Source organism: Paenibacillus sp. J22P90 (genome assembly GCF_059692195.1).
In genome coordinates this window covers 115,343-173,013 of the sequence record NZ_JCAUAY010000006.1, presented here as the reverse complement: position 1 = coordinate 173,013, position 57,671 = coordinate 115,343, and the positions used below count along the sequence as shown (strand labels likewise).

Annotated in this window: 50 protein-coding genes (2 of these 50 running past the window's edge); 35 read left to right on the top strand and 15 right to left on the bottom strand. The window is 49.1% G+C overall.

The genetic code is table 11. The annotated features are described in order from the left end of the window. Positions 1-574: the 3' portion of a glycosyltransferase gene (locus AC58UX_RS20915; RefSeq protein WP_497256243.1), read on the top strand. Its footprint begins 80 nt before the window's first position; only the last 574 of its 654 coding nucleotides appear in the window; its start codon lies off the left edge, out of view; its stop codon occupies positions 572-574. Positions 575-721: 147 nt separating this feature from the next. Next, positions 722-1,309: a TVP38/TMEM64 family protein gene (locus AC58UX_RS20910; RefSeq protein WP_497256241.1), complete on the top strand. Its 588-nt coding sequence runs from the start codon at positions 722-724 to the stop codon at positions 1,307-1,309. A gap of 103 nt (positions 1,310-1,412) precedes the next feature. On the opposite strand, the gene AC58UX_RS20905 is transcribed toward AC58UX_RS20910, so the two are convergent. From AC58UX_RS20905 to AC58UX_RS20895, 3 genes are all read right to left on the bottom strand, one after another. After that, on the bottom strand, positions 1,413-2,525 hold the full coding sequence (locus AC58UX_RS20905; RefSeq protein WP_497256239.1) for an ATP-binding protein: 1,113 nt from the start codon (positions 2,523-2,525) through the stop codon (positions 1,413-1,415). A gap of 406 nt (positions 2,526-2,931) precedes the next feature. Further along, positions 2,932-3,660, bottom strand: a complete 729-nt coding sequence (locus AC58UX_RS20900) for a DUF421 domain-containing protein (protein ID WP_497256237.1) — start codon at positions 3,658-3,660, stop codon at positions 2,932-2,934. 91 nt (positions 3,661-3,751) lie between these two features. Further along, positions 3,752-4,600, bottom strand: a complete 849-nt coding sequence (locus AC58UX_RS20895) for an SDR family oxidoreductase (RefSeq protein ID WP_497256235.1) — start codon at positions 4,598-4,600, stop codon at positions 3,752-3,754. Between the two features lie 51 nt (positions 4,601-4,651). Between AC58UX_RS20895 and AC58UX_RS20890 the strand changes: the two genes are divergently transcribed. Beyond that, a complete protein-coding gene (locus tag AC58UX_RS20890) occupies positions 4,652-5,038 on the top strand; it encodes an AbrB/MazE/SpoVT family DNA-binding domain-containing protein (RefSeq protein ID WP_497256595.1) in 387 nt (128 codons plus the stop codon). Then, on the top strand, positions 5,035-5,370 hold the full coding sequence (locus AC58UX_RS20885; RefSeq protein WP_497256233.1) for a type II toxin-antitoxin system PemK/MazF family toxin: 336 nt from the start codon (positions 5,035-5,037) through the stop codon (positions 5,368-5,370). The genes AC58UX_RS20890 and AC58UX_RS20885 overlap by 4 nt, the downstream gene beginning before the upstream one ends. A gap of 106 nt (positions 5,371-5,476) precedes the next feature. On the opposite strand, the gene AC58UX_RS20880 is transcribed toward AC58UX_RS20885, so the two are convergent. Both AC58UX_RS20880 and AC58UX_RS20875 read right to left on the bottom strand, forming a co-directional pair. Beyond that, the gene (locus AC58UX_RS20880) at positions 5,477-5,977 is read right to left on the bottom strand and encodes a DinB family protein (protein ID WP_497256231.1); all 501 of its coding nucleotides are present in this window, start codon (positions 5,975-5,977) and stop codon (positions 5,477-5,479) included. A gap of 83 nt (positions 5,978-6,060) precedes the next feature. Continuing rightward, complete coding sequence (locus AC58UX_RS20875) at positions 6,061-7,002, bottom strand: helix-turn-helix transcriptional regulator (RefSeq protein WP_497256229.1); 942 nt, start codon at positions 7,000-7,002, stop codon at positions 6,061-6,063. Positions 7,003-7,162: 160 nt separating this feature from the next. On the opposite strand from AC58UX_RS20875, the gene AC58UX_RS20870 reads away from it, so the two are divergent. Beyond that, on the top strand, positions 7,163-8,020 hold the full coding sequence (locus AC58UX_RS20870) for a YybI family spore inner coat protein (protein WP_497256227.1): 858 nt from the start codon (positions 7,163-7,165) through the stop codon (positions 8,018-8,020). Between the two features lie 86 nt (positions 8,021-8,106). On the opposite strand, the gene AC58UX_RS20865 is transcribed toward AC58UX_RS20870, so the two are convergent. Continuing rightward, positions 8,107-9,336, bottom strand: a complete 1,230-nt coding sequence (locus tag AC58UX_RS20865) for an aminopeptidase (RefSeq protein WP_497256225.1) — start codon at positions 9,334-9,336, stop codon at positions 8,107-8,109. Positions 9,337-9,420: 84 nt separating this feature from the next. On the opposite strand from AC58UX_RS20865, the gene AC58UX_RS20860 reads away from it, so the two are divergent. The 5 genes from AC58UX_RS20860 to AC58UX_RS20840 all read left to right on the top strand — a co-directional run bounded on the left by AC58UX_RS20860 (position 9,421) and on the right by AC58UX_RS20840 (position 15,471). Further along, on the top strand, positions 9,421-11,100 hold the full coding sequence (locus AC58UX_RS20860) for a glutamine--tRNA ligase/YqeY domain fusion protein (RefSeq protein ID WP_497256223.1): 1,680 nt from the start codon (positions 9,421-9,423) through the stop codon (positions 11,098-11,100). Positions 11,101-11,522: 422 nt separating this feature from the next. Continuing rightward, positions 11,523-12,227: a response regulator transcription factor gene (locus tag AC58UX_RS20855; protein ID WP_497256221.1), complete on the top strand. Its 705-nt coding sequence runs from the start codon at positions 11,523-11,525 to the stop codon at positions 12,225-12,227. Then, on the top strand, positions 12,221-13,639 hold the full coding sequence (locus AC58UX_RS20850) for a sensor histidine kinase (protein ID WP_497256219.1): 1,419 nt from the start codon (positions 12,221-12,223) through the stop codon (positions 13,637-13,639). The genes AC58UX_RS20855 and AC58UX_RS20850 overlap by 7 nt, the downstream gene beginning before the upstream one ends. Before the next feature lie 69 nt (positions 13,640-13,708). After that, positions 13,709-14,284: a hypothetical protein gene (locus tag AC58UX_RS20845; RefSeq protein WP_497256217.1), complete on the top strand. Its 576-nt coding sequence runs from the start codon at positions 13,709-13,711 to the stop codon at positions 14,282-14,284. 152 nt (positions 14,285-14,436) lie between these two features. Next, positions 14,437-15,471 (top strand): potassium channel family protein, encoded by a 1,035-nt coding sequence (locus tag AC58UX_RS20840; RefSeq protein WP_497256215.1) that lies wholly within the window; start codon positions 14,437-14,439, stop codon positions 15,469-15,471. A gap of 54 nt (positions 15,472-15,525) precedes the next feature. Here AC58UX_RS20840 and AC58UX_RS20835 read toward each other — a convergent pair whose 3' ends face one another. The 4 genes from AC58UX_RS20835 to AC58UX_RS20820 form a co-directional block, all read right to left on the bottom strand. Further along, entirely contained in the window at positions 15,526-15,981 is a 456-nt protein-coding gene (locus tag AC58UX_RS20835; protein ID WP_497256213.1) for a hypothetical protein, read from the bottom strand. Between the two features lie 193 nt (positions 15,982-16,174). Then, on the bottom strand, positions 16,175-18,004 hold the full coding sequence (locus tag AC58UX_RS20830) for an ABC transporter substrate-binding protein (protein WP_497256211.1): 1,830 nt from the start codon (positions 18,002-18,004) through the stop codon (positions 16,175-16,177). 123 nt (positions 18,005-18,127) lie between these two features. Next, complete coding sequence (locus AC58UX_RS20825; RefSeq protein ID WP_497256209.1) at positions 18,128-19,636, bottom strand: ABC transporter permease; 1,509 nt, start codon at positions 19,634-19,636, stop codon at positions 18,128-18,130. A gap of 12 nt (positions 19,637-19,648) precedes the next feature. Beyond that, positions 19,649-21,091 carry an ABC transporter permease gene (locus AC58UX_RS20820; RefSeq protein ID WP_497256207.1) on the bottom strand — a complete coding sequence of 481 codons (1,443 nt, stop codon included), beginning with the start codon at positions 21,089-21,091 and terminating at the stop codon, positions 19,649-19,651. A 228-nt stretch (positions 21,092-21,319) separates the two neighbouring features. Between AC58UX_RS20820 and AC58UX_RS20815 the strand changes: the two genes are divergently transcribed. The 6 genes from AC58UX_RS20815 (at position 21,320) to AC58UX_RS20790 (ending at position 30,909) form a co-directional block, all read left to right on the top strand. Further along, complete coding sequence (locus tag AC58UX_RS20815) at positions 21,320-23,053, top strand: ABC transporter ATP-binding protein (RefSeq protein ID WP_497256205.1); 1,734 nt, start codon at positions 21,320-21,322, stop codon at positions 23,051-23,053. Between the two features lie 129 nt (positions 23,054-23,182). Next, complete coding sequence (locus AC58UX_RS20810; RefSeq protein WP_497256593.1) at positions 23,183-24,016, top strand: DUF72 domain-containing protein; 834 nt, start codon at positions 23,183-23,185, stop codon at positions 24,014-24,016. A gap of 254 nt (positions 24,017-24,270) precedes the next feature. Then, entirely contained in the window at positions 24,271-24,639 is a 369-nt protein-coding gene (locus AC58UX_RS20805) for a Na-translocating system protein MpsC family protein (RefSeq protein WP_497256203.1), read from the top strand. A 485-nt stretch (positions 24,640-25,124) separates the two neighbouring features. Then, a complete protein-coding gene (locus AC58UX_RS20800) occupies positions 25,125-27,482 on the top strand; it encodes an FdhF/YdeP family oxidoreductase (protein ID WP_497256201.1) in 2,358 nt (785 codons plus the stop codon). 2 nt (positions 27,483-27,484) lie between these two features. Continuing rightward, positions 27,485-28,294 carry a formate dehydrogenase accessory sulfurtransferase FdhD gene (gene fdhD / locus AC58UX_RS20795; RefSeq protein ID WP_497256199.1) on the top strand — a complete coding sequence of 270 codons (810 nt, stop codon included), beginning with the start codon at positions 27,485-27,487 and terminating at the stop codon, positions 28,292-28,294. 92 nt (positions 28,295-28,386) lie between these two features. Further along, on the top strand, positions 28,387-30,909 hold the full coding sequence (locus tag AC58UX_RS20790; RefSeq protein WP_497256197.1) for a trypsin-like peptidase domain-containing protein: 2,523 nt from the start codon (positions 28,387-28,389) through the stop codon (positions 30,907-30,909). Between the two features lie 53 nt (positions 30,910-30,962). Here AC58UX_RS20790 and AC58UX_RS20785 read toward each other — a convergent pair whose 3' ends face one another. Together AC58UX_RS20785 and AC58UX_RS20780 are read right to left on the bottom strand one after the other, a co-directional pair. Further along, positions 30,963-31,781 carry a (2Fe-2S)-binding protein gene (locus tag AC58UX_RS20785; RefSeq protein WP_497256195.1) on the bottom strand — a complete coding sequence of 273 codons (819 nt, stop codon included), beginning with the start codon at positions 31,779-31,781 and terminating at the stop codon, positions 30,963-30,965. 454 nt (positions 31,782-32,235) lie between these two features. Then, a complete protein-coding gene (locus AC58UX_RS20780) occupies positions 32,236-33,036 on the bottom strand; it encodes a pirin family protein (protein ID WP_497256193.1) in 801 nt (266 codons plus the stop codon). Positions 33,037-33,200: 164 nt separating this feature from the next. On the opposite strand from AC58UX_RS20780, the gene AC58UX_RS20775 reads away from it, so the two are divergent. The 8 genes from AC58UX_RS20775 to AC58UX_RS20740 all read left to right on the top strand — a co-directional run bounded on the left by AC58UX_RS20775 (position 33,201) and on the right by AC58UX_RS20740 (position 39,537). Next, positions 33,201-33,617, top strand: a complete 417-nt coding sequence (locus tag AC58UX_RS20775) for a BlaI/MecI/CopY family transcriptional regulator (RefSeq protein ID WP_497256191.1) — start codon at positions 33,201-33,203, stop codon at positions 33,615-33,617. Between the two features lie 3 nt (positions 33,618-33,620). Beyond that, positions 33,621-34,460 (top strand): M56 family metallopeptidase, encoded by an 840-nt coding sequence (locus tag AC58UX_RS20770; protein WP_497256189.1) that lies wholly within the window; start codon positions 33,621-33,623, stop codon positions 34,458-34,460. Between the two features lie 114 nt (positions 34,461-34,574). Beyond that, complete coding sequence (locus AC58UX_RS20765; protein WP_497256187.1) at positions 34,575-35,150, top strand: DUF2231 domain-containing protein; 576 nt, start codon at positions 34,575-34,577, stop codon at positions 35,148-35,150. A gap of 145 nt (positions 35,151-35,295) precedes the next feature. Beyond that, positions 35,296-35,550 (top strand): hypothetical protein, encoded by a 255-nt coding sequence (locus tag AC58UX_RS20760; RefSeq protein ID WP_497256185.1) that lies wholly within the window; start codon positions 35,296-35,298, stop codon positions 35,548-35,550. 263 nt (positions 35,551-35,813) lie between these two features. Beyond that, entirely contained in the window at positions 35,814-36,515 is a 702-nt protein-coding gene (locus AC58UX_RS20755; RefSeq protein WP_497256183.1) for a response regulator transcription factor, read from the top strand. Beyond that, on the top strand, positions 36,493-38,697 hold the full coding sequence (locus tag AC58UX_RS20750; RefSeq protein ID WP_497256181.1) for a sensor histidine kinase: 2,205 nt from the start codon (positions 36,493-36,495) through the stop codon (positions 38,695-38,697). The genes AC58UX_RS20755 and AC58UX_RS20750 overlap by 23 nt, the downstream gene beginning before the upstream one ends. 204 nt (positions 38,698-38,901) lie before the next feature. Beyond that, on the top strand, positions 38,902-39,315 hold the full coding sequence (locus AC58UX_RS20745) for a RelB antitoxin-like protein (protein WP_497256179.1): 414 nt from the start codon (positions 38,902-38,904) through the stop codon (positions 39,313-39,315). Between the two features lie 33 nt (positions 39,316-39,348). Further along, on the top strand, positions 39,349-39,537 hold the full coding sequence (locus tag AC58UX_RS20740) for a type II toxin-antitoxin system HicA family toxin (protein WP_497256177.1): 189 nt from the start codon (positions 39,349-39,351) through the stop codon (positions 39,535-39,537). Between the two features lie 89 nt (positions 39,538-39,626). Here AC58UX_RS20740 and AC58UX_RS20735 read toward each other — a convergent pair whose 3' ends face one another. Further along, positions 39,627-39,800 carry a hypothetical protein gene (locus AC58UX_RS20735; RefSeq protein ID WP_497256175.1) on the bottom strand — a complete coding sequence of 58 codons (174 nt, stop codon included), beginning with the start codon at positions 39,798-39,800 and terminating at the stop codon, positions 39,627-39,629. Positions 39,801-40,346: 546 nt separating this feature from the next. Here AC58UX_RS20735 and AC58UX_RS20730 point away from each other — a divergent pair. From AC58UX_RS20730 to AC58UX_RS20720, 3 genes are all read left to right on the top strand, one after another. Continuing rightward, entirely contained in the window at positions 40,347-42,092 is a 1,746-nt protein-coding gene (locus AC58UX_RS20730) for an ABC transporter ATP-binding protein (RefSeq protein WP_497256173.1), read from the top strand. A gap of 66 nt (positions 42,093-42,158) precedes the next feature. Further along, positions 42,159-44,231, top strand: a complete 2,073-nt coding sequence (locus tag AC58UX_RS20725) for an ABC transporter ATP-binding protein (protein ID WP_497256171.1) — start codon at positions 42,159-42,161, stop codon at positions 44,229-44,231. Positions 44,232-44,376: 145 nt separating this feature from the next. After that, positions 44,377-44,685: a hypothetical protein gene (locus tag AC58UX_RS20720; RefSeq protein ID WP_497256169.1), complete on the top strand. Its 309-nt coding sequence runs from the start codon at positions 44,377-44,379 to the stop codon at positions 44,683-44,685. A gap of 324 nt (positions 44,686-45,009) precedes the next feature. Here AC58UX_RS20720 and AC58UX_RS20715 read toward each other — a convergent pair whose 3' ends face one another. Continuing rightward, positions 45,010-45,630 carry an NAD(P)-dependent oxidoreductase gene (locus tag AC58UX_RS20715; protein ID WP_497256167.1) on the bottom strand — a complete coding sequence of 207 codons (621 nt, stop codon included), beginning with the start codon at positions 45,628-45,630 and terminating at the stop codon, positions 45,010-45,012. A 167-nt stretch (positions 45,631-45,797) separates the two neighbouring features. Here AC58UX_RS20715 and rluF point away from each other — a divergent pair, with 167 nt between their 5' ends. Together rluF and AC58UX_RS20705 are read left to right on the top strand one after the other, a co-directional pair. Further along, positions 45,798-46,511, top strand: a complete 714-nt coding sequence (gene rluF, locus AC58UX_RS20710; RefSeq protein ID WP_497256165.1) for a 23S rRNA pseudouridine(2604) synthase RluF — start codon at positions 45,798-45,800, stop codon at positions 46,509-46,511. Positions 46,512-46,721: 210 nt separating this feature from the next. Next, positions 46,722-49,088 carry an S-layer homology domain-containing protein gene (locus tag AC58UX_RS20705; protein ID WP_497256163.1) on the top strand — a complete coding sequence of 789 codons (2,367 nt, stop codon included), beginning with the start codon at positions 46,722-46,724 and terminating at the stop codon, positions 49,086-49,088. Positions 49,089-49,158: 70 nt separating this feature from the next. Here the strand turns inward: AC58UX_RS20705 and AC58UX_RS20700 are convergent, their stop codons facing one another. Continuing rightward, positions 49,159-49,767: a TetR/AcrR family transcriptional regulator gene (locus AC58UX_RS20700; RefSeq protein ID WP_497256161.1), complete on the bottom strand. Its 609-nt coding sequence runs from the start codon at positions 49,765-49,767 to the stop codon at positions 49,159-49,161. Between the two features lie 212 nt (positions 49,768-49,979). On the opposite strand from AC58UX_RS20700, the gene AC58UX_RS20695 reads away from it, so the two are divergent. From AC58UX_RS20695 to AC58UX_RS20670, 6 genes are all read left to right on the top strand, one after another. Further along, entirely contained in the window at positions 49,980-51,482 is a 1,503-nt protein-coding gene (locus tag AC58UX_RS20695) for an MDR family MFS transporter (protein WP_497256159.1), read from the top strand. A gap of 173 nt (positions 51,483-51,655) precedes the next feature. Next, complete coding sequence (gene ilvA / locus AC58UX_RS20690) at positions 51,656-52,912, top strand: threonine ammonia-lyase IlvA (RefSeq protein ID WP_497256157.1); 1,257 nt, start codon at positions 51,656-51,658, stop codon at positions 52,910-52,912. A gap of 306 nt (positions 52,913-53,218) precedes the next feature. Next, entirely contained in the window at positions 53,219-54,268 is a 1,050-nt protein-coding gene (locus tag AC58UX_RS20685; protein WP_497256155.1) for a BMP family lipoprotein, read from the top strand. Positions 54,269-54,404: 136 nt separating this feature from the next. After that, complete coding sequence (locus AC58UX_RS20680) at positions 54,405-55,946, top strand: ABC transporter ATP-binding protein (protein ID WP_497256153.1); 1,542 nt, start codon at positions 54,405-54,407, stop codon at positions 55,944-55,946. Further along, positions 55,939-57,018 carry an ABC transporter permease gene (locus AC58UX_RS20675; RefSeq protein ID WP_497256151.1) on the top strand — a complete coding sequence of 360 codons (1,080 nt, stop codon included), beginning with the start codon at positions 55,939-55,941 and terminating at the stop codon, positions 57,016-57,018. Before AC58UX_RS20680 ends, AC58UX_RS20675 begins: the two co-directional genes overlap by 8 nt. A gap of 1 nt (position 57,019) precedes the next feature. Next, positions 57,020-57,671: the 5' portion of an ABC transporter permease gene (locus tag AC58UX_RS20670; protein ID WP_497256149.1), read on the top strand. Its footprint extends 332 nt past the window's final position; only the first 652 of its 984 coding nucleotides appear in the window; it begins with the start codon at positions 57,020-57,022; the stop codon falls past the right edge of the window.

Here is a 57,671-nt window from a genome sequence, read left to right as displayed (position 1 = left end):
CGCTGGGAAAGAACCTGGTTCTGCGCTGTGTATGAACTCTTCGAAGGTGAAGCTGAAGCAAGACATGAGGAAACTTTGGGTTGATCATGTGAGCTGGACGAGAAGCTACATCATCAGCGCCATTGCAGGGCTAGAGGATCAGAAGGATGTTTTGGATAGGCTGCTGAAGAATCAACAGGACATCGGTGACGCTGTGAAGCCTTTTTATGGTGAAGCGGCGGGGAATAAGCTGGCTGAGCTGTTGAGGGAGCACATCCAATTAGCTGGAGGGGTCATAGACGCGGCCAAAGCCGGCAATCAAGCCGATCTAGCCAAATTTAACAAAGAGTGGTACCGGAATGCGGATGATATCGCTAAATTTTTAAGCGCTGCTAACCCGAACTGGTCACAAAAGGAACAGCAGGACATGCTGTATGCCCACTTGCAGTTTGTTACCGATCAAGTTACGGCTAGACTGAAAAAGGATTGGAAAGCTGATATTCTTGCCTACGATAAAGGTGAGGATCATATGATGATGTATGCCGATCTATTGTCGGACGGGATTATCAAGCAGTTCCCGGATAAGTTCAAATGAGTTCGTAACCCAAGCTGATACTGGATGGACGATCCGGTGTCAGCTTCTTTGTGCTTAACGGTGCGCAGGTCGGGGGGAGCATGCTATAATCGTGCCATATGAACGAGAGGAGAGAAAGGCTGAATTCAGTAGGCTTTTCACACGCGTATGGATATTCAAGAGCTCTTATCTTATTTTACGGAAGAGAATCTGATGCTGATTTTGGACAAGTACCGCTCATTTGGTCCACTGCCAGGATTACTGCTTCCTTTTATGAAATCCTTCATTCCACCGCTCCCAACACTGGTGATCATTAGCGTGAACGCGACCGTTTATGGGCTGTGGCTTGGCTTTCTCTACTCGTGGATCGGCATTGTGTGCGGTTGTTTGGTGACGTTTGCGATTGTGAAGAAGGTGGCAGCTCACCCATATCTCGTGCGCTGGTCGCAGAAGCCGAAAGTCCAAAAAAGCCTCAACTGGGCGCGCCGTCAAGCGTTTAATTATGTCTTTATCCTGAGTTTATTTCCTCTGGGGCCCTTCGTGGTCATTAATATGGCGGCGGGGCTGGTGCGAATGCGTTTTCGATCATTCCTCGTGGCGGTTGCAGCAGGGAAAGCGGTGATGGTCATGTCCGTTAGCTTTATTGGCTATGATTTGAAGCGGTTTGTGAACAATCCATATGAGCTTATTTATGTGGCTTTATTCATTTGTATTTCAATGGTGATTAGTAAAAAAGTAGAGAAGCGGTTTATGTGAGGGTAAATGATGACCCCGCCTTGCAGCAATAGATAACGGTTCCCAATTCGTGGGGCGCGCTGTCTTGGCTAAGGCGGGGTCTTTTTTTAGTATTGAGGCAAAATTAGTTGAAATCACTCCACACGTTGAACGTTAAATTAGGATAGGATGCTGCAAGCTCGGCTGCTTGTTGTTGAATGAGACTAAGGTCAAACGACGGACTGAAAATGGATCGATCCGGCAAAAAGGTAACACTAGTCCCGGTCTCCATCGTTACACCCACAGTATGGACTTCGCTCTGAGGAATGCCATGCTTATAGTGCTGCTGATAAACGCGTTCATCCCGCTTAATCGTGACCGAAAGCTTAAGGGAGAGTGCATTGACGACCGGCATGCTGATGCCTTTTTCACTGCCTGGGACGAGGAACTGGGCACTTCCGCGAAGGTGGTTCATATCCGTCAGAATAGACTGAACACGAGGCAATTCTACACCAGGTAAAGCCTGAACCGGAATGCCGCGGCCATTATCCGAGACCGTCACACTGCCATCTTCATGCAAAATGAGACTTACCTGCGTACACGTGCCATGCTGGTGCTCTAAAAGGCTGTTCTCCACGACTGCCCAAAGCAGTAGGTGGGGGTTGTAAGCATCATTAGCGCCGCCTAAATAGTCGGGAGCATTCGTCCGCACCTCCGTCATCGCGATGTAATCGGTGGTGTCCATGAGATCGGAAGCAGCCGCCAACAATAATAAAAGAGGAAGTACGCGATGGCCCGGTATCGCATACGTTCCGCCGCGCTCTTCTTGCACGAGCAAATCCGCACCAACCAACGCTTTCATATGATGATACAGCTGCCCCGTCGTGCCCATATTCAATCGTTCCACAAGCTCAGGCCCCGTAAGCGGCTCTTGTAACACTAATCGCAAAATATCCAAACGCTGCTTATGCGCAAGCGCTCCTAGCACTTTGGCTGATTTTTCTCCATCCAGTTGAAGCAAGGCACGGACGTCTTTGTCCTGCGGCTCCCAGCGGTAGCCTGCTTGTTCTCCCCGATATTGCCCGGCGTAAAATAAACGGCCTAGCTCACCGGAAGCGGGGGTCTCCTGGTTCTGTGCAAAAATAGGAGACTGCTCTTGCGCATCTCGTTGGAGTAATTGCTGGACCAGCTGTCCTAGTTGGTTCATCTGTACCTTTAAAGCATCTAGCTCGATGCCATAATCCCGTGTTGTGGTCAAAAGGATCACCTCTTATAAATTATTTAATTACGTAATTACATAATAACATAATAGGGTTGTCTGATGGAAGGGGGGAGAAGCGGAACGAGGGAGAAATGGCAGAGATTTGACAGAGAAATGACTGAGGAATCACAGTTGAGTTAAAATAACTGGATTTTACGTAGTTAAATTAGCTGATAACGCTACATTTTGTGGATTAAATGGAAAAAGTACAGTTGATTCTGCCTATTGGGCCCGAAATTTGGCAGTTTGGTGGAAATAGATGGAGGTTTTCCATCTAGATCACTGAAATGGCCATAAACGAGGAAAATAGCTGTATGAAATCCAGTTAAAGTGTTTGGCGTGCGACCCTCGACCCTCGACCCTCGACCCTCAACCCCAACCCGTAAAAAAGACGAACCAACGCTTACAGCGCTTGTTCGTCTTGAGGTGTGTCCAGTCCCTCGTACACACGGAACTGATTTTGATCGTCAATGGTTGCGAGCACGACCTGCTCGAGTTCAACCTTTGCAGCGTGGAGCTGCGCTTCCAGCCATGCGAGGTCTTTCCCTTGCTGCGCGAGCAGCTTTTTATCATAGGCCCCTTGTATAATGATCGGCTTCACGAGGGAAAAGGGATCGCTTGGGATAGCCATGTCTTTGGTGGTCACGCCCTGATGCTGCGGCTCCAGGAAGACGGAGACCATTCCCCCAGGCTCCCACAAAGCGAGCGCCACTTTGTTGATATCTTCGATTTGCTGCTTGCGCAGCTCGGAGAAGAGGTGGTCGACGGAAATTTTGGCTTTGCGCAGGCCTCGCATTCGGATTTGCCCGTGCTCAATAAGCGTCAAAGGTGCCGGTTCAAAGAGATGCTTGAGGAAGTTCCATTTTAGACTGAGCCAAGAAGTAAAAAGATACAGCACAACGAGCGCAAGGGTCGTGATCATGGAGCCTATTAGACCCAAGTGCTCGTCAGAGAGCGGGTGAGCCATGATGTTGCCTAGGATGAGTGCGATGACGAAATCGAGAAAGCGCAGCTGGGAGATGGAGCGTTGTCCTAATGCTTTGGCGGTAATCAACAGGAAAAAGTAACCTACAACGGCACGCAGAATCCACTGCATGGTCGTTAGCGATTCTTGACTGTGGAAGAAGTCCAAGGGTCGTCACACTCCGAAAATAAGGTAAATGCTCCCTATAACGTACCCTTATAATAGATGAGCTATCCGTAATTTCCGCGTGATCGTGCGTTTATGTAGTCGCGAGTCCAACCTGCTCCTCGCTCCAAGCCCAGAGCTGACGAGCTAGCGTATCGTCTTTGGCTCGGGCAGAGACAGGCGCGATTTTCCGCCTGTAGAAGTACTCGCCGCTGACCGTTTGCACATCCGGGCTCGTAGCCAAAAACACCGCCGTATCCGCGCCCTGCGCCGGCGTCAAGAAAAACGGCCGCAGCATCGCATGCACGGCCTTTCCAAATCCGGTGTCGCGATCGACACCGATGTTCGTGGCCACGGCTCCCGGATGGAGCGAGTTGGCCGTGGCTGTAGTGCCAGCGAGCCGCTTCGCGAGCTCGCGGGTATACAAGATATTCGCCAGCTTCGACTGGGCGTATCCGTTCCAAACCCTGAACCCTCGCTGCAGGTGAGGGTTCGTCCAATCGATGCGCCCGATTTTGTGGGCGCCGGAGGAAACATTGACGATCCGCCCCTGCGGAGCGCGGAGGATGGCCTCCAGCAGAAGCTGGGTCAGCAGGAAGTGGCCGAGATGGTTGACACCCATCATAGCTTCGAAGCCATCTGCTGTGGTTTGCCGCTTCACGGTGACGACGCCCGCGTTGTTCACGAGCACATCCAGCACGGCGTGCTTGGCAAGAAACGCCGCCGCAAAAGCCCGAATGCTCGCCAGCGAGCCGAGGTCGCACAGCATCAGTTCGATGTGTGCGGAGCCGCTCTGACGGCGCGCTTCCGCGAGCGCTTGCTCGCCGCGCTCGCGGCTGCGGCAGAGCATAATGACCGTGGCACCTTGCTTTGCCAGCGCCACGGTCGTGGCGAGACCCATGCCGGAGTTGGCTCCGGTGACGAGAGCTATTTTATTTTGCATGAAGGATCGCCTCCTTTTTCTTCCAGTATAACGGATGAGACGAATCCAAGCATGAATTTCTGTGGGATGACTGGTATCAAAATCCATATTTATGTATATCTTATGTATATACAATTAAAAGGAGGAGCGATATACTTGGATTATAAAAAGGGAAAGGACGCGATCCTGATGACAACTGCAACGCTCAGTAAATGGGGGAATAGTAGTGCAGTCCGTATTCCAAACCAAGTATTAAAGCATCTTAACCTAGAAGAAGGCGCTGAACTTCAAATCAGTGTAACAGCTGATAACGAAATATTGCTTCGTCCTATGAAAAAGCAACAAGAAACGAATGAGGAGCTGCGAGCGCATTTAAAAGTGCTTCTATCCAAAATAAAACCAGATTCGCCTCGCCATGAAGAAATTGATCTCGGTATTGAAGGAGACGAACTGATTTGACCACTCCAGCACGCGGTGACTTGGTCTGGTTAGATTTTGACCCACAAGCTGGTCGAGAACAAGCAGGCCGTCGTCCCGCAATTATATTATCTGATGTAGATTTTAATGATCTGACAGGATTTGCGCTTGTGTGTCCAATTACTAACCAAGCGAAAGATTATGCTTTCGAAGTCATTCTTCCGGACGGCCTCCCCTTCACGGGGGTTGTTTTAACTGACCAAATGAAGAGTTTAGATGTAAAAAAACGTAAGATAAAAATCGTAGGAAGTGTCCCTGTTGACTCTGACTGTATGAGAGAGATATTGCGGAATACACGGGCCATTCTAGCGTAAAAAAAGAGTTGTCCCACAAGTCCACGAGTATCGAGGATTTGTGGAGACGACTCTTTTCGTTTATATGCGGAACTAAGCTCCGTTTCGAAGGTGTTCCCTTGACCTTTTATACCAACGGCTGCATACCCATTGCAACCCAGCTATCCTTCGTCGGTCCGTAAATGTCGGGCACGCGCAGGCCAGCTTGGCGCATCAGGACGACCATCTCTCCACGGTGATGGATTTCATGCGAAATGAGGACGCGCAGCGTCAGCCCATTAGGCCACTGATCGCCATACATGTCGCTAGTTTCGGTCAGCTTCGCGTCAGTCCATTGCGACTGGACTGCTGCAAGGGCTGCAGCAACGGAGGAGCGGTACGTGTCGGCAATGGTTTGGGCAGAAGCGGGCGCATGCTCTTCTCCTTCAGGTGCGGTGAACGTCAGTCCCGTGCGAGATAGCATTTCGTGAACCGTTGTGGCGATGTGCCAAGCGATTTGTCCGAGGGAGCGAAGTTCAGGTGTGATTTTCTGAGAAAGCGAAGCATCTGTCAACGTATCCAGTACAAGCTGGGTAGATTGGGCTTCTCTAGTGTATTCTGTTACGAAATCTTCAATCGTTTTAGACAACGGGATGGTCCTCCTCAAATTGGTTGGCTGATGTTGCACACTTCATATTCTTAGTATAGACAACTATTGCTGACAACAATATGTCAGTGAGTCGAATAGAGGGCAACTATTTTTTCGGCCTTCTCTTTGACCGCAGCTGCGATATGTGCAGGCTCTAAAATGCGAAGGCTTGGGCCATAGCTGAGCAGCATGCCATGCAGCCAAGGTTCATCGGGCTGCGTAGCTCTCACCATTAAAGTTCCGTCTGGCTGCAGGGTCACTTGCTCAGGACGGAAGTAGTCTTCGATCTGCGCCCGGACATTCGGTTGTGCGTGCAGCACGAGCGTAATCAGGGTAGAGGGGTCTCTTTTGCCCCAACGATAATCAAGCTGCTCCAGCGTTTCTTGTTTGCGTTCGAACGTTTGACAAAGCACATCGACGTTCTGCATACGTGATAATCGAAAAACTCGGAAATCCTCACGCAGCAAGCAGTACCCATACAAATACCATACAAAGCCTTTAACCACGATGCCCATAGGCTCAACGCTTCGTACAGATGATTCACTTTGGGAGGAAAGATAAGCAAAAGAAACAAGCTTTGTCTCCTTAATAGCGGTGCGGAGTGCTGCTAGGTGCTCGTTATTTTGATGGCTGTTTTGCCATGGATTCATATCGAGGATGAGCTGGTTGCCCAGCTGCGCTGCAGCGGGTTGTTCGGATTTCGCTACTAACGCGCCGACTTTATCCAACAAATGGCTGATTTCCTGCTCGCCCACGGTTGTGCGGATCCCTTTGAGCCCGATGATGATGGCATGCAGCTCTTCCAGCGATAAAAATTGACGATCGAGCCGATATTGATCCATGATTTCGTAGCCACCGCTGAGACCGGCATAGGAAACAACAGGGATTCCAGCTTGGTTAATGGCTTCTACATCCCGATATATGGTGCGCAAGGACACCTCAAAACGGTCGGCAAGCTCCTTGGCACTAATGCGCCGCCGATTGAGCAGCAGCATCGTGATGGCGAGTAGACGATCTATTTTCAAATCAAGCACCTCATGGATTGTAGTCGTGTTCTTTACTTAGTTCGATTGTGCGGATGAAAATCCTTTATGATACACAAGGTTAGACGCTCCGTCCCGCATACCTTATGGAAAAATTTGAAATAATATACTGAATTCAATTCCATGATGGGAAGTGCGAAGTATGTCTCGGTTTAGAAAAAGCTTCACAATCGCGCTGCACACCGCAGCACTTAGTCTAGTTATGGGCGGCGGTTTAGCCCTCAGTGGATCGGCAGAGGCCCACACGCTAACGATGCCTCCCCCTTCAACTCAACAAACCCCTCAGGGCGGGCAGGGTCAGCTCATCCAAACGCGTGAGATCGATGTCACAGGCGATGGCAAATTCGAAATGGTGTCCCTCGTAGGCTTAAAAGCGGACCCGAATAGTCCGTATTATGACAAGCTGTTTATCTCTGTAGTCGGGGAAGGGCAGGCTCAGGTGGTCATTCCGCTGGAGGGCGGGTATAACCCGAGGATGGATTTTTGTGATTTTATCCACGACAAGCTGCCTCAAATCTATGTGACCTCTGACACAGGCGGCAGCGGCGGATTTACCTCGAATCACATTTATTCGCTGAAAAATAACGTTCCCACTGAGATTCCAATGCCGGAACCTCTGCATGTGAAAACCACCTTTAAGAACAACTATAAGGTGAAGATGAAAATCGAGGAGACCGGCAAATCCTTCACTCTTGATATTGCGGATCGCAAGGAAGCTTACGAGCAATTTGGAATTTACAACCAAGGGAAGCTTGTGAAGCCCATCATTGTGAATGTCGATGCGTACAGCTTGCTGAAGCCTGTCGATGTGGATCGGGATGGCTTTTGTGAGTTGAAGGGTGTTCAGCGCATCACAGGTATCGCCAATGCCGATACTCTCGGCTATGTTACTTCATTATGGAATTGGCATAAGGGCAAATGGAAACTGAAAAAAGCAGCTATCGTTCAAACCTTGCAGACCAGCATGATACGTCCGCCAGGTCCGGAAGACGAGGATTAATGTGAAAAGACCGCACTTACAAGGAGCGAACTCCAAGCAGGTGCGGTCTTTGTACGTTGTGCTGTGGACTTTCGAGCGTCAGAGCCTTAAGCCCAGTTTCCATTACGGAATAGCGGCTCGCGCGTACCGTCTTCCTGAATCCCGTCAATCGCCATATCCTTGGACCCGATCATGAAATCCACGTGGATTAAGCTTTTGTTATAGCCATTTGCTTCAAGCTCCTCAGCCGTCATGGCCGTTCCGCCCTCAATCGTGAATGGGTAGGAATTACCGAGTGCGACGTGACAGGAAGCATTTTCGTCAAATAGTGTGTTGTAGTAGATGAGGCCTGACTGTGAAATCGGCGAGTCATAAGGCACGAGTGCAACCTCACCCAAATAACGAGCGCCTTCATCCATATTCAGCATGTTGTTCAGCACTTCTTGACCGACTTCTGCTGTCGCTTCGACGACGCGGCCATCCTTGAAGGTTAGGGTGAAGCCATCAATCAATGAGCCTTGGTAGCTTAGAGGCAGGGTACTGCGCACGGTACCGTTCGTACCGTTACGAGCTGGCATCGTGAACACCTCTTCGGTCGGAATGTTCGGCACGAAGAAAATACCCTTTTCAGACTCGCTGCCTGCGGCAACCCATTGGTGTTTTTGTGCAAGCTCTATGTACAGGTCAGTTCCCGGTGCTTGGAAATGCAGCTGTTTGAACTTCTTGTCGTTGAGCAGGTTCTGCTTTGCCGTCAAGGTACCGATATGTTCTTTCCATGCTGTCACAGGATCGGCTAGATCAGCGCGCGTCAGTTTGAAAATTTGTTCCCACAGCTTCTGAATTCGCTCGGCCTCGCCTAAATCTGGGAATACCTTCGCTGACCATTCGGACGTTGGGTAAGAAACCATCAGCCAGTTGACTTTATTGCTGCGTGTATAGTTCAAGTAGCCTGCTCGAGCCGTTGCTGCTGCTTTGCTGGACATAGCGACACGAGCTGGATCAATGTCTTTGAGCAAATCTGAGTTGGGCGCATAAATGGAGAGGAACGCTGCACCCTCTTTTGCCATCTCTTCCATCCCGTTTGCGCGCCATGCCGGGTAGGTCCGAAGGGTATCTTCGGGTGCATGCTTCAGTCGAAGCGCCTTCACGACATCGTCATCCCAGTCCACGACGACATCCTTAGCGCCAGCGTCATAAGCCTTCTGCGCCAGCTTTCGAACGAAATCCGCACACGCAATTGGTGTTGAGATGACGACCGTTTGATCCTTTTGTACATTTAACCCGACGCGGATTGCAAGCTCCGCATATTGATCTAAATAATGCTCGAATGATTCCATCTCATTGGCTCCTTTATATTTGAGTACCATTTAGTGTATGATAGAAAATAAAACTTTAACCCGTGGGAGAAAGGCTGGGCACATATGGAAACGAAAAACGCTGAAGCTAACGCAAGCGCAATATCAAATTTCATTAAGAACATTGTAAACGAAGATTTGAAATCAGGCAAAGTCAGTCAGGTCGTGACCCGATTTCCCCCGGAGCCGAACGGTTACCTTCATATAGGACATGCAAAGGCGATATGCACGAACTTTGAAATTGCGGATGATTTCAATGGGTTGACGAACCTTCGATTTGATGACACGAATCCTGTCAAAGAAGATGTTGAATATGTGGAGTCCATTAAACAAGACGTAGAATGGCTCGGTTTTAAATGGGACGGGCTTTTCTTTGCTTCGGACTATTTTGAAGAGATGTATAGCAGAGCTCTAGTCTTGATTCGCAAAGGACTTGCTTATGTAGATGACCAATCGGCGGATCAAATACGTGAGACTCGCGGTACGCTGACACAAGGAGGAACAAACAGTCCATATCGTGAACGCACGATCGAGGAGAATTTGTCCCTATTTGAACGTATGCGTGCTGGTGAATTCAAGGACGGCGAGCGTGTGCTGCGCGCGAAAATTGATATGTCGTCGCCGAATATTAACCTTAGAGACCCTGTTATCTACCGTATTCTTCACGCGCATCACCATAACACGGGAGATGCATGGTGCATCTATCCGATGTATACGTACGCTCATCCGCTGGAAGATGCGATCGAAGGTATAACGCACTCGCTCTGCTCGAGTGAGTTCGAGGATCAACGGCCGTTCTACGACTGGGTCATTCGTGAGTGCGAGATGCCGAATGTGCCGAGACAATATGAGTTCGCTCGTATCTCCCTAATGAATACCGTTACGAGCAAAAGAAAGCTGAAACAACTCGTCGACGAGAAAGTTGTTGACGGTTGGGACGACCCGCGAATGCCGACCATATCGGGTCTGCGTCGTAGAGGCTTAACGGCTGAGTCGATTCGCAATTTTGTCCGTGAGCTCGGTGTATCCAAAGGCGGCGGAGGCAGTGTTGTTGACACTCGCATGCTCGATCACTTCATCCGCGAGGATTTGAAGCTGAAGGCGCTGCGCACGATGGGCGTGCTGAATCCGCTCAAAGTTGTCATCACCAACTATCCTGAGGATCAAGTGGAGATGTTGGAAGCAGAGAACAATTCCGAGAACCCGGAAATGGGCAATCGCATGATTCCGTTCTCTCGCGAGATCTACATTGAGCAAGACGACTTCATGGAAAATCCACCGGCGAAGTATTTCCGCTTATTTCCCGGCAACGAAGTGCGTTTGAAAAACGCCTATTTCATCAAGTGCAACGACTTCATCAAGGATGCCGATGGCAACGTTGTTGAGCTGCACTGCACCTATGATGTTGAGACGAAAAGCGGCAGCGGCTTCACTGGCCGTAAAGTCAAAGGCACCATCCACTGGGTGGATGCGAAAAGCGCTGTACCAGCGGAGTTCCGCCTGTACGAGCCATTGATCTTGGACGATGAAGAAGGCGAAGAAGAGACGTCGTTCTTGGATAAAGTGAACCCGAACTCTTTGCAAATCGTGCAAGGCTTCGTCGAAGACAACATGAAGAGCGTGAGCCCTCATGACAAGTTCCAGTTCTTCCGCCACGGTTACTTCAACGTGGATCCGAAGTACACAACACCGGATCATCTCGTGTTTAACTTGATCGTTTCATTGAAAAGCTCGTTCGTCATGTAACGAACGGATTGTTGGAACCCCCTAGCGGATGCTAGGGGGTTTTTGTTCGTCTCATGCCTCGCAAATAAGTGGCGCGATATATCCAGCCCCACATAATCAGCAAAAGTGCAAAAGTGCAACCTTTAAGGGGATTATGTGCGAAAAAGGGCAGGAAAGATGCAAATAGGCAACTATTTTAGGCGAAATGACCCGAAATCGGTGTATGTATAGGAAAAGGGTGTATTTTTGCAAGTATTCAAGATTATGTAGGAGATTCGAGGGGAAAGGTTGTATATTTGCACTTTTGATAACGAACGGACCACTAGGATAGGAGGATAGCTTCAGCATTTCGCGAATAACTTGGGCATAGCAAGAAATAATTCCTTCACAATTATCCACTAAAATAAGGGTGACTGTCCTAAAAATGAGGAGTGTGGCCTCGCGTGACAACGATTTTAGTCGTAGATGACGATCTGAACATATGTAAAATCACAAAGCTGTACCTGGAAAAGAACGGCTACGAGGTATCGACCGCGAACGACGGCGAGCAAGCGATTGAAAGGTTCAAGGAGCTGCAGCCGGATTTCATCGTGCTGGATATTATGCTGCCGAAGCGCGACGGTTGGTCGGTTTGTCAGCATATTCGCGCACAGAGCGATGTGCCGATTCTCATGCTAACCGCGAGAGGCCACGTGGATGAGCGCGTAGATGGCCTGCGGATGGGAGCAGACGACTATCTGGTGAAGCCTTTTGACCCGAATGAGCTGGTTGCACGGGTAACGTCGATATTACGCCGAACGGTGCTGCGCACGAAAGTCGTGCCGGCGGCGCATATCTATGAGAGCGGCAGTTTGCGCGTGGATAGCTTGGGGCATGAGGTGACCGTTGAAGGGCAGGTAGTGTCGCTTCCGAAAAAGGAGTACGAGCTGCTGCTGTTTTTCGTACGCAATCCGAATCAGGTGTTCACCCGCGAGGATCTAATCGCCAAAATTTGGGGATGGGATTTCGACGGCGAGGATCGTGTGGTTGATTTGTACATTAAACGATTAAGGCAGAAGCTATCGGCGCTCACGGAGCGAAAAGAGGACTGGAGTATCCGCACGGTATGGGGTGTCGGGTATAAGTTTGAGGGGCCTGGTGCATGCTGAATTCCTTTTATAGCAAGCTATTATTTATCTACATATCCATTACACTGGTGTCGATTCTAGCGATTTCGAGCACGATCGGCTACACGATGAAGCAGAAGACGTATGAACGGAGTGAGAAGCTTCTCCTGGAAAAGGTGGAGCAGGTAGAGGAGCTAGCGAAGGATTTATTCGATAATTCGACGGTTCAAAAGGATTTCCGCAAGCAAATTAATACCCTAGAGCGCACGTCGAATGTGCGTGTTTCTGTGATTCGGCATCCGCGAGCTGCCTTGGATAAAATTCAGACCGTAGGCGAGGCCCCCGCGAAATTCGGTTGGGTGGAGAAGGTGCTCGCCGGCAATCCGGTGACAGTGAAGAGCAATTTTACCTCGAACAGCACGGTTAAAATGCTGATTGTCGGACGTCCTGTCCTACAGGACAGTCGAGTGGTTGGGGCGATTTTCCTCTATACGCCAATCGTAAACATTCAAGGTACGATCAATGAGATTAATCGCACGATTTATGCAACAGCATTCGTTGTGGCCCTCTTGGCGATTGCGGTCTTGTATTTTGTTTCACGGCATTTTGTGAAGCCGATTCAACAGATGAGCAAGACCGCGGAGGCGCTGGCGCTTGGTGACTTTGGTGGCAGAGTGCCCGTGCGGGGAAAAGATGAAATTGCCTCGCTATCAGGTTCCCTAAACAGAATGGCTGGCAAGCTGCAAAAGATCGAAGAAGGCCGCAAGCGATTCCTCTCTGAAATTTCACACGAGCTGCGAACGCCGCTGACGACGATTCGAGCCTCTCTGCAGGGTATTACGGATGGCGTCGTAGAGCCGGAGGATGCGAAGGAATTCATCGATATCTCCCTCCAGGAGACACTTCGATTGAGTCATCTGGTGGATGATTTGCTGGAGCTGTCTTCGTTTGAAGAGAAGCAGGTGAAGTTGACGATACAAGCTGTTGATATCCCAGAATTGATTGGGCTTGTAGTAACACAGTTGAAGATGAAGGCGAAAGGCAAAGGCATTGACCTCAGCACCGATGTGGAGGGAGCGTATACTGTGCAGGCGGATGCCGACCGGCTAAGGCAGGTGTTTATTAACTTACTGGACAATGCGATTAACCACATTCCAGAAGGCTCCCAAGCGGGAATCCGAGTGAAGGCGTTCCGACAGGAGCGTTGGATCGAGGTGTGGGATCATGGGCAGGGCATCGCGCCGGAGAAGTTGCCGTATCTGTTCGATCGGTTCTACAAAGCGGATGAAAGTCGCAACCGTGCGGGCGCTGGGCTCGGTTTGACGATTTGTAAACATATCATCGAAGCGCATGGCGGTTCGATTCGCGCAGAATCACAGCTGGGGGCTGGGACGGTTTTTAAAATCTTTTTGCCTATCGGAACGAAGTCTTCGCACGACAAACTTATGACATAACTATGCGATAAGATAGGTTTTGTAAGGGATAAGTAACCAACCCTATAAACGAATCGAGGAGTGATTCACATGATGAGAAAATTAGCAGGTATCGTGATAGCAGGGGCGATTGTATGCTCCATTCCAGCAGCGGCGTTCGCTGAAGGTGTACAAGGAGATGCAGCAGCGTCCTCGACCACGAAATTTCATCCCATGAAGCAACTTTTACTAGAAAAAGCGCAGGCTTTTGGCATAGCGACGGATGGAAAAACGAACAAAGAGATCAAGGCAGAGCTGAAAACAACTGCTACGGCTAAGCATACCGAGAAGTTGAATGCTGCGGCAGCGAAATTGGGAATCTCCACAAATGGCAAGACAGCTGAGCAGCTCAAAACGGAAATTAAAGCGGCTGTTGCCGTGAAACTGCAAGCGAAAGCCACTAAGCTGGGTGTAAGCGCAGACGGGCTGACGAATAAGGAGCTCAAAGCAGCTTTGAAAGCGGCCAAAAAAGCGAAGAAAGCAGCGAAAGAGGCGAAGGTATCCGAAGCTGTGAACAAGAGAGCGGCTAAATTAGGCATCGCCACGGCCGGTAAAACAACCGAGCAGATTTATGCCGATATCGAAAGTGCCTTGCAAGCCAAGTGGGCGAAAAAAGCGGCGAAATAATAAAATGAAGGAAACCCTGGTGCCATCCAACTTGGCGCTGGGGTTTTTCGCATCCAGACACTTAGTGCTGCGCTCATATATAAGCGTTACGAATGATGTGCTACAATGAGAGTATTGGTAAATGTTAGGCGGATGACAGTAAGGAGGTTACCATGCTTTTTTTCTCGAAATTCCTTTTGCGCCTGATCCGGTGGAATAATCTCTTTGTTTTCGGCTTAGCGGTTGTGTTCATTCTGGGCAGCTCCTTGTTAGCGTATGAACTTGAGCCGAGCACGTTCGAGACCCGATTTAACGGCTTGTGGTGGGTCATGACGACGGTTACGACCGTGGGCTATGGCGACTTTTATCCACATACAGTTGCAGGCAAATGCTTAGGTATCGTGGTCTACATTTTCGGAATTGGACTTATTTCTATTACGATTAGTAAGGTCGTGGACGCCTTATTTGTGTACCAGCGCATGAAGGAGGAAGGGAAATTGAAGTTTGTGGGAACGAACCATTTTGTCATTATTGATTGGAGCCAGCACGCTGAGAACGCGATTAACGAAATTTTGAACTCAGACCCTCTCGTCGAGATTGTACTTATAGATACATTGGAAAAATCGCCCATTCAGCATGACCGAGTCCATTATGTCTTGGGCAACCCGCAGCTCGTGGCGACACTCGAAATGGCGAATACGTCGAAAGCAAGAGCGGTGTTCATCTTTGCTGATGAAGTGACGCAGTACCAGAACACGATTCGAGACCCGGCCTTCGTCGACGGCAAAACTTTACTGGTCGCCACGACTGTCGAACGCAACTATAACCATGTGTACACGATTGTGGAGATTCGCGATAAGAACAACTTGCCTAACTTCCAGCACATTCGCATTGATGAGTTCATCTTCGGCAGTGAGACCATTTCCCAGCTCGCGGTGCGCTCAGCGTTCAATCCAGGCAGCTCTAAGATCCTTACACAGCTGCTGACGCGTACGCCGAGTGGTGAGGACCTCTATGAGATCCCCTCGCAGGCGAAGTGGGTGACGTTCCATGATGCTTTTCAGGATTTGCTGCAAAAGGGGGCCACACTCATTTCAGATGGCGAGCATCTGAATATTAACAAAAGGCTCCACGAGAAGATTCCGCAGGGAGCCCGATTATTCGTCATTTGTGATAAGGAAACGTATGGACGGTTGACGGGAAAATAGAGAAAGAGCCAAGAGGTTGTTAACCCTCTTGGCTCTTTTGGCGTTGTAAAGTGTTTAACCTCGGACGAGAGGCTCGATGATGTAGGTTGATTTCGCTTCGGAAGATGCAGCATCCGCGCCGCGCACGACCCACCCATAAGAAAGGACGGCTGTCAGGCGGCTATGCTCTTCCGCTGAAAGCTTTGCGACGACAGATTCTTGACCGGGTTCTAGGATCAATTCGGGCTCCTGTCCGAACACGAGGCCTATCCAGCCGGAGATACCGCGAATGGTATTGTATTTGATCTGGTAACCGTGACGCACGGCTTGCTCAAACGCCTCAGGATCGCTGCTCGCGAGCTCTGTTAAGCGCGTATAGTCGAATTGGAACTTGCTGTCGTCAACGGGAAGTTCGCCATTCTGGACGCGCTGAAGCAGCTCGTCTGCGGACCAACCTTGGGAGCTGAGCGATTCCAGGGTGAGGGCATCCCATTGGGACAGTTTAACACGGTTTGTTTCGGGAGTTGGCATCTTTGATCGCTCCTATTCTAGGCGTGTGGCTTTGGTATGAAAGAGACTGCCCAATCGTCACATCGACGATGAGCAGTCTTTAGCAAAATATCAGAATTTATAAGTTTCACTTCATAATTATGCTGAATTTCTAGATAAACGCTTCCGTCCAAGAAGGACGGAATAGCCGTTTATTTCGTGTTCAGCGGTAGTTTTACTTGCTGGATTTATATTTGTTCAAGAAGTCTTTCACTTTCGCAGCGTCTGCTTTAACTTCTAGCCCTGTTTTAACAAGCGGGCTTAAAGTCGAGATCGCTTTGAATTTGTTGTTTTTGTAGTAAGCAAGGAACTCATCTTGATTGATGGAGTGAAGCACAGCTTTTCTCAAGTCAGCGCTTTTCGCGATGTCGCGGTTCTTCGTGTTGAACAACAGATAAGAAACTGCGTTACTAGGCATTGTTTGAAGCTGAAGCTTCGTATCCGCTTTGACAACATCGAACTTCACTTCGGACACGCCGTAGTACAAGTGAATCTCACCGCTTCTAAGCGCGGACAGGGATGCTTCAGCATCTTTGATGAAACGGATTTTGATAGAGTCGACTTTCGGCTCGTACTTCGTACCCTTCATGTAGCCTGGGTTTTTGTAGAAGACAGCTTCATAGTCATTTTTGTAAGAAAGAATGTAAGGGCCGCTTGTAGCCAACGTATTGTTGTATTTAGCACCCTCAGTAATCGTTGCTTGATCGCCGTAAGCGACGTCTTTGTTTACGTCATATTTCGCTACATCGTACGTGTTAATGCTTTCGACTTGCTTCTTGGAAACAATACCAGCGGATTGATGCGCCAAATAGTTCAATACTTGCGGGAATGGCTCTGTCGTTGTCAACTTGACAACTTGGTATTTACCTTCTTTATTGCTCACTTTTGTTTTATCAGAAACAAGGGAAGCAATTTTGGATCCAAGACCTTTTTCTAAGCCAGCTTTAATCGTGTCGGAGCTGCCAGAGATCTTAACGGAATCTAGTACGGCAGGGTCTGTCACAAGCTCAACGTTTTTAATATGTTCATGAAGCGTAAATGTGCGGTGATTTGGTACTGAGTTTTTGTTCTTAGCACGGTTCAACGAGAAGATAACATCTTCTGCGCCAACGCGTTCGCCAGAATCAGCAGCTAGCTTGTTCTTGATTTGTGCAAAGTTGATATCGTCACGAAGTACGAAGTAGTAGTCGGAATTGCCTTCAGCAATCGCGAAGTTATGCGATAGGGAGCCTTCAGCCGTAAGCTTATCATCGTCTGTCAAGTTAAGTAGACGTACGTACATGTTCGTGTTGATAATATTGATCGAACCATCGTTACCTTTGATCGGATCAAGAGATGTCAAGGAAGGAAGCGTGGATTGCAAAATGATCGGATCCTTCGCGCGTTTAGCGGCATCTTTAAAGTCCAATTCTTCCCACGGAAGGGAACGTGACTTCGAGAGACGTACAGACTCTTTTTTCAGAACATCTTGATTAAATGCTTGTGATTTAAGGGAGTTATATAGTGGTGCGATATAAGCCTTGTCTAGCACTAATTTTTGCTCGAATTGCTTGTATGTTTCTGTGTACTTCTCTGGTGTTTGGGATGCTGCTAGATCAACCAGTTTGTCGATTTCTGGATCGGACATGATGCTGTAGTCGCCGCCTGTTTTGAACAGGGAACGTACCGCATAGTCTGGGTTACCAGTAACCGTCGTCCAGCTGGACAGGGCCGCGTCGAAGTTGCCTGCATCTTGTTGAGCTTTGAACGTACCGTAATCCGGTTGAATGTTCAGCTTGACGTTAAAACCATTCTTTGTGAGCTGGTCACGAACGATGTTCAGGTCCGTTTCGTTTGCGCTCATACCCAATAGTTCGATATCAACCGGGGTAGTGTTGACGACTGCTGTTCCTGCTGATGCGGATGGTGTTGCAGCAGCTTCGTCTTTGGTTTTGACATTGCATCCGCTTAGCATCATAGAGACACCGAGGATGACAGGGATGACAACTTTGCTTTTCTTAATCATTGTTTTTGACCCTCCTAATAAAGTTAAGTGTATGAACGCACATTCATTCCATATCCTTCTGTGTATTTGTAACGTAAAGAATTCATGGAGTAAGAATGAAGATTCCAAAAAGATATTAATTGCTTAATCCAGCTTGGGATCAAGCGCATCGCGAAGTCCGTCTCCAAGGAAGTTGAAGGACAGAACCAACCCAATGATAGCTAAGCCAGGATAGATGGCTGTGTAGGAATGGGTCTCAAGGTAGGAGCTTCCGACCTTCAGAATATTCCCCCACTCAGGAATATGCGGCTCGACGCCGAGCCCAAGGTAGCTTAAGCTGCTCGTCGAGATGATGGCCCCGCCGACGGTCAACGTAGACTTCACAATCATCGGTGCGATGGAGTTCGGTACGATGTGTCTGAGCAGAATGATCAGATCGCCTGCCCCGAAAGCGCGTGCCGCCTGTACGTACTCAAGTGTAGAGACAAGCATCACGTTGGCTCTCATGGTACGCGCATAAGTAGGGATGGCCCCAATGCTCAGCGCAAGAATAAGATTGACGGTGTTGGCGCCGAATGCTGCGATGATAGCGATAGCTAGCAGAATGCCAGGAATCGCGTACAAAATATCAAGCGCACGCATGACGATATTGTCTGTATTGCGTCCGTAGTAACCGGATATTGCTCCGAGGGAGCCCCCGATGATCACGGGAATCAACGTCGAGAGAATACCGACGAAGAGTGAGATCCGTGCACCGAATACAATCCGAGAGAACAAGCAGCGGCCAAAGTTGTCCGTACCCAGCGGGTAAGTAAGACTTGGCGATTGTAGAATAGCACTGTAATTATTGTCGATCGCCAATCCATAGTCGAATGTTAAGTAGCTGCACAAGGAGATGGCTATTAGGAAACCGATGAACCATAGTCCCAGCATAGAAGTGGTGCTGCGAGACAACCGGTCAACAACCTCATTTAATTTGGAACCGGTAGAACCTTCTCTGGTTTGGAGCTTGGACATTAATAGGATGCTGAGCGCCAGAGCGAACACATTGCCCGTTACTGCAGTTGCAAGTAACAGGATTGCTACGATCCATAACCATTTAGGCAGCAGCCGTTCATCCGCATATCGGGAGACGAGAAACAGGCTAAGCAATTGAATGACTCCCGCGATGAGAATGAGAGCCATACCGGGTATGAATAAGTTGGATACGTAGGGCTTAAAGACGTTTAATGCCGAGACGGCGAACACGAACAAGGTAGTCAGCAATGCGTAAACCGAGAGTGTGTAGGCTGCGCTCTTTTTACGCTTGATAAGCTGGAAGGCTGCCGTAGCGACGAAGATATTCGCGGTCAGCAAGCTGATCAAAAGCACGTAGCCTATCCAACGAGTAGAGCGACGTATCGCGCCTTGCTGGAGCAAATCTCTGCGGATCAAGGCCATTGTTCCAAGTTGGAGCAGAGCGAAGACCACGTACGCGATAAAGGCAGCGAACACAGCTGAGTTCACAGCTAAATGTGCGCCTTTAAAGCTGTTGATGAACAGTACCAAAGCCAAGATCAAGGAGGCGACGCCGGCAAAGCTCGCTTGTCCGTACTCGGAGCTGGTATGTAATCTGAAATGAATATCCTGTTTAGTAAGAATCGGTTTGGTCACGTTGGTCACCTGCTAGTATTGTTTCATTTTGGAACGAATTCTTGGATCGAAAAACGCGTACAAAATGTCGATGATAACATTCACAATAGAGATCGTAATAGCGGTATAGACGACGCCGCCCATGATTGCGGGAATGTCGGGGATAAACTGCTTGTCCACGATATAACTACCGATCCCGTTAATATTGAAAACCTTCTCCGTAACCGCAGCGCCACCGAGCATCGCACCGAACTGTAATCCGATAACCGTAATAATCGGGATCAATGCATTGCCCACAGCGTGCTTCCATAGCACTTGTCTGCGGGATAACCCTTTGGCCCGTGCTGTCGTAATGTAATCCTCATGGATGACCTCCAGAGTAGAAGAGCGCGTCATCCGAGCGACTGCGGCCGTGAGTCCTGTGCCTAAAACGACTATTGGCATGATCATCGTCAAGGCATTTTGCGGATTATAGGTAGCGGGCAGCCAATGCAGCTTAATCGAAAAATTCAAGATGAGCACGAGCCCTTGCCAAAAGTTAGGGATCGATAGTCCAATTAGAGCAATGAGCATGAACGTATAGTCAAAAAAGGAATTCGGCCGCGTAGCGGATATTAACCCGATTGGCAAGGCGATCAAAACCGCTACGATCGTTGAAATGACAGTAAGCGTAAGCGTCACGGGAAACTTCGCAGCGATGGAGGTAGTAACCACTTCGTTACCTGCGAAGGACTTGCCCAGATCGAAGGTTAGAATACCGCGGAACGTCTCCCAAAGCTGAACTAGATAAGGCTGATCGAGTCCGTAAAGCTGGTTGAACTTAGCAATCTGCTCGGCTGTTGCCGTTTCGCCAATGATATTGGCAGCAGGATTCATAGGTGACAGATACAGAATGGTGAAGACGAGAAAGGCAACACCGAAAATGACGAAAACGGTCATCACGAGCCGCTCCGTGATATATTTGAGATAGGCGTTGCTATAAATGTACATGAGTGGGTACATGAGAATGCCGAGAATAACGGATATTACCAGGAAAGCAGGCTGCCGGATCAGTTGAGTGAACGTTTCGGCGTAGGTGACCTGCAACTTGCCGTCCCCATTCTGCTGCGCATCAAGATGACTCAATAGCGCCTCTCTGAATTTAATCGCTGTAAGCCGATTAGCTTCGTGAACCAGCTTTTCCGGTGTGACGGTTTGACCAAAAAACTGGTGCTTGCGTACAAGCTGGTCCTTCGTCTCCTTGAACAGTCGATCTCGATAACCGGAGGACGTCCATTGCTGTTCTAGCTTGTCCAGCGCAACCTTGTGCATACTATGCTTCTTGTTGTACAAGTAGACAAAATAGATGATGACATGCAAGGGAGCTCCCACTAACAGTAGCAAAAAGCGATAAGTAGGATGCAATAGCATTTTGGAAAAGATATTCCCGAGTCGATCGACTAGTGGGGATTCGATAGCTGCAGTGTGCCCGGTCAAGTTCGTATGCTCCTTTTGTCGGTCAGTTTTTATATTGCATTATTCCGATCGATATAGTAGATTTTAAGAGTGGTAGCTGAAAATGTCAACAATGGTCGAAAAATAGTTTATAATATCTGAATTATATATTTTTTTTATAGTTGCGATTCGATTAGCTTATATTTTAACATGTATTTACGAATGATAGTAACTTTCTTTTCAAGTATATCCCAATCCAAAGGTGATCATATGACATCCATTTTAGAAGTGAAGCAATTATCAGTCTCTTTCTACGCGCGCGATAAGGAAGTTGAAGCGGTTCGAAATGTAAGCTTTTCGGTTCGGGAGGGCGAGACGCTGGGCATCGTAGGGGAGTCCGGCAGCGGGAAAAGCGTTACGGCTCGTACGATTATGCGGTTATTGCCGTCTCCTCCCTCGATGGTGAAGGGGGGACAAGTCCTTTTCCAAGGCCAAAACTTAGCGGACAAGTCTGATTTGGAGATGGAACAGATTCGCGGTCGCGATATCGGGATGATCTTTCAAGATCCGATGTCCTCACTGAATCCGACCATGCGCATTGGCCGGCAGATTGAGGAGAGTCTGATCAAGCATAGAGGGCTTGGCAAGGAAGAAGCGCAGCGGGAAGCGATTGAGATGCTGAAGTTAGTCGGTATTCCTTTTCCAGAAGCACGCTATTATCAGTATCCCCATGAGTTTTCCGGCGGTATGCGTCAACGGGTCATGATTGCCATCGCGCTCGCTTGCCGGCCGTCGCTGCTTATTGCGGATGAGCCGACCACATCCCTTGACGTAACGATTCAGGCACAGATTCTGAACCAGATGAAGGTCATTCAGCAAAAACTGGGCACATCCATCATTTTGATTACCCATGATCTAGGTGTCGTAGCGGGCATGTGTGACCGAGTCGTGGTCATGAAGGACGGCGAAGTTGTAGAGACGGGGACGACGGAGGAAATTTTCTCTGCACCGAAGCATCCTTACACGGTACGTCTACTGAACGCGCTGCCACGGCTTGATGAGAAAAAGAAGCCGAAGCTGGTCTCAGCAGTCAGCCGTTCGGCAGATGACCGTCCATTGCTAGAGGTGCGGTCGCTTAGACAGCATTTTAATCTGGGCAAGGGCCAGATCATCAAAGCGGTCAACGATATCTCCTTCGATATCCGTGCAGGGGAGACGCTTGGCGTTGTTGGAGAATCAGGTTGCGGCAAGTCCACCACAGGTCGGACGATCTTGCGTTTGAACGAAGCGACAGGTGGAGAAGTGCTGTACAAGGGCATCTCGCTGAATCGCTTAACCCGCAAGGAAATGAAGACGATGCGACGCCACATGCAGATGATCTTCCAGGATCCGTATGCCTCCTTGAATCCGCGCATGCGCGTTGCCGACATCATCGGCGAGGCACTGGATCTCCATCACATGACGAGCAGTAAGGGCGAGCGGCAGCATAGGATCGAGGAGCTGCTTGAGATGGTTGGTCTCAGCGCATCTCACGCGATGCGCTACCCGCATGAGTTCTCCGGCGGGCAGCGGCAGCGGATCGGCATCGCTCGAACACTGGCGGTAGAGCCGGAGTTTATCGTCTGCGATGAGCCGCTTTCGGCCTTGGACGTGTCCATTCAAGCACAAATCGTTAAGCTGTTAGAAGAGTTACAGCAGAGGCTGGGTCTGACGTACCTTTTTATCGCGCACGACCTTTCGATGGTCAAGCATATCAGCGACCGTGTGGCGGTGATGTACAAGGGCAAAATCGTCGAGTTGGCGGAGAGCGAAGAGCTGTATGCCAACCCGATGCACGCATATACCAAGTCGCTGCTGGCGGCGATTCCGGTTCCTGATCCGGCGGTGGAGTCTCGTAAGGCTTTTGTACCGCTGATCGATTCCTCAGTACAAGATCCATATGGGCTGGAGCGGTCGCGGTTTGTTGAAGTGACGCCGGGACATTGGCTGGCTGTTAATGAATAAGAGAGGAAAGCGTGTCCCTTCCAGAGGAAGAGGCGCGCTTTTTCGGTTTTGTGGACAAAATGTTATGATAGAAGAACAAAGTACTCAGGAATACATGTAGATAAAGCGATGGGGCACGGGGTGATCATGATGATTAACATTGGCTTAGCAGGTTGGGGTGATCATGACTTAGGCGGGAGCAAAGGGAAGCTGACGACGTACGGCGCCCATTTCCCGATTGTGGAGGTAGATACCTCCTTCTACGCGGTTCAGCCTGAACGTAATTATGCAAAATGGGTGCAAGAGACACCCGCGAATTTTGGGTTTATTATTAAGGCGTACCAAGGGATGACGGGCCATCTGCGGGGAGAAAATCCTTTTGCCGGCGGGGCTGACCAGATGTTCGAGGCCTTCTTGCAGTCGATCCGCCCTGTGCAGGAAGCGGGAAAACTGAAAGCTGTGCTGTTTCAGTATCCGCCTTGGTTTGCGTGCAACAAAGCCAATGTTGATATGATTCGGGAGGCGAAGGCGAGAATGGGCGATGTACCGCTCGCGCTGGAGTTCCGCCACCAGAGCTGGTTTACAGAGGACATGCGCGATAAGACGCTGGCCTTCATGAAGCGCGAGGGCTGGATGCATAGCATCTGCGACGAGCCGCAGGCTGGGATTGGATCTGTTCCGATCGTCCTGGAAGCCACGCATCCAGATATGACGATGGTTCGCTTCCACGGACGCAACGTCGGGGGCTGGGTGCAGTCGAACGACGCTAACTGGCGCGACGTGCGGTATCTGTACGACTACAATCCGCAGGAATTGTTGGAGTGGAAGGTGAGGTTGCTCCGGTTGCAGGAGCAGACGCGGGAGATTTATATCATTTTCAACAACAACTCAGGTGGACATGCTGCGGGAAATGCGAAAACGTTGATGAGCATGCTAGGCCTGGACTACGAGGGGCTTGCGCCGAGGCAACTGGATTTGTTTTGATGGTAGATGAGGTTTGATATAATAGGATGAATGAGCAGTCAATAGGGGAGGGTTACAGGTGGTTGGTGCAGTCATTGGAAGTATTATTGCCATTATTATAGTTATTGGGCTGACGATTTGGATCACGAAGAAGGCTTACTCTCGTAAATGGGAAGATGATGAGTAGAAGCACCATATAGTGTTGTCAGGTATGGGCTTTCTTGCTATGATGAATGTAGGACAAGTGTGAAAACGTAAACAAAGGTGGCTGGCCGATGAATCGTATGGAGGCCGAATTCAGTAACCTCGTGAAGGCGTATCGCAAGAGGCATATGGGCAAAGGGCCTGAGCGCGTTACGACGACATTTTGCAAAAGCTGGGCAATCTGTGAAATGGCAGGGAACCTTTCTCCGGTTGAGAAGTTTATGGCGAAGACGGGCGATGGCAGACAAATGCTCCGCACGGCACGCACGGAAATGGTCAAAGAGATTTACAAGGATCATCCGCCTATAGAGATGGAAACGCTGCTTGGCGCTAAGTTCATTCAACTGTTCGTCGATATCGATATTGAGCAGGATGTGGGCATGTCGGTTTTCGTTTTTGATGAGGATTTAGAAAAGAAATTCGGTACACGAATCGGATAACTAACCGCTCGTACATCCACATATACATAAGTAAGGTGCTTGGCACTTGGTAGCGAACCTGCCGGAGACTAACCACTGTGAAACAACTTGAGACTCCTCTTGTAAAGAGGGGCTTGGGTGTGTTTTGCGGTGGTTTTTTGTTTCTTGGGGGTTGGGGAGCGGGGAAGTATGCGGGCAAAGATAGAATGCGGGGAAACGGCTGGCTCGGATGTGGTCAAAGATGCAAATGTGCATCAATTTTACGCTGGATTCCTCCTTGAGTAGGCAAGGTTGCAAATAGGCAACCTTTTAGCGCGAAATAAACTGAAAAGGCTAGAAAAGGCAGAAATAGTTGCAGATTCGCACGTATTTCTCGAAAACAGGTGAATTGGCGGGTAAAAAGATGCCTTTTCGCAATTATTTGTGGTGACACGCGACGAATGGTGCGGTTGGCGAGAGAAATAGATGAAACACAACAATATAATCACGCATGGGAGGCGTTTCACTTGGGGAAAACGAAGCACACAGGGCCGATTAAGCTGCCCTCAAAACCAGATCCAAAGCTCTGGGTCAGCAAAATACCGTTCGGACTCGGCAAAGTAAAACCGAAGCATATTCGTGAGACCGCCAAAATCGCTTGGCAAAATCGAGATAATCTGCCTTATGCGGTGCGAATCCTCACACAAGGGGTGTGCGATGGCTGCGCCTTAGGAGTGTCGGGTCTCTATGATCAGACGCTGGCAGGGCCGCATATTTGCACGACACGGCTGAACGTGCTGCGGCTGAATACGATGCCAGCCATTCGCGAGGAACTGCTGCATGCGGACATCGACGAGCTAAGCCGCTTAAGCTCCACCGAGCTTCGGCAGCTCGGGCGCATTCCGTATCCGCTCATCCGCAGGAAGGGGGAGCGACGTTTCCGCCGCGCGACATGGGATGAAGCGCTGGACACGATTGCAACGAAGATGCGTGGGTTGAACCCGAAGCAGATGGCATTCTACTTGACGGCGCGGGGGATTACGAACGAGTCGTATTATGTGGCAGCGAAGGTGGCTAGATTGCTCGGGACGAACAACATCGACAACGCCTCGCGCATCTGTCACTCGCCGTCGAAGACGGCCTTGAAGCGCTCCGTAGGCGTGGGCGCTTCGACGTGTAACTACAAGGACTGGATCGGTACGGATGTCCTTGTGTTTTGGGGCAGTGTGGCCGCGAACAATCAACCGGTCTCGACGAAGTATATGTATGCGGCCAAACGCAAAGGGACGAAGATCATTGTCATTAACCCGTACTACGAGCCGTCGATGGAGCAGTACTGGATCCCTTCCATTGCCGAATCAGCTTTATTCGGCACCAAGCTGGCGGACGATGTCTACCAAGTGAACATCGGAGGGGATATTGCCTTCATGAATGGCATCATGAAGGTGTGGTTCGAGATGGAGGCGCGCGAGCCCGGCTCCGCCATTGACCATGCGTTCGTGGCTGCGCACACGAACGGCATCGAAGAGCTGCGCGCCCACGTGGCGCAGCAGGACTGGACGACGCTGGAGCAGTCGTCCGGCCTCACCCGCGAGCGCATGAGCGAGCTCGCGACAATCCTAGCCCGTGCCGCTAGCGCGGTATTCGTGTGGAGCATGGGGCTCACACAGCACCGCTTCGGCACGGACAACATCTCGCAGGTGGCGAATCTCGCCCTCCTGCGGGGCTTTCTCGGCCGCGAGCACTGCGGGCTGATGCCCATCCGCGGCCACAGCGGCGTGCAGGGCTCCGGCGAGATGGGCGCCGATCCCTTCTCCTTGCCCGGCGGCGAGATGAACAGCGCCGTCGACCGCAAGCGCATTGAGCAGCTCTGGGGCTTCGAGCTGCCGAGCTGGCAGGGTGACATCGTCGGTGTCACCCTCGAGAATGCGCTCCTGCCGGAGGAGCAGGAGCGGAAGCTCCGGTTGTTTTACACATCCGGAGGCAACTTCCTCGAGACGATGCCGGACCCGGCCTTCGTCCGTAACGCCCTAGAAGCAATGGACATCCGTGTCCACCAGGACATCATCCTCAACACCTCCACGCTGCTGGACGCGCGGGAAGCTGTGGTGGTGCTGCCCGCGATGACGCGCTACGAGCAGCCTGGAGGTGGCACATCCACCTCGACGGAGCGGATGGTGTATTTCTCGCCCGAGATCGCCGGTCCCCGCATCGGTGAAGCCCGCGCGGAGTGGGACATCTACGTCGATCTCGCCCGTCGGGTGAAACCTGAAGCCGCAGCTCAGCTGGGCTGTCAGACTGCGGAAGCGATCCGCGCGGAGATCGCGCTGGCCGCGCCGAGCTACGACGGCATCCAGCACCTGCGGGAGCGCGGCGATGTGTTTCAATCCGGTGGCGCGTGGCTGTGCGAGGACGGCATCTGTCCAACGCCGGATGGCCGCGGCCGGCTGCTGCCGATCGAGCTCCCGGAGCTGCGGAAGCCAGAGGGGCATTTTGCGGTGACGACGCGCCGCGGCAAGCAGTTCAATTCGATGATCTACAGCGACGTCGATCCGTTTAATGAAGCGGAGCGCTATGACGTGCTCATACATAAAGAGGACGCGAAAGTACTCGCCTTAAACGAAGGGGAAGCCATCGTGGTCTACAATGGTTTCGGCAGCATGCATGGCAGAGTGAAACAGGCAGATGTCAAGCAGGGCAACATCGAGGTGCATTGGCCCGAGGGCAACAGTCTAATACCCAAGGGGGTATACGAGCCGTTTGCGGGCATTCCGGAGTACAATACGGCCGTCATCGTAGAGAAGGCGGAAACCTATCACGCACACAAAGACACACGCTACGTGGAAAAACGCATTTTAGAGCTGGAAACCGAAATGGAGGGATGAGGGTGGATGACAGAGAGCCTTTATCACCATCGACCACGACGTGGTCTATTCACCGCTATAATGGTTCGGAGGTGCTGCCAGCAGAGGATACTATCGCGGTTGAAGCGCCTTTGACCATCATGCTGGACGGCGAAGAATTCGCCACACTGGTCTTCACACCGAGCGACACTGTTGACCTAGTGACGGGCTTTCTTGCCTCGGAGGGCATGATCCGATTCGTGGACCAGATTGAATCCCTCGTACTCGAGAAGGACCGCGGATTCGCCCATGTGAAGCTGCGGCAGCTCCATCAGCTAAGCCGTCAGATGGTGTCCAAGCGATTCATTGGCTCCTGCTGCGGAAAAAGCCGTCAGTTTTATTTTCATAATGATATGCGCACGGCCAAAACGGTGACAACCAAACTCCGTCTGACTATTCCCCAATGCTTTCATCTGATGAGCGAGCTTCAGGAGCAATCCGCTGAATTTCGGCTGACGGGAGGTCTGCATAATGCGGCGTTGTGTACGGCCCAAGAGCTTCTTATGACCCGATCGGACATCGGCAGGCATAATGCGCTTGATAAAATATACGGACACATTCTTCGAGGGAGAATATCGGTTCGAGATAAGGTCCTTGCTTTCAGCGGAAGAGTCTCTTCCGAGGTTGTGTTAAAGGCGGCCAAAATCGGCGTCGGGATTCTTTTATCCAAATCAGCACCAACGGATCTAGCTCTTCGTCTGGCTCAGGACCTAGGTATTACGGTCGTTGGCTTCATTCGGAGGGACCATCTGACCGTGTACACACACCCAGAACGCATTGCGGAGTGCAGATAAATTTACCTTTTTGTGGAAATATTTATTGTCTCTCTATCAGAATTGTGCTAGATTCTAGCTATTGCCAACTTTTGTTAAGAGAGGAACGAACAATGGGGAATTGGACAGCTTGGATGAAAAAAGGGAGCATACCGCTGGTCGCGGCCTTCGTACTGGTGACGAGTTTGGCACAGCCTATGTCTTCGCATGTTTACGCAGCTGAAATAAATGCAGAAATTCCGCAGGTCATTGAGAAAGCTTCACCTTCCGTAGTTGCCATTATTGGAAAGCCATCTTCAGAAATGGACAAGTCCCTAGAGAAAAATCGGTTTAATCTTGCACACGGTACAGGAGTCATTGTGTCCTCCAACGGTGTGATTGTAACGAATGCCCATGTTGTAAAAGATATGAAAAACATCGTCGTCGTAACCTCCGAGGGGACTACCTATCGCGGACATGCCTCGAATATTGATGAGGAGAGCGATCTGGCGCTAGTCAAAATCGACGCTTCCGGCTTAAAGCCCGCAACCTTTGCATCCTCTTCGGATATTAAAGTGGGGGAAACCGTAGCGGCGATTGGCACGCCGATTTCGTTCGCTTTACGTAACTCTGTGACGGTAGGTATCGTCAGCGGTCTGGATCGCTCGGTGAGCTCACAATACCAGCTGATTCAAACGGATGCGGCGATTAACCCTGGTAATAGCGGCGGCGCTTTGATAAATATGCAAGGAGAAGTAATTGGGATCAATACGATGAAATACGCCGATATTGGTGTGGAAAATCTCGGATTCGCGATCCCTGTGGATACGGTGAAGTTTGTGTTGAAGCATTTTGAACTGTATGGCAAAGTGAAACGCGCGTATACAGGGTTGGAATTGGAAGAAAGCTGGGAGGCCGTTGTTGGTCTGCCAAGCTCTACAGGGTTAAGAGTGTCGTATGTAGACGCGGATTCGCCGGCTGCTGAGGCAGGGATTGAACAAGATAACATCTTGATCTCCGTCGGCCCAAGTGCTGTCAAAACACTCGTCGATTACAACGAAGCCATTAAATCTTATTTGCCAGGACAAACGGTGGACATCAAGCTCCAGTCAGGCAGCACGACGCTGACCAAAACAGTAAAGCTAGGCGAGCTGCACAGCGCAGAAGCGACGTTAACTGAGGATACCGAGGGGAGCTCTCTGGACGCAGATAGCGGTAAAACGAAGATTGGCGACAGCCACTTTGGCTGGTCGATGAAGTATCCGGCGGGTCTTGTCAAAAGACAACAATCAGACGACGGTGATTCGGTCAGCTTCGTCGATGCGAAGGGTGAATTCGCGCTTTCCATTCGCATCGATAGTGATCAAAGCGATGAGCTGTCGCCATCTGCGCTTTTGAACAAACTAGCGGGTGATGGTGATGACAGTGATTATTCGAGTTATGGGAGTAGCGCAACGGTTTTGGAGCGTCAGTATGTGAAGCGTGCAGACAGTCCTTATGCCAAAATCGTAAGTCGCTCAGGTGAAGAGGGCTATATTCAGACAAGAGGTTACCAGCATGGCGGCCGCTTGTATACGGTGCAATTATTCGTGACCAAAGAACAATACACGAATCGCTCTAAACAAAACAGCTATAATGATCTGTTAGATAGCTTTAAGCTTGCTTTTAATACGGCAGATAATTCTTTGAAGGATATCTCCGTGTTTAATTCCGATGATGTAACGTACACCAGTGAGTACGGGTTGTCGATTGATTTGCCTGCGGATTGGGAGCAGGATCATCGGGGAAGCACCTCCTTTTACAATGAGGATTATTCGCAAACGTTCCATGTTAATGTGACCTCCGCTTCATCGGGTGATACCCTGCAGGCTTGGATAGATCGGGAGATCGATGAGTTCGAAGCGCAGTATACGTCAAACTATCGCCGTGTCGATAAGCCGGTTGAAGTATCCGTTGACGGTGTTCCCGCATGGCAGGTAGGCTTTGCGAGCTCTTTGGGGGATGAGTGGTATGCGGGTCGTTCCCTCTATTTCATCAAAGACAAATACAAATATGAAGTGCAAATGACGTATCCCCAAGACGAGCAAAGCGATGAACTGGAAAAAATCTGGGATAACGCGGTGGCTTCGATCTCTGTGGATAAAGAGACGATGGACGGCGAGCTTGGCTTCATTCAGGATCTTGATGAAATTGCCGATCGGAATCGTACCGCACTATACAAGAACGAGAAGTTCAACTATACCTTGCGCATCCCTGAAAATTGGACAACGAACCGTCCTTATGATGGCAACGATCAGGCGACGAAGACGTTTAGTTTCACAGGCGGCTACTTGCGCGTAGAAACAGATAGCAAAACAGCGTACGCCGAAGTGCTGAAAGATGCCGAAGAGGAGCAGAAGGAAAGTCATTCGAATGATAGTGACTACAAGTACACGTCTGAGGATGTTACGCTTTTCGGTGATGTGAAGGCGAAGAAATACAAGGTGAGTTACTCGAAAGAGCATATTCCGTATACGGAAACGGTGTATCTGTTTAACCGCAAACAAATCACGTACACGGTGACGCTTCGTATGAATGATGCAGTTAGCACGGATGCGAATGTGGCGCGGTTGGAGAAGGCGTTTGGTTCGTTCAGCTTTTTGAGCGGTGCAAAATAACGAAAGAAAGCCCTCGAGGGATTACCTCGGGGGCTTTGACCATTCATGCTAGCTTAACCGGCAGTCGCGGAGTTAGCATATTTCGCTTTGATTTCGTCGAACATCTCCGCACGCTGAGAGTCCTTGAGAATCGGACAAGTGAAGCACTTAGTTCCTTCTTCACGGCGGTAGTACATGCAACAGGAGGAGCGCATGAGAAGTTTTTTGCCTTCTTCATATGGGCTATCTATGTACCGCGGCTCATGGGTGAAAGGGTTCACTTTACGGCCAAAAACGTCCGCCGTCAACTGCTTCGTCAACACCTCGTAGTCGGCGAGGAACTGGTCGCGGACTTCTGGACGAGGGTCATTTTCCATCACATAATCACGCACAAATGTCATTCTCGCTGCATACTGATTCCAAATCATGGCCTGATTCACTTTAGCCTGCTCCGCGACGACCGCGACAACGGGGCTGATGAGGTTCGAGAATAGCTTGCGCGTCTCCAGCTCGATGAAAACATCCCGGTCTTCCACGGGTGCTTCCTTCCACTCGAGATTAAGGAGCTTGAAACCGATATGCGCATGGTCGTCGTGGTTCTCCACTTCAAACGCGATATTGTCCAAATTTAAAACTAACCATTGATTATATTGGGCAAGAAATAGGTGGATCGTCGCCAATAGATTGAACATCGAGATGCCCAGATAAGAGGCTGAAATATCGAGTCCCTTGCCTTTGAGCAAAGTTTGACCCTGTTGAAGCACACGGAGTATCGTAGGTCCATCTACAAGTTGTTGTCCAGGGATCTGCAGAAGCGGATGTTCCATTCCTTTAGGTGAAATATGGAAATATCGTTCGACTAGGGAGAAATCGACGTTCGTCTCGATGGGCATAGTTAGCACGCTCCAATGTATAAGAATGATAATCGTTATCAGAATGAGTTTCTTTGATCATACTGGATGCGAGACGAATGTGTCAATTTGCTTTCTTCCATAAAAGGAGGGCGGCGGCTAGGATGAGATGGAAAAAGTACATGTAATTTAAGCTGTTAATAGCGAAATGGCTGGTTAACTGGAAAAAGTCCAGTTAATTTCTCGGGTTTGGGCCCTTTCGGGGGATATGGACGGAAATAGATGTATGTTTTCCATTTATTTATGAAAATGAAGCGAAATCGCGCCAAATAGCTGGAGGAAATCCAGTTATTTGTGAGGAGTGTTAGCTAGTTGGAGATGGGAGTGGGGCTGGTGGAGATGATGTTGTGTTGAATGGATGGTGACGAGGTTGGAGTTAGTAAACACGCACAAATAGACCCCCAAATCCTTGCGGATGAGGGGGTGCTAATAAATCTTACTTCCGATACAACGCGTACCCTGGGTTCTCCGGCACGTCGATGGCAATGATCCGCAGGCCTTGCTCACTGCCCGCCAGCAGGTGTAGGGCTTCGCCTTCACCAGACGCTTGCGCTACCACAAAATCCTTGTGGGACAAGGGTTTCCGTTCTTGCTCTTGCCCTTGCTCTTGTTCGTGCCCCGCCGCAGCAACGCCGCTAAAGCCATCCCCGCGTATCACGAGGAATGCCAGCCTGCGTCCTAGCTCAAGATCGTAGCTGAACGCCGCGCCAGGCTCAACTTCCCAATCATACATCCGCACATCTGTATCCAGCTGAATGGGAGCATCCCCACTGATCACGGTTTTCACAGAAGCACCAGGATGCGCATAAACCGGAAACTGTTCATTTTCGTATTGGTTGTAAGTCGCCGGCTTTTTCACCGTCTCGCTCAAATGCGGCTCGAACCAAATCTGCATCGCCTCGCTGCCCGCTCTGCGGAATGCCTCGGAGTGGTAGACGCCCGAGCCTGCCTGAATCACTTGCGCACCGCCGTTCGTCACGGTTTCCAAGGAACCGAGGGAGTCGCGGTGCTCCACAAGCCCGTCGATCACGTACGTGACGATCTCGAACGCTTTGTGCGGGTGCATGCCGATTTCCGATACATCGGATGCTTTGCCCCATGCCCAGTAGAATAACGGGCCGACACGGTCTACGGCAGTTTTTTCGCCAGGGAAGCTGATCGCCCGTTGTTCGACGAATTTACCGCCATCAAATGCCCCTACGCCTTGTTCACTTGCCGGATATATTTGAATGCTCACAAGAACCACTCCTTAACTATATTATATTTAATTACTTACTTTATGTAAGTATTATATCGCTTTTTCCTTCACCTGTCAAAAGGTATTCTACACGACAACTGATGATTCTTGACTTCCGCGCTATGATCGCACTACAATCGATAGTGTAAGGAGTGTGGCCTAACGTGAAAATGCAAAATTTCAAATTAAAGGAAAGTGGACTTAACCGCTTTTTCGGTCCGCTAGAGTCCAAAATCATGGAAATTCTCTGGACTAGCTCCGCGGAAATGACCATTAAGGACGTCCAACAAAAGCTGGACGCAGACAAAGCGATCAATTTCAATACCGTAATGACGGTCATGAACCGTCTCGTGGACAAAAAGATTTTACAAAAGCATTCTGTCGCAAGGTCGTTTCACTACAAGCCGGTTGTGACCATCGAAGAGTTCATGGAAACACAATCCAAAGAGCTGACGTACGATCTCATTGAACAATTTGGCTCATTAGCAGTTACCCATATGGTTGATGCGCTCGATAAAGTGGATCCTGAGCTGCTTGACCAGTTGGAACAGCACATTCTACTTCTGAAAAAGGATCGATGAACGATGACAGAATCGCGATTCAAATGGCTGTACACGGCTGCACTGGTGATTGGGGGCACGATTGTATGGCAGATGGTTGCCTTCCTTCTAGGGCATATGCTCCACTTACGCCCCTCTCATAATCTATTTGATTTATGTATGATTCTTTTTCACTATTTGCATGTGCCCGGTCCTGTGCCAATGACTTTGGTGAATGGGCTCATCCTCTATACGATGGGGACGATGGTTTGGCTTGCCGTCAAGCATGGCTATGATGTTATCAAGGCGAATAAGCTCGTGAAAAAGTACCATGATGCTGCACTTTCCGCAGACAAAGCAGCGGATTTCGAACTTGCACCCCAGCAACTCCAAATCGTTCGTTATAAAGCGCCTCTTGCCATGACGATTGGGCTGTGGAGGCCGCGCATACTCGTCTCGACGGGACTGATGGTCATGCTGGAGCCGAACGAGCTGCGCGCGGTGATTGAGCATGAGAAATGCCATGTCCAGCACCGAGACCCGGCGGCGATTTTCCTGCTTGCGCTGATCTCAAAGTCGATGCGGTATATCCCTATTTTTGGGTGGATTGCCCACAAATATCCCATGATGATAGAGCTCCGCGCGGATAAGTATGCGATTGCACGGATGGAGCAAGCTGCGGACTTAGGCAGTGCGCTGCTTAAGCTGCTTAAACAAACAGGGAAGCCGCGGTTTCCGCTTTCTCATGCGTCCTTTGCAGAGACATCGATGAATGTGCGCATTCAGCATATTTTGGATCCGCAGAGGAAAGTCACTTTGCGCTGGCCGCTGCTCCGATTGGCGTTATCTGCACTTATTTTTATTCTTGTGATGGGGCTTATCTAATAAGCCCTTTTTGGCATACTCAGATAGGCTTGTCTGAAAAGAATTGACAACTCTGCCTTCCAACACTACAATTTGTAGTGTAACTATTTTCCGCAATACAAAGGAGAGAATAGCATGGACTACATACTGAAAAATTTACATTTTATTTTTACACACGTTCCGATTGCGCTATTAATTTTCAGCTTTGTTTTTGATGTGGCAGCCCTCATTCTTAAAAAGAAAGACTGGCACTCGGCCGGTATGCTCTGCCTTGTTGTTGGGGCGCTCGGCGCGATCGCCGGTGTATTGACGGGGCCGGAATCGCGGAATACGCTTGTTGGCTCCCATGAATTCTATGCGAAGCTGACGATGTTCGCGGCCATTGTACTAGCTGCTGTACGTGTCGGGCTGCTTTTGTGGAAAAAGCTCGAGCTAGGCCGCAATATTATTTTCCTCGTTGCTTCTCTCGCGGTAGTGATTTTGGTGAGCTACACAGGCCACCTTGGCGGTAAAATGGTACACCGTGACATGCAAGGTGGTCCTGGCATGATGATGCAGGGAGGCCCTGGCGGCGGTGGACCAGGCATGCAAGGCGGTCCTGGCGGCAACGGCGGCCCTCAGGGTGGCCAAGGTCAAGGACAGGGCCAACGCCCAGGTGCTCCCGGTGCAGGCGGTCAAGGCGCTCAGTCATCCAGCGCGCCAGCGAAATAACAGAAAAGGGATATCCGCGCGGATTGCAGCTGGGTATCCCTTTTTTGCTTCACATATGGGCAGTGGGAAACCCGCGCATAAAATTACCTCATATACCTCATCCTAGCAAAGGTAATACATATCCTTGTGAGGAGGTAACGACCACGTGACAAAGGTTGAATCAAGCTTACAAACGCAAAATCCGATCTCATCCGCGCAAAATTCAGTCGATAACGTTTATCAAGCCGTAAACCATGCCCTATCTCATCCTACCGCTCAGACGACGGAAGAAGCGCAAAATGCCATTGCCAAGGCAGAAAATGCCGTAGCACAGGCATCTCTTCAATCGGATAGCCCCGCTGTGCAGCAAGCCATCGATTCCTTGGACGAGGATAAGGCGCGGCTGGCGAATTTGGAATAACTCATTTTGATAATGAGGTGCATAGAGAAAGGCCGTATCCCGTAGATCACAACTACGCTGGAAACGGCTTTTTTTACATACGAAGTTGTTCAGTCGTCATGATGAAATTGGTATTTCCGTGCTAAACTAAAGAGAACAATAGCTTGTCAGATTTGTCTTCATAATTTCGTAAGAATTTCAATAGCAATTTTGTAAATAGTGTCTATTATCATTAGGCTAGTACAGCGGGGGAACAGAGAGATGAAGAAAAAGGGTGCGTGGACGTGACGAAATACCAAGTGCTTGTCGTCGATGACGATATCGACATTCAGGAAGCGATTGAGATTTATTTGAAAGGCGAAGGGATGGAAGTCAGCAAAGCGAACAACGGCTTGGAAGCGCTGCGTGTGCTGGAGGAAAAGGAGATCCATTTGATCATCCTCGACATTATGATGCCGCAGCTGGATGGGATTCAAGCGACATTTAAGATTAGAGAGAGCAGCAATGTCCCGATTCTCATGCTTTCCGCTAAAACGGAGGATACGGATAAAATTGTAGGCCTCAATGTCGGCGCTGACGATTATTTAACGAAGCCATTCAATCCGCTGGAGTTGATCGCTAGAGTGAAGTCGCAGCTAAGGCGCTACACGGCGCTAGGGCCATTTGGTACGGAAAAGGCGGCAAGCGAGGAATTAAGTGTCCGCGGCCTTGTACTCAATCAAGTCACGAAGGAAGTCACGGTTGACGGCGAGGACGTGCGTGTGACGCCGACGGAGTTTAAAATTTTAGAGCTGTTGATGGTGAACAAAGGCCGTGTTTTTTCCATCGATGAGATTTACGAAAAGGTGTGGAAAGATCCTGCCTTTAACGCCGAGAATACCGTGGCTGTGCACGTGCGCAGAATTCGCGAGAAAATCGAAATCAATCCGAAAGATCCGAAATATTTGAAGGTGGTGTGGGGTGTTGGCTATAAAATGGAGAAGTAAATCACTCTCGCTGGTGCTGCTGGTCGGTGTGTTCATCATGTGGACATTGACGCTATTCGCGGCATCGAATGTCTATAAGAACAGCGTGTACTTCGGTGAAGACGCTTATTTCAAAAGCGGGGCATTCGCCAGAGAAATCAACTCTGTCTATCAGAACATTCAGTTGTATCATCTGGAGGCTCCGCATTTTAGCGAGAAAACACCAGAAGAGCAGCTCGGCAATAATGAGTATTATAATGTAAAGCGAGAAGCGGAGCGCATTGTACAAGATCGCGTTAACAATTTGGAGCAGAAGTACAGCCCGCGAATCGATGCGGCCCGCGACCGCCAAAGCAATGAAGAAGTAGATCGACTGGAAGCAGAAAGAGATGCGAAGCTTGCAGAACTGAATAAGGAGAAGGATGCTGCTTTTGAACAAAAGCTTAAGGTGGCTATTGCAGCTAAGCAAAAGCAATTCTTAACAGCCAAGACGAATTTAGATAACCGTCTCAAATCGCTTTACTACGTCGTGAAAAACTTGAAAACCGGCGAAACCTACAGCAATATCGCGCCAGAAGCGCTGCAAAAGCTGCAGGATCAGCAAGCATTTATCTATACGCTGACATTGCCGGAATTCAATGCTTCGCACATCCTTCCGTACCAATTCAACTATGATCAGGTCAAAGCTACGTACTATATTTTAAACCCATCACAGGGTTCTGGCATTATTCAAGCAGATTATCTTTCTTATCAGTCCATGAAAAAGCAAGCGACAGCAACGGTTTATTTGTTTGAAGTTCTTTTGGCGCTTACTTTAGTGCTAACCTACTATGCACGCAAATATCGGAGAGATGACGTGTCGCTAAGCGAGATTCAAACGGCGGTAAGGCAACACTTCCCAGTCGATGTTCGTGCATGGGCAACCTTTATTGCCTCTGCTGCGCTATTGGCTATTCTCACAGAATGTGAGCTGTATTACTGGTCTCCGACGTATGTCAGCCTTTATCAAATATGTATCGTCCTCATCGCTTCGGCTTTACTTGTCATTGTGTACAGCGGTCTTCGTGGTGCTGTCACATTGCTTAGACATCCTCAAAATCTCGCCAGAGAGTGGAACAGCAGCATAACCGCTTCGTTCTGGCAAACGATAAAAGATGCGATGGAGCAAAGAGGCTTGCGCTTCAAGCTAGTAGTCTTTATGGCAATTATCGCTATCATGGGCTTCCTGCCCATCATTGTGGTTGCTTCTACTGGAGAAGAGGCGATTATCTTCTTTACGTTCGCCTGGTACATCATGTTCCTACTCGTAGTACTGCCTTATATGATGCGTAAGATCAAGCAGCTTCGTGCCATTATCAAAGGCGTGGAACAAATGTCGCAAGGCAACTTTGATGTAACCCTACCTGCCAAAGGAAAAGGGCAGCTCTCCCGCATGGCAATGAACATTAACAATATGAAGTACGGCCTGCAGCTTTCACTGGAAAAACAGCGCGTCAGCGATCGTCTCAAAACAGAGCTTATTACGAATGTTTCCCATGATTTGAAAACACCCTTAACGTCCATTATCAACTATGTGGATTTGCTCAAAAAAGAAGGCTTGTCCGCTGACCAATCCACGCACTATCTCGAGGTGCTCGATCGGAAAACGCAACGGCTCAAGGTCCTCATCGAAGATCTCTTCGAGGCATCGAAAATGGCAAGCGGAGCTACCGAGCTTTACTGGGAAAAAGTCGACGTTTCTGCCCTGCTGACACAGGCTTTGGCTGAGTTCAGCGACAAAATCGAGGCCTCTACACTGACGTTCCGAGTCAACGTGCAAAGCCCGCACATGTATGCCCTGCTAGATGGCAAAAAAACATGGCGCGTCTTCGAGAACCTCATCGGTAACGCGTTGAAATACGCACTGCCAGGAACACGTGTCTACGTCACGTTGACGGAAGATCGCGAGCGCATCACGCTCATCATTCAAAATATTTCACTCAACGAACTCAATTTCGACGTCGAGGAGCTGTTCGAACGTTTTAAACGCGGCGATCAATCCCGCGTAACAGACGGCTCCGGCCTCGGCCTCGCCATTGCTAAGAGCATCGTCGAGCTGCAAGGCGGCACCCTCACGATTAGCATTGATGGCGACCAATTCAAGGTGACTGCCGAATTTGAAAAGCGAGATGTGCTGGTTGCGCCGGATGATCTTGTTAAATAACAAAAGACTTAAAAAAAGGAGTGCATCTGACAAGGATGAGTGCTCCTTTTTCTTTTGATAGAAAATGCACAAGTAATTAATTTGAGGGTTAAACATAATCAAATGAGGAAATAGATATAATTAAAATGTACATAACGTACGAAACGTACACTATGTACATTTTAATCTTCGAATGATAAAATAAAAGGGGTGGGAGGGATGATTATGCAAACACTTTTAGCAACTCAGGTTCGAGCGAATATGGGGAGCTTTATAGATACTGTGATACGTGATAAACCCCAAGCGGTTCGTCGAAATCGTGATGTGATTATCGCGACATCTAGGGAAGATATGCGTTTTTTACTACAAATTTATGAATTTACCTTTGAATATGAAGTGGATGAAGATGGTAGATTCGCTGGCGGTATTGAAGAAGTTGATTTTATTGTCGCAGATGGTGCGTCTTTAGAAGAGTTGAAGCTTGAATTGTCACATCAATTGATTGCTTATGCAGAAGACTACTTTGCTGAATATTCTCGGTATACATCTGCCCCAAATACCAGAGTTCACGCGCCATATGTGCTCCGTGTCTTGCTTGAAGACAACGCTGAATCCGTAGCTAGGTTACTTCACGGCTAAATGCCCAGTTGGCATGATCAGGACCGTTGGTTAATGAAAAACGGATTTGTTCTTGTCAGGGATAGTGGTAGAGATAAAATCTACGAAAAGACCGAATTAGACGGAACGATCCGCAGAACGGCGGTTTCGAAGGGGACGGGCGAAATAGGGAAAGGATTGTTTGAAAGAATCGTAAAAAAACAACTAGGAATTACAAAAGAAGAATACAATCGCTTGAAATAAAAGAGACCCGTGATTAGGAACGATGCTCCCAGACACGGTCTCTCTTCTCGTTTCTAAATAAATTGGAACACTCACCGAAATATGCTTTTTTATTTCAACTCCAGCTCCAACTCCTCCAACGTATACCGGTTGTCCCACACGAAAACCATGTCATACGCGGTTGAGTCCTTCGAGACAAACCTAGCTATTGCCGCAATAACACCGCCTATGATTGCTCCGAATCCCACAATCCATCCCATCAGCTCAAACACTTGATCGACCATGTACATTCACTCCTTTAAGGCGCGATGAACTCCTAATCTATCAATATGCGCAAAGAATTTGAAACATGTGTGACATTTGAAAGCCTTCTCATGACGAGTATGGATATCGGAAATGTCGGGCTGGGAAAGTTGTGTTTTAATCTTTTTCTCCGATTGACACGCTCAGAAGAGGGATGGTAAGATCACCCTGTAAGGATCGAATAGACAGCTTTTGGAAAAGTTAACTGGCACCTAACGTGCCTAACTCATTACATGCAAAAGGGGGGTTCACTATGGATTTTATGGTTTTTGTAGGTAACGCACATGATAAGCGGACATACGTCCAACCTAATTTCATAGATGGTAACCCGCTGGTTAGCCCGAGCGACTGCATACGCATGTTCGGCTGCTAGCACCCCTTCCTATACGTAAAGTTTGTGAAGCGCGGGTTACGAAGTTCGTAACGAGCGCTTTTCTGTTTTCATAAGAAGGCATATCGCTGCGTGCGGTATGTCTTTTTGCGTCTTTCGGTGTCTATGCACGATTTGAGAGGAGTGACAAAAACGCATGTTTACTGTGTTAAAAAAATTAGCTTGGTTTTTCAAAATGAACTGGAAACGCTATAGCCTCGCCATCGGGTTGCTGATCTTCGTGGGCATTATTGATGTCTTGCCGCCGAAGCTGATTGGCTACGCGATTGATGGAATACACATGGGCACATTAACGGGGGCCAAATTGTTTCAATTGCTCGCCTTCTGGGGCGTGCTTATCGTTGTGAGCTATGGGTTGTCATACGTATGGCTTTATCAATTGTTTGGAGGCGCCTTTGTATTGGAGCGCGTGCTCCGCTCGCGATTCATGCGGCAGCTGCTTAAGATGACGCCTACGTTCTATGAACGCAACCGCACGGGAGATCTCATGGCGAGAGCAACGAACGATCTGCAAGCTGTGTCAACAACTGCAGGATTTGGGATTTTGACCTTCGTAGATTCCACGTTGTTCATGTTAACCATTCTAGCCATGATGGGCTTCTTCATTAGCTGGAAGCTGACCTTGGCCTCGATTTTGCCGCTGCCGATTATGGCTGTCGCCATTACGGTCTATGGGGGCCGCATTCACGAGAGATTCATTCTCGCACAGGATGCTTTTGGGCAAATGAATGACCGCGTGTTGGAAACCATTGCAGGTGTTCGGGTCATTCGGGCTTTTGTCCAGGAAAAAGCAAGTGAACGCAATTTCGCGACGATGACGGACGACGTGTATCGGAAAAATATCGCCGTAGCGGTCATTGACGCTCTTTTTGAACCAACGGTCAAAATTCTCGTAGGTATTTCCTACCTTATTGGACTTTGTTACGGAGGCTTCCTCGTGTTCCACAGTGAACTGACGCTCGGGGAGCTGGTATCCTTTAATACCTTCCTCGGTATGCTGATCTGGCCGATGTTTGCTATTGGTGAGCTCATGAACATTATGCAGCGCGGGAATGCATCTTTAGATCGTGTTAACGAGACACTCGGCTACAAGCCTGATGTCAAAGAAGTGCCGAATGCTGCGACGCAACTGATGCCAGATTCCATTCACTTTGAAAATGTAACCTTCCGTTACCCTTCCTCATCCATTGATAATTTGGTCAAAATGACGTTCCGCTTGAAACGCGGACAGACGCTCGGCATTGTCGGCCGAACCGGCAGCGGCAAAACAACCCTGCTGAAGCAGCTGCTTCGCGAGTATCCTGTCGGTCAAGGCGCGATCACGATCACGGATACGCCAATCGAACAGATCGCAATCGATACGCTGCACGGTTGGATCGGATATGTGCCGCAGGAGCCGATTTTGTTCTCAAAAAGCGTGCGCGAAAACATCATGTTCGGCAAGGGGCAAGGCACCGAAGAAGAACTGATGCGCGCGCTTGATCTCGCCGCATTCCGCAAGGATGTCGAGTTCCTGCCGGAAGGGCTGCAGACACTCGTCGGGGAAAAAGGCGTCGCCTTATCCGGCGGCCAGAAGCAGCGCGTATCCATTGCGCGGGCGCTGTACGTCGATCCGGAGATTCTCCTGCTCGACGACGCACTTTCTGCGGTGGACGCGAAGACAGAAGCCGAGATCATCAGCGGTATTCGCACCGAACGCGCAGGCAAAACGACCCTAATAACCACGCACCGACTCTCCGCCGTGCAGCATGCCGATTGGATTGTTGTGCTGGATGAGGGGTATATCATTGAAGAAGGCACGCACGAGCAGCTTCTTGCGCTTGGCGGCTGGTATAAAGAACAATTTGACCGCCAGCAGCTGGAAGAGCAGACGGTTGGCTAAATACGACAAAAGACATAAAAACTTTTTAATTGAAAGAACCCAGAAGAAAAGTAGGTGAGACTCCTGATGAAACAAACGAAATCAACTAAACAAACCGGCAAACGGTTGTTCCAATATGCGGCTCAGTTCAAGCAAACCTTGCTCATTGCTCTGGTATTTTTATCCTTGGCCGTCGCCACTGAGCTAGCGGGACCGTTCATTGCGAAGCATATGATCGACACGCACATTCTTGGCATCGAGAAGCCATGGTATGAGACGCAGTCGAAGGCGTTAAGCGAGAAGGCTGTGGCTTATGAGCAGACATTTTTTAAGCGGGGTGACAACTTCGCGGAAGGCGAGCCGAAGGGAAGAGAGGTTCGTATTTTACAAGTGGGGGGCAAGTTCGTCTGGTTAGATCAGGCCCTCCCTTGGGATGGTGTGCGTAAGCTCACAGATGATGGAAAGCTGCAAGTCACACAAGACGGAAAGCAAGCTGAATACGCGGTAAAACGTCTAAGTGCGCAGGAGCTGTACAACTTTTACAAGCCGCAATGGGCCAATCTCATGACGCTTGCAGGGTTTTATGTGATCTTGATTTTCGTGGGGGCGGGCTTCACGTATGGGCAGAAATTTCTGCTCCAATCCGCAGCGAACCGCATCATTCAGCGCATGCGTAGAGACGTGTTCGCACAAATCCAGCGATTGCCGATCAATTATTTTGATAATCAGCCTGCAGGCAAAATCGTCTCACGCATCACCAATGACACCGAATCCGTGCGGGATTTGTATGTGCAGGTGTTGGCGAACTTTTTTACGGGTACGATCTACATCGTCGGTATTATCGCCGCTATTTTCATCTTAGATTACCGTTTGGCGCTCTTCACATTGCCGATTATTCCGCTGTTAGTGGCGTGGATTATCGTCTATCGGAAGTACGCTTCTACGATCAATCACGAAATTCGAGAGCGCATTAGTGCAATTAACGGCATGATCAATGAGGCGATTCAAGGGATGACGATCATTCGCGCTTTTCGCCGACAAAAGGAAACTACTGAGGAATTTGAAATTCTGAATGAAGAATATACGCGATACCAAAATAAGCTGCTCAGCCTGAACTCCTTAACCTCCCATAACTTGATGAACGTGGTGCGGAACTTGTTCTTCTTCGGCTTGATCTGGTACGTCGGTGGCAGTGCGCTGAATGCCGTAATTACCGTTGGCGTGCTCTACGCCTTCGTCGATTACCTCAACCGGATGTTCCATCCTATGGTAGGTATCGTGAATCAGCTGCCGAATTTGGAGCGCGCGCTCGTGTCGGCGGACCGGGTATTCGAACTGCTGGATGAGCAAGGCGTGGATGTTGTAGCTGAAAAAGCAGACCGCTACAAAGGCCACGTGAGCTTCGAGCACGTTCGCTTCGCCTACAAAGAAGGGGAGGATGTACTGAAAGACATCTCCTTCTCCGCAAAGCAAGGGCAAACCGTTGCCCTAGTTGGTCACACAGGCTCAGGCAAAAGCTCGATCCTGAACCTGTTGTTCCGTTTCTATGAGGTGAGCGAAGGCCGGATCACGGTGGATGGCCGCGATATCCGCGAGCTATCGAAGCAGCAGCTTCGTCAGCACATGGGCATCGTGCTGCAGGATCCGTTCCTGTTCACGGGGACGATTGCTTCCAATGTGTCCTTGGACGATCCGTCCATCACCCGTGAACGGGTGGAGGCGGCGCTGCGCGAGGTTGGCGCAGCGGAGATGCTTGGGGCGCTGCCGCACGGCCTCGATGAGCCCGTCATCGAGAAGGGCAGCACGCTGTCGGCTGGGCAGCGGCAGCTGATCTCTTTTGCCCGGGCGCTGGCGTTCGACCCGGCGATCTTGATCCTCGATGAGGCGACGGCCTCCATCGACACGGAGACCGAGGCCGTCATTCAGGCCGCGCTCGATGTGTTGAAGAAGGGGCGTACCACCTTCATCATTGCGCATAGGCTGTCGACGATTCGCAGCGCTGACCTCATTCTTGTGCTCGACCACGGCGAGATCGTCGAGCGTGGCACACATGAGGAGCTCATGGGGCTCCTCGGGCGGTACTACCAGATGTACCAGCTGCAGGCTGGACATCCGGAAATTGCTGCGGCCGCGGAGGACGGCGTGCCGAGCAAGCTGTAGGCGGCGTCGGTCGGATGGACTGGTCTGGGCGCATAGACTCGGTCTCGAGTCGAGGACGAATCTCGACAAAAGGCTGACGACTGCAATTTTCCAATATGGTACAATAGAGTCAATTCATGATTGTGCTTAAGGAGGAACATTTATTATGCGTTCAGATACAATTCGTCTACTCAACTTGATTCAGCTCTTATCGGAAATAGCGATTGCGGTAGGGTATGTACTTGGATTAATCCCATTCGTGTATACATGGTCAATGGGATGGGTTATCCCGTTGGTATTCGTTAATTTGGTGTTGGCCATCCTCACAGGCAATGGGACAACGCTGAAAACGATCATCAACATTGCATTGGCCTTCTTAAGTCTGATTCCTTTGCTTGGTTACGTATTCCGCTTTGGCGGAATCGTGGTGTCAGGCCTGAATATGAGAGAGTTGTCTAGAAGACGCAACAACTAATAATGAAAAAACGGATGGCGCCGTATGGCGTTCATCCGTTTTTTGTGTGTAGGTAAAAGCAGGCTGCCAGAGCGCACGCCCCGACTAAATGGAAAATATACAGCTAATTTCATCACATTCGGCTAAATGATCATTAGATGGATTTCCTACAGCTAATTTTCCTAAATAGCCAATGTGAGAGGAAATCCTCAAAATTAGCTGCATAAAATCCAGTTAATCGGTAAAATTGGCGCGTTTCGTGTGGATTAGCTGCATAAAATCCAGTTAGCCGCCGTGAGGGGGCCTAGGTTGTCGGTCGCGGCCGCGGGTAAGGCGGGCTGGAATCTAATACGCCAACCCCACGCGGCACCCCACGTACGTGCCCTCCACCGAGACGCGGTAGGTGAACGCCGCGGTGTCGCCGACGGTGATCGACGTACCGCCGTCGGGCAAGAGCTCGCGCTCCGCGCGGAACTGACCCTGCGCCTCGCCGTCGGGCAAATACGTTGGACACACAACGGTCCAACTCAGGCCCGACTCGGCGAGCAGCGCCCACGCCGCGCGGTGCTCCTCGGCTGCGCGTGTCATGGAGCGCCGCGAATCCGGCGCCTCAAAGCGCAGCAGCCCCGGATGCTCGCGGCTCGGCAGGATGCCGGCTGTGCCGACGGTGACCACGCGGCTCACGCCGGCAGCCTTCATCGCCCCGATGAGCAGGGGCGTGGCTTCAGTCAGCACCGTGCCGCCATCGGTGCTGAGGCAGCTCACGACCGCGTCTACGCCGGTCATGGCTTTTTCGAGATCCGCTGCGGAACAAGCATCACCTTGCAGCAAGGTGAGGTGTTCGGAGCGCAGCGTTATTTTATCTATATTCCGTACAATCGCGGTTACGGTATGTCCATCTTGCAAGGCCAGTGCCAGAATACGCTGGCCTACGCGGCCTGTTGCTCCTAATAGTAGAAAGTGCATCATCGTTCTCCTTCGGTATGTAATTCTTTTATGTAGTATAACAGAAAGGGTGTCGTCCTCGTCATTCGTCTACGGCTTTCGACGGCGACTTGAACCAGCGCGGCGAATCCAGCATAATAGAAGGTATTGAATTCAAATGAAGACGGGATAGAAGGGAATTTCGGGGCATGAGAATTAACAAGTTTATTAGTGAAACCGGCGTGTGCTCCAGACGTGAGGCGGATAAGTGGGTCGAAGCGGGGCGCGTGACGATCAATGGTCAAATTGCTGGGTTGGGTAGTGTGGTAGGTCCTGGTGATGAAGTGAAGGTAGATGGCCGCGCGATCGGCGAGAAGAAAGAGCATGTTTATATTGCGCTCAACAAGCCTGTGGGCATCACCAGTACAACGGAGGCGCACATCCAAGGGAATATCGTGGATTTTGTTGGTCATTCTGAGCGGATTTTTCCTATCGGCAGATTGGACAAGGACTCGGAAGGGCTCATCCTGCTGACGAATAACGGGGATATTGTGAATCAGATTCTCCGAGCGGAGAACAATCATGATAAAGAATATATTGTCACGGTGAATCGTCCGATCACGCAGATGTTTCTCAAAGGTATGTCTAGCGGTGTGCGCATACTTGGCACGATGACGAAGCCATGCGAAATTGTTCAGGTAAATGAGCGGGTGTTTCGGATTATTTTGACCCAAGGACTGAATAGACAAATTCGCCGCATGTGCGAAGCGTTCGGATATCGTGTTGTTAGGCTGCAGCGTGTACGCATTATGCACATCCATTTGGGTTCCTTGAAGGTCGGGAGATGGCGGGATTTGACGCAAGGCGAGTTAGCAGATTTGATGCAGACACTTAGTCTGGAGAAGGGCAATTCCGTTCGGTAGTTTCATAACCAATTAATTCAGCACATGTGGGACCATTCGCGTAAGGGGGATGTTCGAGCATGTGTTTTTTCTTGTTAAAAATTTCTAAAACGGTTGCAACCTTTTTCCATAATTCACCGTCAAGTAGTATGTGGCACTTGGACACGTTCAAGAAGCTGCCAGTCAATAGATCCAGATGTTGTATGGAGAACACTAAGGAGGAAGATGACTTTGAAAAGATTGAAACAAGCAGGCACGATGGTACTCGCATCGACATTGTTGCTTACACTTGCCCCGACTGGAGTATGGGCGGAAATGGCATCTAGTTCAGGTATGGCGATCTCCGTGTCATCCCCTGCCTTCCCAGGACAAGTCGATACCCCAACGCTCGATGCTAAAATTACAAAAGATCAGGCTCTTGAACGCGCTAAAGGCTACATAGCACTGCCCGATGATTATACATTTCAATCGATTAGTTTGAATGCGTATTATGGCATGAATGGCCAAAATATCCCGACCTGGAACATCAGCTACGCTAAAAAGGTGAAAGATCGTTTCTATGGCTCCGCTAATATCTCGATCAACGGCTTGGACGGCACATTAACTTCCTATTCCATGAATGACAACGATCCAGATCATAAGCCTTCTTATCCGCCTAAGGTGGATTTTCAAGCTGCCAAGGATTTGGCCACTGCTTTCATAACGAAAGTAAACCCAGAGAAGCAGAAAGAACTGCTTTACGATGATTCAGTAGAAAAAGCGTTCCGCACCCCGCTTGATGGTAATTATCAATATAATATCCGTTATGATCGTTCCGTAGGGGGGATTCCCTACTCGGGCAATGGACTTAATGTCAACGTCAATGGTGAAGGTCAGATCACAGGCTATTGGTACAACTGGGATGATAACGTGACTTTCGATCAGACGAGCACACCGATTTCGAAGGAGAAAGCGGCGGGGCTCATTCGTGAGAAAGCAGAGCTTTCCTTGCAATATCAGATTCCATATAACACCCAAGGGAAGAAAGTTCCGATTATTGCTTATTTAATGAACGGTTTTGCTTTGGATGCTGCGACAGGAGAGGTCTGGAACGCAATTCCTCATGTAAGCGGCGGTAATAAGCCATTAACGGATAAACCGCTCGGAGCGAAGCCTACAGCTACTTTGAATGTGACGAAGGAAGAAGCGGTTAAGAAGATCGTATCCACGTTTAACTTATCCGCTGATTACAAGCTGCAAGAAGCGAACTATAACGAGTCGAAAAATCCTGAAACAGGTGAGGTCTCCTCGAACTGGAATATGAGCTGGAACAAGGCGACGACGGATACATCAGCTAGTGGCAAAATGATAGCGGGTAACAACGTTTGGGCAGCTGTGAACAGCAAAACCGGAGCAATTATCAACTTCAACTCCTACGTACCTTATAGTGAGAATGATAAGGCTGTGGAGGGCAAAATCTCATTAGAGGATGCAATCACGAAGAGTACGGATTTCGTAAAAGCGCAGCTTCCAGCCTCTACGGACCAGCTTGTGCTGAATGTTCAGAAGGAGTACTCGGATGAGCAGCTAAAGCAAATGCGTACATGGGAAATTAGCTATAAGCGCGTCATTGACGGTATTGTTGCGGGTAATGAAGAAGTGCGGGTCAGCATTGACCGCGTAACTGGAGCGATCACTGGGTTCTATGCATCCCTTAGCAATGTAGAGTACCCTTCCCAAAAACCAGAGGTCATTTCCATCGATAAGGCAAAGGATCTGTGGCTGTCTCAGTTCGATGTAAAGCTTGGCTACGTATTGGAGAGCAACGGATATTACGGACCTATGCCGATTGAGAAATACCGTGTAATGATGGCAGCAGGCGAGCTTCCTCCGTCAGCGGCGGCGAATGCCAAAGGGGAAACGAAAGCGAAGCTTGTATATTCCCTTGTTTCCAAAAATTCAAATCGCGAAGGTTTCCTATTGGATGCTCAGTCCGGTCAATGGCGCAGTGCGCAATCTGGCGAAGTGATCTCCTTGGATAAGGTCGTAGTCAGCGACATTGATAACCATTGGGCGAAAAATGAACTTCAATTGATGCTTGATTATCAAGCTTTAGATGTGAAAGATGGCAAAGTAAGCCCAGATCAAACCATCAAGCGCGGTGAGTTGGTCAAAATGCTGGTCATCGCCATGAATGGCGGCAACGGCGGCATTTATTACGGAGCTGACCGAGCGGCTTCCTTCGCGGATGTGGGCAATGGCTCTAAATATTTTGCCTATGTTGAAAATGCGGTGGATCGCGGACTGCTTGATGTAGGAAAAGAATTCAATCCGGAAGCGACGATGGATCGCGAAGCTATGGCGCAGCTAATTGTGAAGGCGCTTGGTTACCATAGTCTAACGAAGTTTGACGGGGTATTTAACAGCCAATTCGCGGATGCTGCGAAGCTGGAGCACGTGGGCGACGCTGCGATTGTTGTAGGCCTGAATATTATGACACTCAGCGACGGCTATTTTGCTCCACAGGAAGAAGTGACGAAAGCGCAGGCGGCAAGCGCATTCTACCGCTTCTTGCAGAAGAGATCCGAATTGCAAGAGAAGCCGCGGTATTACTACTAGTCTAAAGTGATTCGACATACAGGAAACGACAAAGACCTCTCATGCGAGCATGAGAGGTCTTTAGTGAGCCTTAGGCTTTTTTGAAAAGTAAGCAGATCAACCGATGATAATGAGCCTTCATATGCTCTTTCGTATAGGCTTTCTCATTCTTGATATGAAAATAGCCGATCGGTGAAAGGGAGCAAATGATCGTATGGGCTGCAAAATCCGGCTCCGCTTGCTGAGCAAGTTCGGGTCCAAGGGACTCGAGTATAAGCTCGGATAATTTATCGCGGATGAATTGGTAGATCGGAGATAGGAAGAAGTTGCGGCCATCCTCGCAGTTCACATCAAGCTTGGTTGACATGGCAACGATCAGCTCGGCTTTTTCTTCAATTTCATCAATCCATAGCTCCAAAATGCCCGTTAGTCGATCAATCGGTGCGGCCTGCTTATGTTTGTCGAGGAACATCATAATCTCATTGATAAATTGCTTCCCATATTGTTGAAGGACATCGAAACACAGGTCGCCTTTATCCGCATATCTGCGATAGAGGGTCGCTTGTCCGATACCTGCTGTTTTGGCAATTTGATGCATGCTGACCGATTGAACGCCATAATCATGAAAGAGTTGTTTGGCGGTTTGGAGTATTAATTGGCGATTTTCCATGGCGTCCTTGCGTTCATGACGAATAGACATCGATAACCACCTCGTTAGATGTGAATTTATTGTGTTCGTATTGACAAAGAAACGAAATTTCTGTTAGCATCATGAATGTAAACGGACATCTGTCCGTTTACAACAGACGTTATTGATGTTCGTGTATGTCTGCCACTATTGTATTGTACAGGGTATACTATATGCGGTCAACGATAGACAAGAGAGAGTAATTAATCGGATGGAGGGATTACATGTCTTCACAAGCAACATCGAAAGAAACAGAAGCTCCGTTTTCAATGCGCAGCATTTTGGGGCCGCTGGTAGCTATTGTTGTTGGTATTTTCATGGTTATTTTGGATGGAACAGCGGTAAACGTTGCTCTTCCTAAGCTGCAAGAAGAATTCAATTTGCTAAACCTATCACTCGTTCAATGGACGGTCATTGGTTACGCATTGGCGCAAGCCGCGGTTATTCCGTTGGCAGGTTGGTTATCGGATCGATTCGGGGCTAAGAAAATTTTCTTAATTTCCGTAGGCCTTTTCACCATCGGTTCCGGTCTTTGTGCACTAGCAAACTCGGTTGAGATGCTGATCGCTTACCGTGTTATTCAAGGTTTAGGCGGCGGCGTCGTTGTACCGATTGCCATGGCATTTATTTATCGTTTATCTCCGCCAGGTAAAGTAGGGGCCGTCATGGGTATGATGGGGATTCCAATCCTATTAGGTCCAGCTCTTGGTCCAGTTGTTGCTGGTTGGTTAGTTGAGTATTATAGCTGGCAGTGGATTTTCTTAATTAATCTGCCTATCGGTGTTATTGGTATTATCTTAGGTATTCGTACATTGCCTAATATGCAACGTCAAAGCGTTGCTTCCCTAGATTTGCTGGGCATGTTGTTAGGGCCTCTAGCTTTCGCGGCGCTTGTTTACGGTGTTTCCAATGGTGGTATTGATCCAATTACGGGTGAATCCACATGGACAGATGCAGATACGCTGATCGGTTCTGGTATCGGGGTAGTCGCACTTATCCTATTTATTATTGTTGAATTAAGACAGAAGAATCCGCTTTTGGAGCTTCGCGTTTTCCGTTCTGGTAACTTCACGAAGGGGATTGTCGTGCAATGGATTTCACAAATCGCGATGTTCGGAACGATGTTCCTTGTCCCTTTATTCTTACAGCAAGCACACGGATACAGCCCATTGAAAACGGGATTGATCATGCTTCCGCAAGCTTTGGCTTCCGGGTTGTTCATGCCAATCGGCGGTAAGCTGTCCGACCGTTTCGGTGCTCGTCCGCTCGTTATTGCGGGTATGGTTCTTACAACGATTTCGGCATTGTTGCTTTCCAATATTTCTGGTGATTCAGGAATTGGTACGGTTATGCTTCCGCTTACGCTTCTTGGAGCGGGTATGGGACTATTCATGATGCCGCTGAATAACCACTTGATTCAATCAGCGCCACAGAACTTGGTTGGTCGTGTAACGTCATTGACGAACGCGGCGCAGCAAGTTATGATGTCCTTCGCTATTGCGATCTTGATGACAATTTTCAGTACGAAATTTAAGGACTTGATGGTAGAGTCAGGCGCGCAAAAGCCAGATGTAGGCTTATACGCTTCCGCATTCGGTCATACGTTCCTTATTCTACTCGGTATTGCGATTGTTGGCGGTCTGCTTGGTCTGATGCTGCAGAAGCCTAAGAAAGTGGAAGGCCAGTCCGATAATGCGGCTGAAATTCCGATGATGGTTGGTCACTAATCTCTACATGTAGATGCTAAGGAGCCGCACCTCAAGGTCAATGGACTGCGAGGGGCGGCTTCTGTTCATTCGAAGTATCCTACCAACGATATTTGCGTACAGAACGCACTACATATGTTACAATACATGTTAAAACTTATTCGAAGCTGCAAAGAAGAAAGGGTGTTGGAAAGATGGTTGTATCTGGTAAAGTGGGTTTGGAAGATATTATTAGAGCCAATCATGTGCTCAGCAGGGTGATCGAACCGTCGCCATTGCAACGCAATGAGCTGCTCTCCAGCCAATATGAATGTAACGTTTACCTTAAACGTGAAGATATGCAAATCGTGCGTTCGTTCAAAATCCGCGGAGCTTACAATGTCATCCAAAGCTTATCGGCGGAAGAGCGCGCAGCAGGGGTTGTGTGTGCGAGCGCAGGCAACCATGCGCAGGGCGTGGCTTACTCCTGTAAGCAGCTGGGCATCGAAGGCAAGATCTTCATGCCGACAACGACACCTCGCCAGAAGATTTCGCAAGTGAAGCTGTTCGGCGGCTCTTTCGTGGAAGTCATCCTTACTGGTGATTCCTTTGATGATTCTTCGGCTCAGGCCAAAGCCTACTGCCTGAAGGAGAATAAGGTGTTTATCCATCCATTCGATGATGTTCGCACGATTGCTGGACAAGGGACAGTCGGGCTGGAGATTATGAATCAGATGCCGGAAACGCCGGATTACATCTTTGCCACGATCGGTGGAGGCGGACTAGCTGCTGGAGTAGCTACGTATGTACAAAGTGTATCCCCTCGTACGCGCATTATTGGCGCAGAGCCTGAGGGTGCGGCTAGCATGACGGAAGCGCTAAAGCAAGGTGGCGTTATTAAGCTGCCATCGATTGAGAAGTTTGTGGACGGTGCAGCTGTAGCGCAAGTAGGCGAGATGACGTTTGACATTTGCAAAGAAAAGCTGGAGGATATCGTGATTATCCCAGCCGGCAAGGAATGTACAACGATATTGGAGCTGTATAACAGCAATGCGATTGTTATTGAGCCGGCAGGAGCACTTCCTGTTGCAGCACTGGATGCGTACCGCGAGCAAATTCGTGGCAAGAATATCGTCTGTATCATTAGCGGTGGGAACAATGACATTGACCGGATGCAGCAAATCAAAGAGCGGTCGCTTGTGTATGAAGGATTGAAGCACTATTTTGTCTTGAATTTCCCGCAACGCGCAGGAGCGCTGCGTGAATTTTTGGAGGAAGTGCTAGGGCCTTCCGACGACATCACTCGTTTTGAATATACGAAGAAGAATAACCGTGATGATGCACCGGCGCTGGTCGGAATCGAGCTAAAAAATAAAGACGATTATGAGGGACTGATCGAACGCCTTTCCCGCAAAGATTATGGTTATATCGAAATCAATAAGGATCCAAAGTTATTTAACCTTCTCATCTAGAGGAGGTTTTTTTGCACGAAAAGTGTCATAAAATTCACATCACACCATCTAGATTTAATTAACCACTGGTTGTATAATTAATAATTGGGGCTTTGAACCTATATTGTCGGGAAAAACAAAAAAGTGCATGTTAACTTGTGTGACATGACGAATTGCGTGAATCATTAGAAGATTCGCTTTGCTGTTAGCAATCCAGATGATACACTTAAATTGAAGTCAACTTACATAATTTAACTGAATTTGGTCAACCTACAGTGTGGGCTTCATGGTTTCAATTAAATGATGATACGATGGGGGTAAAATCAAATGAAAAAGATTTTTACTACAGTACTTATGTCTGTAACCGTTTCTGCCTTGGTGCTTTCCGGCTGCGCCAAAAAAGAAGAGACAGGTTCATCTGCTTCACCTGCAGCAAGTGCAGTAGCTAGCGATAACACAGGTAAAGACTTCAAAATCGGTATGGTTACCGATATCGGTGGCGTAAACGACAAATCCTTTAACCAAAGCGCATGGGAAGGCTTGACGCTTCTCAAAAAACAAACAAGCGCTGCAGTGAAAAACCTTGAAAGTAAAAGCGATGCAGACTACACGCCTAACTTGAATCAATTCGTTAAAGACGGCTACAACCTAACTTGGGGTATTGGCTTCTTGATGGGTGACGCTGTTAAAACGGTAGCAACGCAAAACCCGAACGCGAAACTTGCGATCATCGATAACGTTGTAGAAGCTCCGAACGTGGAGTCAGTTACTTTCTCCGAGCAAGAAGGTTCTTACCTTGTTGGTGTGGTAGCAGGTCTTACAACGAAAACAAATAAAATCGGTTTCGTTGGCGGTATCGATATTCCAGTTATCAAACGTTTTGAAGCTGGCTTCGTAGCTGGCGTTAAAGCGGTAAAACCTGATGCTAAAGTTCAAATCAACTACACAGGCGCTTTCGACAAGCCTGACCTTGGTAAAGCGGCAGCAGCAACGATCTACAACGATGGCGCTGATATCATTTTCCACGCAGCTGGATCCACGGGTAACGGTGTGTTCAACGAAGCGAAAGATCGCGCGAAAAACGGTAAAAAAGTATGGGTTATCGGCGTAGATAAAGACCAATCCCTTGAGTTTGGTGACGAAGTAACACTAACGTCCATGTTGAAGCGTGTTGATTCCGCGGTACTTCGCGTATCCAAAGATGTTGTTGCAGGTAAATTCCAAGGTGGTAAAGTTGTTACTTTGGGTCTGAAAGACGATGGTGTAGGCCTTCCGGAAACATCCAAGAAAAACGTTTCTGCTGATATCTTGAAAAAAGTTGACGAGTACAAAGCTAAAATCATAAGCGGCGAAATCAAAGTTCCAGAAAAGCCATAATGCACTGACAGAACTTATTGGCACGAACGATAGGTTGAGATCTGTCCCAACAAGGCTAGTTATATTAACTAGCCTTGTTCTTTAGTTTTAGCCCGCAATCTTCGTATTAAAAAAAATTGATCCTTAGGGTGATCTGATGAGTGAAGCAGTCCCAGTTGTTGAACTTCGCAACATTACAAAACGGTTTCCAGGCATTGTAGCGAATGATTCCATTAGCTTAAAGCTCAAAAAAGGCGAAATTCATGCCTTGCTTGGTGAGAATGGTGCAGGCAAATCAACACTGATGAATATTGTGTTCGGTTTATATCAACCGGATGAAGGCAGTATTTTAGTTCAAGGCAATGAAGTTTCTATCGATAGTCCGAATCGAGCGATTGAGCTCGGCATCGGGATGGTGCATCAGCATTTCAAGCTGGTACAACCTTTTACAGTTACGGAAAACATCATTTTGGGTATGGAACCCAAGCGTGGAATGAACGTTGACATTCGAACAGCGCAAGACAAAGTGCGCAAGCTATCCGAGCAATACGGTTTACGTGTGGATCCAAAAGCTAAAATCGAAGATATTTCGGTCGGCATGCAGCAGCGTGTGGAAATATTGAAAACGCTGTATCGCGGCGCCGATATTCTCATTTTTGACGAGCCTACAGCAGTACTAACGCCGCAAGAGATTAGTGAATTGATGGTCATTATGCGTAACCTTGTGAAAGAGGGCAAGTCCATTATTCTCATTACACATAAGCTAAAAGAAATTATGGAGATCGCCGATACAGTGACGATTATTCGTCGCGGTAAAGTGATTGATTCCTTGGCCTGCGTCCAAGCGAATCCGCAAATTCTTGCCGAGAAAATGGTCGGGCGCGATGTCTCATTTAAAGTGAGTAAAGAAGCCGTGAAACTGGGAGAGCCCGTTCTCCAGGTACAAGATTTGATGGTGCGTAATCAGCAAGGATTAGCTTCGCTCAAGGGGCTCAATTTTGAAGTGAAAGCTGGAGAAATTCTTGGTATCGCGGGTGTAGATGGCAATGGTCAGAGTGAATTGATCGAAGCGTTGACAGGCTTGCGTAACGTGGATAGCGGTAAAGTGCTGCTCATGGGCAGCGACATTACGAACCAAACACCGCGTGAGATTTCCGAAGCCGGCTTATCACATATCCCTGAGGATCGGCATAAGCACGGGTTGGTGCTTGATTTTACAATGAGTGAAAACATGGTGCTGGAAACGTACTTCCATCCTGCGTACAACAAAGGCGGCTTCTTGAATTATGAGGCCATCGATAAGCATGCTGAAGCGCTGATTAAACAGTTTGATGTGCGCACACCGAGTATTTACAACAAGGCGCGTTCCTTGTCAGGCGGTAATCAACAAAAGGCGATTATTGCAAGGGAAATACATAAGAATCCAAATCTGTTGATCGCGGCGCAGCCAACGCGTGGTTTGGATGTTGGTGCGATCGAATTCGTGCATCGGATGCTGATTGAGCAGCGGAACAAAGGGAAAGCTGTGTTGTTGATTTCTTTTGAGCTGGATGAAATTATGAATGTTTCGGATCGCATTGCCGTTATCTATGAAGGTCAGATTGTTGGCGAAGTGATGCCGCAGGATACGAATGATCAAGAGATCGGTCTGCTCATGGCAGGCAGTAAGCGCGCCGAGAAAGGAGCCCTACATGAATAAAGTTGTTCGCATTTTTACAAGTGAATCAGCCGTTAATCCCCTTGTGGCGATTGTGTTGGGGCTGCTGTTCGGAGCGCTTGTCATGCTGGCTGGCGGATATAATCCGATTACGGCATATGGCGCGCTATTTTCTCGTATTTTGGGCAGTCCGTACGATATCGGTGAGTCGATTCGGGCGATTACGCCACTTATTTTGACCGGTTTATCCGTTGCGTTCGCTTTCCGTACAGGTTTGTTCAATATTGGTGCGGAAGGTCAGTTCGTGATGGGGATGACGGGGGCTACTTTTATTGGAGTCAAAATCCACGGCCTGCCGTGGATCATTCATGCTCCCCTTGCGGTTATCGTTGGGGCATTGGTTGGCGGACTTTGGGGTGCGATTGCCGGCTATTTGAAGGCGAAGCGCGGTGTGAATGAAGTTATTACCACGATCATGTTGAACTGGATTTCATTGTTCTTGTCCAATTATATCGTCAACACCTTCCTGCTTGAGCCGAAGCAACAGCGTTCCTATATGATTCAAGACTCGGCATCGCTGAGCATTGGGTGGCTGTCAGAGATGACGAATCATGCGAGGCTCCACTGGGGCGTCTTGATTGCGATTCTAGCGGCAGTCGTTTTCTACTTGATTCTTTGGAAAACGAAGCAAGGCTACGAGCTGCGCGCGGTAGGGCATAATATCGATGCAGCAAAATATGCGGGCATGAACGTGAATAGAAACATCATTAAGGCGATGTTTATTTCCGGGGTTTTTGCCGGGCTTGCCGGTGTGTTTGAGGTACTGGGCGTATTCCATTATCAAGTCGTTGCTGCAGGCACGCCAGGGTATGGGTTCGACGGTATTGCTGTATCCTTGCTCGGAGCGAACAATCCGATAGGGGTTGTGCTGGGCGCTGTCCTTTTCGGTGGCTTATCTTATGGTTCTGCGGGGATGAGCTTTGGTGCAGATGTGCCGCCAGAAATTATCCGTATTGTTATCGGATCGGTAATCTTCTTCGTAGCTACCCAAGGTATTGTTAAATGGGTGCTGCTCCCGATCTATGGCAAACGCAAGAAAGAGAGGGCTTCGTAACATGGACCTGCTCAGTATGCTTAATGCGTTTTTCACGAAATTTAGTGAGCTTATTAATACAACGCTGGTGTATTCCACCGCGCTAATATTCGGGGCTTTGGGTGGTATTTACTCAGAGCGCTCCGGGATTGTAAACATCGGCATCGAAGGTTTGATGGTTTCAGGTGCCTTCGCTGCTGCGGTTGGCACTTATTATGCGGAAGAAGCCAACATGGGCATCTGGTCCCCGTGGATTGGGCTCTTGTGCGCATTGCTATTCGCTTTGATTTTTGCTTTGATTCATGCGGTAGCGACGATTTCGTTCAAAGCGAATCAAGTCATCAGCGGTGTGGTCATCAACTTCTTGGCAGCTGGGGTAACTTTGTATTTGGTAAAAGTATTGTTCGACGGCGCAGGTCAAACCGAGACGCTGAACGATGTTTTCTCCAAATGGGAAATACCGCTCCTTTCCAAAATTCCGTATATCGGCTATGCGCTTTTCACGGCGTATCCAACTACGTATATCGCGTTAATTCTCGTTTTCGTGACTTGGTATGTGCTGTTCAAAACACCGTTCGGCTTGCGTCTGCGTGCCGTGGGTGAGCATCCGAGTGCCGCGGATACCGTTGGGATTAAAGTGAAACGCGTCCGCTATCTCGCTGTACTGATTAGCG

Coding starts and splice junctions, on each gene's coding strand:
- AC58UX_RS20695 (WP_497256159.1), top strand. CDS start 49,980: ATGTCTTCACAAGCAACATCGAAAGAAACAGAAGCTCCGTTTTCAATG.
- AC58UX_RS20675 (WP_497256151.1), top strand. CDS start 55,939: ATGAATAAAGTTGTTCGCATTTTTACAAGTGAATCAGCCGTTAATCCC.
- AC58UX_RS20840 (WP_497256215.1), top strand. CDS start 14,437: ATGCTTTTTTTCTCGAAATTCCTTTTGCGCCTGATCCGGTGGAATAAT.
- AC58UX_RS20720 (WP_497256169.1), top strand. CDS start 44,377: ATGCGTTCAGATACAATTCGTCTACTCAACTTGATTCAGCTCTTATCG.
- AC58UX_RS20805 (WP_497256203.1), top strand. CDS start 24,271: ATGAATCGTATGGAGGCCGAATTCAGTAACCTCGTGAAGGCGTATCGC.
- AC58UX_RS20810 (WP_497256593.1), top strand. CDS start 23,183: ATGATTAACATTGGCTTAGCAGGTTGGGGTGATCATGACTTAGGCGGG.
- AC58UX_RS20700 (WP_497256161.1), bottom strand. CDS start 49,767: ATGTCTATTCGTCATGAACGCAAGGACGCCATGGAAAATCGCCAATTA.
- AC58UX_RS20845 (WP_497256217.1), top strand. CDS start 13,709: ATGATGAGAAAATTAGCAGGTATCGTGATAGCAGGGGCGATTGTATGC.
- AC58UX_RS20835 (WP_497256213.1), bottom strand. CDS start 15,981: ATGCCAACTCCCGAAACAAACCGTGTTAAACTGTCCCAATGGGATGCC.
- AC58UX_RS20790 (WP_497256197.1), top strand. CDS start 28,387: ATGGGGAATTGGACAGCTTGGATGAAAAAAGGGAGCATACCGCTGGTC.
- AC58UX_RS20815 (WP_497256205.1), top strand. CDS start 21,320: ATGACATCCATTTTAGAAGTGAAGCAATTATCAGTCTCTTTCTACGCG.
- AC58UX_RS20715 (WP_497256167.1), bottom strand. CDS start 45,630: ATGCACTTTCTACTATTAGGAGCAACAGGCCGCGTAGGCCAGCGTATT.
- AC58UX_RS20890 (WP_497256595.1), top strand. CDS start 4,652: ATGAATTTCTGTGGGATGACTGGTATCAAAATCCATATTTATGTATAT.
- AC58UX_RS20745 (WP_497256179.1), top strand. CDS start 38,902: ATGCAAACACTTTTAGCAACTCAGGTTCGAGCGAATATGGGGAGCTTT.
- AC58UX_RS20685 (WP_497256155.1), top strand. CDS start 53,219: ATGAAAAAGATTTTTACTACAGTACTTATGTCTGTAACCGTTTCTGCC.
- AC58UX_RS20870 (WP_497256227.1), top strand. CDS start 7,163: ATGTCTCGGTTTAGAAAAAGCTTCACAATCGCGCTGCACACCGCAGCA.
- AC58UX_RS20910 (WP_497256241.1), top strand. CDS start 722: ATGGATATTCAAGAGCTCTTATCTTATTTTACGGAAGAGAATCTGATG.
- AC58UX_RS20865 (WP_497256225.1), bottom strand. CDS start 9,336: ATGGAATCATTCGAGCATTATTTAGATCAATATGCGGAGCTTGCAATC.
- AC58UX_RS20740 (WP_497256177.1), top strand. CDS start 39,349: ATGAAAAACGGATTTGTTCTTGTCAGGGATAGTGGTAGAGATAAAATC.
- AC58UX_RS20770 (WP_497256189.1), top strand. CDS start 33,621: ATGACAGAATCGCGATTCAAATGGCTGTACACGGCTGCACTGGTGATT.
- AC58UX_RS20895 (WP_497256235.1), bottom strand. CDS start 4,600: ATGCAAAATAAAATAGCTCTCGTCACCGGAGCCAACTCCGGCATGGGT.
- AC58UX_RS20785 (WP_497256195.1), bottom strand. CDS start 31,781: ATGCCCATCGAGACGAACGTCGATTTCTCCCTAGTCGAACGATATTTC.
- rluF (WP_497256165.1), top strand. CDS start 45,798: ATGAGAATTAACAAGTTTATTAGTGAAACCGGCGTGTGCTCCAGACGT.
- AC58UX_RS20850 (WP_497256219.1), top strand. CDS start 12,221: ATGCTGAATTCCTTTTATAGCAAGCTATTATTTATCTACATATCCATT.
- AC58UX_RS20735 (WP_497256175.1), bottom strand. CDS start 39,800: ATGGTCGATCAAGTGTTTGAGCTGATGGGATGGATTGTGGGATTCGGA.
- AC58UX_RS20725 (WP_497256171.1), top strand. CDS start 42,159: ATGAAACAAACGAAATCAACTAAACAAACCGGCAAACGGTTGTTCCAA.
- AC58UX_RS20730 (WP_497256173.1), top strand. CDS start 40,347: ATGTTTACTGTGTTAAAAAAATTAGCTTGGTTTTTCAAAATGAACTGG.
- AC58UX_RS20860 (WP_497256223.1), top strand. CDS start 9,421: ATGGAAACGAAAAACGCTGAAGCTAACGCAAGCGCAATATCAAATTTC.
- AC58UX_RS20765 (WP_497256187.1), top strand. CDS start 34,575: ATGGACTACATACTGAAAAATTTACATTTTATTTTTACACACGTTCCG.
- AC58UX_RS20830 (WP_497256211.1), bottom strand. CDS start 18,004: ATGATTAAGAAAAGCAAAGTTGTCATCCCTGTCATCCTCGGTGTCTCT.
- ilvA (WP_497256157.1), top strand. CDS start 51,656: ATGGTTGTATCTGGTAAAGTGGGTTTGGAAGATATTATTAGAGCCAAT.
- AC58UX_RS20680 (WP_497256153.1), top strand. CDS start 54,405: ATGAGTGAAGCAGTCCCAGTTGTTGAACTTCGCAACATTACAAAACGG.